We start from the raw sequence: 55888 nt of genomic DNA, 5'->3' as shown, positions 1-55888 counted from the left end.
CTCGAAATCGACATTGGCAGCCCGCTGGAGGCGCGAGGCCTGTCCCAGTTGTCCGACACGTTTGCACCGCTCTCTGTCAGCAAGAACGGCTCTCCGGTCGGCAATCTCGTGTCGGTAGAGGTGGACGCGCAAGGAATGCTCATCGCGGTTTATGACAGTGATTTCACGAAGGTACTTTACCAGATTCCGATCGTTGATGTCCCGAATCCCAACGGGCTGAAGCCCTTGGCAAATCAAACCTACCAGGTCTCTTCCGACAGTGGCGAGCTCTACCTCTGGGATGCGGGCGATGGACCGGTTGGCGACGTGGTCGGCTTCTCTCGGGAGGAGAGCGCGACCGATGTCGCCAAGGAACTCACGCAACTGATCCAAACGCAGCGCGCCTACAGCTCGAACGCCAAGGTTGTCCAAACCGTGGACGAGATGTTGCAGGAAACCACCAATATCAAGCGCTGATCGCGCGTCTGACCCTGGAGGTCCGTCATGAGTCTATCTTCATCCATGAACGTCGCTGTCGCCGGGTTGGACATCAATTCCCGGCGTGCCGAGATCGTGGCCCGCAACGTGGCCAATGCGGACCGTGCCGGTTACGTCCGGCGAGACGTGAACGTTACCGGAGCCGGTGTTGGCGCTCCGGGCTCGACAGCCACGGTCACCCGCGAGATGGACACACGACTTGTCCCGCTGCGTCGCGAAGCGCAGTCACGGCAGGCAGGCGATGAAGTTTTCTCGGCTTTCTTCGGGAGGATCGATGGAGTGGTCGGCGACCCCGAGGAAGCGGGAAGCTTGCAGGACCGGCTCGCACGGCTGGATGCTGCATTTTTGTCGAGCGCAGCAGAACCCCAGTCAGAAGTCAGATTGCTGGAGGTCGCCGAGGCGGCGATAGATCTCGTATCGCTCGTGAACAATCTTGACGATGCCGTCATGGAAGCCCGACAGAAAGCGGATTCCGATATCGGCAAAGGGGTGGTCCAACTCAACGCCGATCTCGCGGATGTGGCTCGTCTGAACACTGACATAAGGCGATTGAGTCTTGGGGGCAGTGACACGGCGGACTTGCTTGACCAGCGTACTGTCCTGATCGACAGGATTTCGGAGCAGGTCCCTTTACACGAGTTGCCCCGCGAGCGCGGTGTAGTCGCACTGGTGTCTGCCGGCGGGGTGATGCTGCTTGATGGGAAGCCCGCGGAATTCGGGTTCAACCCACGCGCGCCGATTATGCCGGATATGAGCTATCCGATGCAGTTGTCCGGCCTTACGGTCAACGGTCGTCCCATTGCCGTGTCCGGTGCTGCATCGGGGATCCCCGGAGGTCGCCTCGCCGCCAATTTCGATTTGCGTGACAACATCGCGCCCGAAGCGACAGCCCGTTTCGACAGTCTGGCTGCGGACTTGATCGACCGGTTCGAAGATCCAACGGTTGATACGACCCGGGCCGCTGGAGCTCCGGGCCTCTTCACGGAATCGGGTGGGGCGCTGATGCCCATGCCTGTTCCAGGCCTTGCGGGGCGACTTGCCGTCAATTCGGAGGTGCTTCCGGAACGGGGCGGCGATCTCTGGCGATTGCGCGACGGGATTGAGGCCGCAAATCAGGGCTCGGGCAGCGATTCTGGCCTCCTGCTTCGATATGGTGCTGCCATGGCCGATAAGGCGCTTCCAGTTCTTGCCGGTTTGCCCGAGGTACCTGGTGACATAGTCGGACACGCGGCCGCTCTCAAATCGTTATTCTCCTCCGACCGTCTGCGGGCGGAAGACCGGGTCGCTTTCAGCACAAACGAGGCAACTGGTCTTGTAGAGCAACGTGATGGCGGGGCGGTCGATATCGATGCCGAAATGCGCCGTTTGATTGAGATCGAGCAGGCCTATGCCGCGAACGCCCGTGTCATTCAGGCGGTTGGCGACATGATGAACAGATTAACGGAGATCTGAGATGCGTACTGACGGCCACCTCCAGTCATTTCTCGCGCCCCGGGATTTCGCCGCAGACACGAGAGAGCGGATTGACCGATTGAACGAAGAACTCTCCACAGAGCGGAATTTCGACACCGGTCGCGCCTTGAGCAGTGATTTCTCTGCTTATTCGCGTGTTTCCCATGATCTGCGAACGTTCCAAGCACGCGAGGATGCGCTGAGCCGGGCCACCACTTGGATGGACGTCGCGCAGGTCTCGCTCGGATTTGTCGATGCCGTTGGCACGCGCCTCGCCGAAGCCCTTACGTCGGGCCTGACGGGAAATGACCCCGGTCCCATTGCGACGCTTGGTGCAACCGGAAAAGGGGCGCTGAGCGATGTTGTGAACGCTTTGTCCAAGGCGGAATCCGGACGCGCAGTATTCGCAAATGGAGATACTTCGGGTGACCCCCCATTTGATCTGGATGTCATGTTGATTGAAACAACGGCACTGGCCCAATCGGCGACGGATGTCGCATCTCTACTGCAGGCTTTTGACGCCTATTTTGCTCAAGGGGGGGGAGTTGAAACGAATGCTATGTCGAACTTCCCAGGTCAGTCCATGCAATTTCCGATCGGGCAGGGGAAGGCTTTGACGATTCAGGTCAACGCCGGTGATGTGGCGATCCGCGAGGCCGTCAAGCAGGCGGCACTGGTTTCCGCCTTACCCAGCACGGGTTTTTCGTTATCGCCAACCGATCGGCAGAGTCTGGCGCAAGAGCTGCCGCGCCGATCAGTGGCCGCAGCTGCGAAGCTCGCAGAATTGAGGGGCGGTCTTGGTAGTGTCGAAGCGCGTGCGGACCTATTGTCCGAGCAGATGTCGCATGAAGAGACGCAACTGAAGATACGTCGTTCAGACGCGGTTAGGGCTGATCCGCTTGAGGTCGCCAACCGTTTGCAAAACGAAATGTCTCGCCTTGAAACCCTCTATGCCGTCACCGCACGAAGATCGCGTCTGCGGCTGATGGATTATCTCCGATGAATTGGGCCAGCAGATTTCGGATAGCCGGCATACTGACCGTGACGCTGACTTCATGTCTTCTGGTTGCGGTACCCTTTGCGAGTGCACAGTCGATTAGGATCAAGGACCTCGTGGAATTTGATGGGGTGCGTGGCAATGATCTGGTTGGCTATGGACTGGTTGTTGGCCTGAATGGCACAGGTGACGGCCTGCGCAACGCGCCGTTCACCGAAGAAATCATGACTAATATTCTCGAGCGCTTGGGCGTGAACGTCACCGGTGAGCAGTTTCGCCCGAAAAACGTCGCAGCCGTTATCGTTACCGCCGCGTTGCCACCCTTCGCCCGTTCTGGAGGGCAAATTGATGTGACAGTCTCGGCGATCGGCGACGCGGATAGCCTGCTGGGCGGCACGCTCGTAATGACGCCGCTGACGGCCGCGGACGGCGAAATCTATGCCGTGGCGCAAGGCACGATTATCGCAGGTGGCGTCTCTGCAACAGGCGAGGCTGCTAAAGTGATAGAGGGGGTGCCGACGGCTGGCGTCGTTCCCGCCGGCGCGCGGGTCGAGCGCGAGGTTGATTTCGACTTTACGACGATGACGCAGATTCGCCTCGCACTGCGCAATCCCGATTTCACCACAGCCCTGCGGGTCGAGACGGCGATTAATCAGGAGATCGGTCGTGGCGTGGCGAGAATGCTGGATGCTGGGACTGTTCTTGTAGATGTCGCACGTGCAGATCGGGCGTCTCCAGCGCATGCGCTCAGTGCGATCGAAAATGTTGCGGTAACTCCGGAGCAGAGGGCAAGGGTCGTCGTGGACCAGGCCTCTGGCACGATCGTGATGGGAAGCACTGTCCGAATTTCTGAAGTCGCTGTGTCGCAGAATAACCTGACACTCCGGATCGAAGAAGCACCGGTGGTCTCGCAGCCGAATCCATTCTCTGACGGACAAACTGTCGTCGTACCCCGTACCGGGGTTGCTCTGCAGGAGGAGCCAGGCCCGGGTCTTGCCTTGGTTCAGGGGGGCACAACGCTATCTGATGTAATCGCTGGGCTGAATGCCCTCGGTGTCTCGGCGCGGGATATGATCGACATCCTCAAGAGCATTAAAGCCGCCGGTGCGCTGCATGCAGAATTCATCGTGCGGTAACAGTAAGCATCAAAGTTCCGGCCCGTGCCTTGTCCCCTATGGGGTCGGGCTATACATCCCCCGGATGCTAAAGTGGTTCCCAATCCCTTTTCGACAAAAGGCCCGCCGTGTATCGGTGCTGCGTTTGCAAGGCGTGATCTCCGCCTCGGGCGGGCGCGGAGGAATAAGCCATGCTTCGTTTTCGCCGCTGATCGAAAAAGCATTTCGCAAGGGCAAGCCGGATGCGGTTGCCTTGGCGATCAATTCACCGGGCGGGTCTCCCGTTCAATCGGCGCTGATCGGTGCACAAATCCGTCGGCTGGCGGAAGAGACTTCCTGCCCCGTGCATGCCTTCGTCGAAGATGTGGCGGCGTCCGGCGGGTATTGGCTGGCTGCGGCAGCGGACGACATCTGGGTCGATGACAGCTCGATCACCGGCAGCATCGGTGTGATTTCCTCCGGCTTCGGTTTCCATGAGCTTCTTGCTCGAAGCGGCATTGAACGACGGGTTCATACGGCGGGGGAAGACAAGTCGATGCTTGATCCGTTCCGTCCCGAACGGGCGGAAGACGTCGAGCGGCTCAAGACCCTGCAGGCACAGATCCACGATCATTTCATTTCACACGTCAAAACTCGTCGCGGCGACCGGCTGAGGGACGACCAAGACCTCTTCACCGGGGAAATATTCGTCGGCGCTCAGGCTGTGGAGTTGGGATTGGTCGATGGCGTCGCGCATATGGTGCCGAAACTTAAAGCCCTATACGGCGACAAGGTTCGACTGACCCACCACGGGCAACGCCGTCCCCTGCTGCAGCGGCTTTTGCCGGGAATTGTGACCGATGCGCTGCAATCGGTCGAAAACCACGCGGCTTGGGCAAGGTTTGGCCTCTGAATGATATTCAAGATTGTCACACTGTTCCTGATCGGTATGGCCGTCCTTGCCATGTTTGGCCGCCTTCGGTTTCCGGGCAAGGCGCGCCTTACGGGCCGGAAATGTCGCCATTGTGGAACGCCGCGGATCGGGCGCAGGCCGTGTCCCTGTGGAAAGGCTTGAGGCTGAATGCTGATTGAATTCCTGATGGTCGCGCTTGGCCTCGTGATTTTGATCGCGGCGGGCGACACGCTTGTAAGAGGTGCGGTGAATTTGGCTTTGCGCCTCGGGATTCCCGCACTCGTGGTCAGTCTGACCGTGGTCGCATTCGGTACATCCGCACCGGAACTGCTGGTCAGCGTACAGGCCATTCTGGACGGGGCACCGGGACTGGCGCTTGGTAACGTTGTAGGGTCGAACACGGCGAATGTCCTGCTCGTGCTGGGTATACCGGCGATGATCGCGGTGATGCATACGTCCGGGCACGATACGCGGCGGGACTTCTTTTACATGCTGGCCGCGACGGTGCTGTTCATCGCGCTATGCCTGACGGGCACATTGGTCTGGTGGCACGGAATCATCCTGTTGACCGCGCTCTTCGCGGTACTGACGGTGACATTCATGGCGAGCCGAGGGGACGTTGTGGAGGTCGAAGGCGCAGAACCTGGCCTTTCGGGGTCTAAAATGGCTATTTATCTGGTTCTTGGCCTGATTGGCTTGCCGCTGGGTGCGAACCTGCTGGTGGAGGGGTCGACCTCGATCGCCCGTGCCTATGGCGTCAGCGAGACGGTGATCGGTCTGACACTGGTCGCGATCGGAACATCGCTGCCGGAATTGGCGACGACTGTCATGGCTGCGATCCGGCGCCATGCCGATGTGGCGTTGGGCAACGTGATCGGATCCAACCTGTTCAACCTGTTGGGGATCATGGGGGTTGCCGTTCTTGTCGGCCCGATCCCGGTCGATGCCGGCTTCCTGTCCAAGGATCTGTGGGTCATGCTGGGCGCGACCTTGCTCTTGGTGCCGTTCGTTTTTCTGGGCCGAAATATTACAAGGCTCTGGGGTATTTCCCTTTCGGCGATGTATCTTGCGTACTTGGCGTGGGCCCTGTCATGAGGGCACTGGTCACTGGTGCGGGCGGTCGTCTCGGTGCGGCGATGGCGACGGAACTGGCAAGACTGGGTTATGATGTCGCCGTCCATTACGCCAGCAGCGTGGCGGGCGCGCAGGCGACGGCGGAGGCTGTCGAAGCCGTTGGCCGCCGCGCCGCAACACTGCGGGCCGACCTTCTGGATCTGGAGGCCTGTGACGCGCTCGTCGGTCGCGCGGCTGATGCACTGGGCGGGCCACTGAACGTGCTGGTCAACAACGCCTCGATCTTTGAATATGATACGATAAAGACAGCCACGCATGACAGCTGGGATCGGCATTTCGGGTCGAATTTGCGTGCGCCGCTGATCCTGACGCAGGCCTTTGCTGCGCAAGCCCCTGAGCCTGGCTCTGACGGCGAACCACTGGCGACGGGCTGTATCGTCAATATGATCGACCAACGGGTCCGCAAGCTGACTCCTGAATTCATGACTTACACGCTGGCCAAGGCGGGTTTGTGGACGCTTACGCAGACGACTGCGCAGGCGCTTGCTCCTGCCATTCGCGTCAATGCGATCGGCCCGGGGCCGACATTGCAAGGCGCGCGCCAGTCTTCGAAACAATTCGCCGCGCAACGTGCGGCAACGGTTTTGGAGCGGGGCGCGGACGTGGATGATATCGTTGCCGCGCTTCGCTATATCCTAAGCGCAAAATCGCTGACGGGGCAGCTGATCTGTGTGGATGGCGGGCAGCATCTGGGCTGGCAGACACCAGATATTCTGGGCGTCGAATAGGCCTAACTTACGCTGACCTAGGGAAATTGCGGAGGTTTCTCCACTTGGCCCGTTGGAGCGATTATCGAGATGGTGGAAACGCAGTCAGATGAATGCCCATTAGAGTATCACTTGATAAAGTGTTCAATAACAGTCTGTTAATTATTTTCTTAACCTGGCCCTACCGTAACAGTTTTGTGATAATTTCTATGTGACACAGGGGCCTGCGAATTTGGCCCCCAAGCTTATCCACAAGAGAGGGTAAACCGAACCCTCTTGAATCTGACCTTCATCCGAGGCAGCGCCGAGGGGAATCGCGGGACGATGACTGAGACGACGAACCAGACCGCCAAACCGACCGGGCCAGAGGTGATCAAACGTTTCCTGAGGACGCTTGATGGGTCGCCGGGTGTGTACCGGATGCTGGATGCGGAAAACCGGGTTCTTTATGTCGGAAAGGCCCGGAATCTGAAAAACCGGGTGGCGAATTATGCCCGGCTTCAAGGGCATTCGGGCCGGATCTCGCGGATGATTTCAGAGACGGCGTCGATGATGGTGCTGACGACAAGCACCGAGTTGGAAGCCTTGTTGCTTGAACAGAACCTGATCAAACAGCTCAAACCGCGCTACAATGTGCTGCTGCGGGACGACAAATCGTTCCCGAACATCGAGGTCACGACGAGCCACGCGTTCCCGCAAGTCCGCAAGCACCGCGGCAAGAAGGGGAAGGGACAGTATTTCGGCCCCTTCGCCAGCGCCGGCGCGGTCAACCGCGTGCTTAATCAGCTCCAGCGGGTGTTCCTGCTGCGCAATTGCTCGGACAGTGATTTTGAAGGGCGAACGCGGCCCTGCCTGAACTACCAGATCAAACGGTGCAGCGCGCCCTGCGTTGGGTTCATCAGCGCCGACGCCTATGCCGAGGCCGTGAAGGATGCCGAAAGGTTCCTGCGCGGAGAGACGACCGGCATTCAGGAAAAGCTGGCCGAAGAAATGACTACCGCCTCCGAGGAGATGGAGTTCGAGCGGGCCGCCGCCCTGCGCGACCGGATCAAGGCTCTGACCAACGTGCAGTCGGTTCAAGGGGTTAATCCCCAAGGCGTGCCCGAGGCGGATGTGGTGGCGTTGCACATGGACGGCGGCCAGGCGTGTATCCAGGTCTTCTTCATCCGCGCCAACCAGAACTGGGGCAACGCGGATGTCTATCCACGCGTGGCCGAAGACATGTCGCCGAGCGAGGTGATGGCGGCCTTCCTCGGTCAATTCTACGACAACAAAGAGCCGCCGCGGATGCTGTTGCTCTCACATGGCGTCGAGGAGGAGGATCTGATGGCCGACGCGCTGTCCGAGCGGGCAGGGCGACGCGTGCAAATCCTCGTGCCGCAGCGAGGCGAGAAAGCGGAACTCGTGGAGGGTGCCCTGCGCAATGCGCGCGAGAGCCTGGGCCGCAAGATGTCGGAAAGCGCCACGCAGACCCGGCTGCTCAAGGGAATGGCCGAAGCTTTCGATCTGCCGGCACCACCCCGCCGGATCGAGGTCTACGACAACTCCCACATTCAGGGCAGCCACGCCGTCGGCGCGATGATCGTATCCGGTTCCGAGGGATTGGAGAAATCGCAGTACCGCAAGTTCAATATCCGCAATGCGGAACTGACGCCGGGGGATGACTTCGGGATGATGAAGGAGGTGCTGACGCGCCGCTTCAAGCGTCTCATCAAGGAAGACCCCGACCGAAAATCAGAACTCTGGCCCGATCTTTTGCTGATTGACGGTGGCGCGGGTCAGGTGTCCGCCGTCCGTGAAATCCTTAGGGAGCTTGAAATCAAGGACGTCGCCATGGTCGGCGTCGCGAAAGGTGTGGATCGCGATCATGGCAAGGAAGAGTTCCACCGGACTGGTCAGCGTCCCTTTGCGTTGCAACGCAACGATCCGGTGCTCTATTTTGTGCAACGCCTGCGCGACGAGGCCCATCGCTTTGCAATTGGGACCCACCGGGCCAAACGCGCCAAGGCCCTTATCGCCAATCCGCTGGATGAAATCGCGGGTGTAGGCCCAGGCCGCAAGCGCGCTCTTCTCACGCATTTTGGGTCGGCCAAAGCCGTCTCGCGTGCGGCGCTGGCCGATCTCAAGGCGGTCGACGGCATCTCCGAAGCCTTGGCAGAGAAGATCCATGCGCATTTCCACGACAAAGGGTGACTGGATTCCATCTATTAAGTGCAATCTTGGTGGTGCCACGTGGGTCGTCGCGATAGGAAGGCAGGTATGACGTGGACGATCCCAAATATTCTGACCGTCCTGCGGTTGCTTGCGGCCCCCGGCGTCGCCGTCATGTTCCTGTTTTTTGCGCGGCCCTGGGCCGATTGGTATGCGCTTGTTCTGTTCGTCACGGCGGCCGTCACCGACTGGTTCGACGGATGGATCGCACGGGAATGGAATCAGGAAAGCCGCCTGGGCGCGATGCTCGATCCGATAGCCGACAAGGCGATGGTGGTGATCGCGCTGCTGGTCATTACAGGTTTTTCGGGCATGAATCCGTGGATCCTGCTGCCCGCGACGGTGATCCTGTTCCGGGAGGTCTTCGTCAGCGGTCTGCGCGAATTCCTCGGCAATACCGCGGGTCTGCTTAAGGTCACGCGGTTGGCCAAGTGGAAAACGACTGCGCAGATGGTGGCCTTGTCCGTGCTGTTTTCGACCGGCATTTTCGAACATCACTTTGCCGAACGGGTGCACGGTATGGACGCTGGAACGATCGAGGATATTCTGGACGGGCGGTTGCCCGACAACCTGAACCTCGGCGCGCTGCTCTGGTGGCGCGATGCGACTTTCTATTCAGGCGTATTGCTGCTGTGGTTTGCGGCCGCGTTGACCGCGATCACGGGCTGGGACTATTTTCAGAAGGCGACACCATTCCTGAAGGATCGCCCGCAATGACGGTTCAAGTTCTATACTTTGCTTGGCTTCGTGAACGCATCGGTCTGGGGCGCGAAGATGTCACAACCGACGCAGCCACGGTTGCGGATCTGATTGTGGAGTTGCGTGCCCGCGAAGATCGCTATGATCTGGCGTTCTCAGACATGACGGCGGTCCGCTGCGCCGTGGATCAAACGCTGGTGGATTTGGATGCCCCGCTTGACGGGGTGCGGGAAGTTGCGTTTTTTCCACCGATGACGGGCGGCTGATGACCGGGCTTCGGATCATTGTGACGGAAGACGATTTCGATCTCGGGGCAGAGGCCGCACGCCTGGAGGCTGGCCCTGACACCGGGGCGGTGGTCACGTTCACTGGACGCGTGCGCGACGTGGGCGGCGGCCTTCAACAGATGCAGATCGAGCATTACCCGGGGATGACAGAACGAGCGTTGACGGACATCGCCAAGCAGGCCGCGACGCGCTGGTCCCTGTCGGGCGTGACCGTGATCCACCGCTTCGGGCATTTGGCACCGGGCGCGCGCATCATGATGGTCGGCACGGCGTCGCGTCACCGTGCTGCGGCATTCGAGGCGGCGTCCTTCCTGATGGATTACCTCAAGTCGCGTGCCCCCTTCTGGAAGAAGGAAGTGACGGCGAACGGCTCTACCTGGGTGGCATCGAGGGATGAGGACGAGGCCGCACTGGATCGCTGGAACTGATTGATCACCGCGAGGAGGCGCGGCGCAGGATATCAACGGCATCCGGGCCGTTCAGTTCAGCGGCGGTCGGTTCGACGCCATGGTGCGGCACCTGCGTGCGGCCCCCCATCGTGACCCGCAACTGGTCCGCCAGATCTTCTCCCATCCCTGCCAGAACTTCGGGTGTGACCAACAGGCTTTCGGCGGGGATGCCCGAGACGTAGATGATCTCGTGTGCATCGAACAGCAGATGAAAATAATCGACGTGACTGGGCGGAGCGCGCCAGATCGTTTCATGATTCACCAGGTTGCGGGCGCGCACCAGGAGTTCCGCCCGTCCGGCACTAGTGGCATCGTGACGCTGATAGATGAACAGGCGGTGATCGGGCGACAGGCTAAGGTCGTCGGCATTGTTCAGCGCATCCCGCTCGATGATCACGGGCGCATTCGACCCTTCGGCGCGAACGGTTTGCGACCCGACCCAGCGAACGGGCTGCGGTCCGTGATCGCGCGTCAGGACACGGTCACCCGGCCTCAGATCTTCTACGGCGCGCTGTAGACCATCGGCCATGGTGATCCGGGTGCCCCGTGTAAAGCTGACCTGCGCGACGTTCGACAACTCGCCTTCCATCGCTGCGGAGCAGATCAGGGTGTATTCGTCAGAAGACGACAGAGGGCCGAGCGGCAAGGCGAGCCGCATTCCAGCCAGATCGAGAACCAGCACCTCGACGGTGCCGCCGCGTTCACCCATGATCTGATGGCGCGCCAGCGGCATGACGACCTGTCCGGGGTCCCCGACGGCCGACTCCTGGGCGACGACAGTCTGCTGGCCGTTCTGCATCAGGATAAGTTCGGACGGGCCTGTGCTTTCGTCCAGCATATAGATGTCACCGGCCACCACTTCGGACAGATCGCCGATAGCATCGCCCATCAGGGCACCGGTATCGACCGAAAGCGCCTCGGCGGGATAGACGGTGCAACGGTTCAGCGCTGAAAGGGGGAGGGGATCATCATTCATGCCGTGAACTTGATCTGCCAGCAGGGCAAAAACAGGGCGCATACAGGGTTGTTCCATGGACAAACGCCTACAAACGGATCTATCGCCCGATGGAACTCGTGCTGCCGGATGGTAAGCATGAAGTCTCACAGGGAGAATGCAGATGGATCTGGGAATAAAGGGCAAGCGCGCGCTGGTTTGCGCGTCGTCGAAGGGACTTGGGCTGGGCTGTGCGGAAGCCTTGGCCGAGGCGGGTGTGAACCTGGTGATGAACGCGCGCGGTGCAGAGGCACTGGAGGCGGCGGCGGCGGATATTCGTGCGCGGTTCGGTGTCGAAGTGACGACCGTGGCGGCCGATGTGACCACTCCCGAGGGGCAGGCCGAGGTCCTGGCCGCCGCGGGCGAGCCGGATATCCTGGTGACGAATGCCGGCGGCCCGCCGCCGGGCCTGTGGTCGGATTGGGATCGGGACGATTTTATCGCGGCGCTGGATGCGAACATGCTGACGCCGATTGCGTTGATGAAGGCGTGCCTGCCCGCGATGATGGAGCGGGGCTGGGGCCGGATTGTCAATATCACCTCGCAATCCGTCAAGGCACCGATTGCTGTGCTTGGCCTTTCAAATGCGGCGCGTACCGGCCTGACAGGCTATGTCGCGGGCACTTCGCGGCAGGTAGCCGCTTCGGGTGTTACGATCAACAACCTGCTGCCGGGGATTCACGCGACGGACCGGGCCAAGTCACTCGACGAGGGGGTAAGCCGGACGCAGAGCGTCAGTCTTGAGGACGCGCGCGCGCAGCGAGAGGCCTCGATCCCCGCGCACCGCTACGGCACCGCCGAGGAGTTTGGCCAGACCTGCGCGTTCCTGTGTTCCCGGCATGCCGGCTTTATCGTGGGGCAAAATATTCTGCTGGACGGTGGGGCTACGAACGCGACGATCTGACCCGCCAGAGCGTCAGGGCGGTTACGGTGACGGCCGCCCCGATTGCAAACAGGCCCACGGTTGTCGCGCCATTGCGCATAAGAACGGCGACCAAGGCCCATGTTACGGCCACGCCGTACATCAGGGACGGCCGGGCGATCAGCATCGCCACGGTTATGACAAGCCCGAGGGACAGCGCGGCAATGGCCCAGCCTTCGGCATCGAAGGGTCCGATGCCGAAGCCGGGCAGGGAAATGCCCAACGACACGCAACTCGCCGCTGTCAGCCACCCGGCATAGAGCCCGATCGGCGCGCGCAGCATCCAAAGGTCGTCCTGCGGCGTTCGCACCAACGCGATCAGCGCCGAGACGAGCATCACCCAGATCAGGATCGTCGCCCAGACCGGCGACAGGACAGCGACGGCCAACCACGGCGTCCCCGTTCCCAGACTCACGATCAGTGGCAGTCGCGTCGCGTCCCAGCCGGAATGGTCCGACCGTGCCCAGATGCCGAATGTCGCCATGGCGATTAGCCAGAGGTAGATCAGCCCCCAGATCGCAAAGGCATAACCCGCGGGCTGAACCGGCGGGTTATCTATCCGAACGGGGAATTGCGCCGGGTCAAAGCCCGCGAAACCTTCGACGAACAGCGGCGAGGCCGCGAAGGTCAGGGCCAGGAGTAGGGTGAGCGCAGCGCGTATGAACATAATCAACAACTAGTCTGCATCTGCCGTCAGGCCAAGGTGCTATGATATAACGAAAAAGGGTCGCACCCGAAGGTGCGACCCATACGGCTGGGGTCGGATCACTGAGACCAGGTGACCCCGGTCAGGTCGTTGGCCTGCGTCGGCGCATTCTCCCAAAGCCCTTGGATGCGCGCATCAGCGACGCCCGTCTTGGCCAACTGGAAAAGATATGCGTTTACCGCGTCATCGGCGATCGTCTTTTGCGCCTGGCCAAGCAGCGCGCTGCGCTCGGCCGGATCGGTGGTGATGCTGATCTGCTCGATCAGCGCCTGGAACTCGGGATTGTCATACTGGAAGTAGTAATCGGGCCGGGCGTAGATGTTGATATCCGCCGGTTCGGTATGGCTGACGATGGTCAGGTCGAAATCCTTGCCGCGGAACACTTGCTCCAGCCATTGCGCCCATTCCAGGTTGGAGACTTCGGTTTTGATACCGACTTCGCGCAGTTGGCTGGCGATGATCTCGCCGCCACGCCGGGCATAGACCGGGGGTGGCAACATCAGGCGCAACGTCAGGTCGGTCGCCCCCGCCTCGGCCAGCAGGGTACGCGCCTTGTCGGGGTCGAAGGCCGACTGCGCGGTCAGGTCGACGTAATCGGGGTTATGTGGCGCGAAATGCGTGCCGATCGGCGTGCCATAGCCGAACATCGCGCCGTCGATGATGGCTTGCCGGTCGATCGCATGGCCGATGGCCTGCCGGACCTTCAGATCGGTGATGTTTGCGTTGTTGATGCCCAGGATCGTCTCACCCTCGGTCGAGCCGACGATGACGGTGAATCGCGGGTCGGCCTCGAAGTTCGACAGGGTCTCGGGCGCGGGGAAGTTCGGGAAGGCATCAAGATCGCCCGCCATCATGGCCGCGAAGGCCGCGTTCGGATCCGAAATGAACTTGAAGGTGGCCGCGGTCAGCGCCGGAGCCTCGCCCCAGTAGTCCGCATAGGCCGTCAGCTCGACCCGGTCGCCCTGCACCCATTGGGCGAACGCGAACGGGCCGGTTCCAACGGGGACCGTGGCATTCGTGTCGGCGCTTTCGGGGGCCACGATAACGGCATCGCCCCACGCCAGGTTGAAGCCCAGGTTGCCGTTGGGCGCGGCAAGGGTGATCCGTACCGTGGTCGGATCGACGGCCTCGACGCTCTCGATGTCGGCGAACAGAGCCTTTTGCGCGTTGGTGCTGTCCTCTGCCCGCGCGCGGTCCAGCGAAAAGACCACATCATCGGCGTCCATGGTCGTGCCGTCGTGGAAGGTCACGCCATCGTGCAGGGTGAAGGTCCAGACGGTGCCATCATCTGACACCTCCCAGCCTTGCGCCAGCGCGGGTTGGACCGAACCGTCGGGGCCAAACCGGGTGAGACCTTCGAACAGGTTCGCATAGACCACTTCGTCGATGGCGGCGGCGGCCCCGCCCGTCGGGTCGAGGTTGGGCGGCTCAAGCTGCATGCCGATCGTGATGTCGGTCTGCTGGGCAAGCGCGGTCGTCGTGATCAGGGCCAGCGCGGCGGCGGTTCTGATGAGCATGGGGTCTCCCTCCCGTATCCTGTTCGCAGGTTAGGCACCGACGCGGGGAAGGGGCAAGAGTTTACGCTACCCTGCGTTTTGCGAGGTATAGCCTTCGACGATTTCAACCATGCGCGCGGTCGACAAAACGGGGGGCAGCAGCGTCAGGAAATCGCCGTTCCCGTCCATGACGAAGATGTGGGAGCCGTGGGCATAGACGTCCACGCCGCGCGGATCGGTGAACAGCAGCGTCCTCTCGACGTGGAACAGGTCGCGCACATGTGCCAGTTCGGCCTCCGTGCCTGTCAGTCCGGTTAGGCCGGGGGCAAAGGTCGCCAGCGCCGGGCCCATATTCGCAACCGTGTCGGTGGCGGGATCGACAGTGATGACCAGCGGGGTCACGGCGATGTCCCGCACGGCAAGCTCGGCCGTCATCTCCGACATGATCGGGAGGGCCACGGTGCAGATCGCTTCGCAGGTGGCGTAGCCGAAAAACACCAGTTGCACGTTACCCGCCGGATCGGCCTGACTACGGTGGTTGCCATGGTGATCGGTCAGATCGTAGGCCCCGCCGAAGTTCGACGGGAAAGCGGTATCCGGCAAGGCGGTGTTCATCGTGGCCTGCTGCGCCTGTGCCGGCAGCGCGAGGGTCAGGGCCAACAGCAGGGCGCGCATCAGAACCAGTCCGCGATGAAGGCCTCGTCAATCTCCTTGCCCAACCCCAGGTAGCCTTCCTTCTCGATTTCACCCAGAATGCGGGGGTCGCGCCGGAACCAGGGGCCCTTGCCCGACGCGTCGGGATTCTTCGCGGCCCAATCGTCGGTCCAGATATTGGCGGCCTGCCACGCGCCACCTTCGGGACGAATGCGCTGCACCAGGTAGACATTGGTCGCCCCGATTTCGGGATCCTCGATCAGCAACCCGTCCACCTCGACCGTCTGGCCGCAGAAGGGGGCCACGTCCGCCACCGCGCCATTGAAGGCCGATTGCGCGTTCTTGAGCGGGAAGACCATCGCGTTGTCGGCCGTCCGGATCAGCACGACCTGCCTGCGCCCGCCACCGCAATCGTCGGTGCAATCGCCCGCCAATTCGCACAGCGGGTCGCTGACGACGGCGGTGAACCGGGCCTTCTGTTCGGCATATAGGCCCCATTCGCGGGCTTCGGACCCCTCGGAGAAGTCCTGCGCCAACGCGGGCGCAGCTGCGAGGGCGGCAATCATGGCAAGGCGGATCATTCCGTTGCCTCCGAGTCGGGGATCGCAAAGCCGGGGATGACCCCGAAATCTTCGTGCGTGGCGTTGATGATGTCTTGATCGGCGGTGATCTCCTCCACCACGAGGTAGTTCAGGCCGTCGCGCCGATAGAGCATCCCGTCCGCCTCGATGGTGTGCGAGGCAATGTGCAGGCTGGTGTCGCCGCCGGCGGACGTGTCATCGCCGTCCATCTTCAGGACCATGTAGACCGTGCCGTCCGGGGCCAGCAGGCCCACCGGAATGCCACCAGCACTGCACCACAGCGCGCATGTGTGATGCGCCGACCCGACTACAGCGTCCGGTCCGCCCATCACTCCCGAGAAATAGCACCAGGTGTCTATGACTTCGCCGGTGATCTGAACCCGTTCGCCATCGGCGGCAAAGGCCGGGGCGGCAAGGAAGACAAGTGGAACGAGTGCGCGCATGGGACCTCCGCAAGTTCGGTCCAAGTTGACGACAAGTTGTCGTGTCGTGGCAAGTCATCTTTTGGTTAGCGCCTCGCACAAGTCCGCGAGCAGGCATTCATCGCACTTGGGCGCGCGGGCCATGCAAATGCGCTTGCCGTGGGGCAGGATAAGGACGTGACCATCTGACAGGAACTCCGTCGGCAGCCGGGATTCCAATGATTTCGCGGTCTGTTCCTCGGTTTTGCCACCGGCCAGATCAAGGCGATTGCAGACGCGGTGCACGTGGGTCTCGACGGCCACCGTCGCCTGGCCGAACGTGAAGTCCAGCACGATGTCGGCGCATTTGCGACCCACCCCTGGCAGGGACATCAGACCCTCGCGCTTGCTGGGCACGACACCGCCTTGATCCTCAAGCAGGGCGCGGCACATCCTGCGCAGGTTGCGGCATTTCACGTTGTACAGACCTGTCGGCATGATCGCGGCCGCGATCTGCTCGTCTGAAAGCGCCAAGATGCCAGCGGCGTGTCAGCCAGCGCAAAGAGCGCCTTTGACGCGACGGCCGTGTTGCGGTCGAGCGATTGAGCCGAGAGTATCCACGGCACCACAGCCCGGAAGGGATCGTTCCCGCCCTTGGAGAACGGCGGTCTGGCACCCGGCAGGGCGGCCCGCAGGCGCGTCATGACCTCGGTAATCTGGTTTCGGCTCAATAGTCGCCGAGATCTAGCCGTCCGCTATTTGATGTCGAGGTAGGTGCGAACCGCAGTCTGTACGTGGCGGAAGCGGTCGCCGCCCAAGTGCTTGCCGCCGTACCAGCGGGTCACGACGATCACGTGATCGCGCACGCCTTCTCGTTCCAGCATGCGGAGGATGACCATGCCCGCGCCTGCCTCTCCGTCATCGTTCTTGATGGGACCGTCCGCGCCGATCATCGCCCAGGTGTTGTGTGTTGCCTTGGCGAATTTCTTGTCCCGGCAAAGATCTCTGATGACAGCCTTCGCCTCCACCGCATCGGTGGCCAAGGCACCCGTTACCGCATACTTGCTGCCGCGGTCGTTGATGTCGAGGAATATGGTCTTCACGGGCGATCAAGCATGGCCATGACGTCTTGTCTTCTATTCATGTCTTTCCGAAACCGCGTCTTACGAACGGTGATACAGATCAGACCGTCATCGATCACCGACAGGAACAATGGTATCTTGCCATCGACCGGGACCCAGTCAAGCAACTGGTAAACAAAGAGGCGCTCAGTACGATGACTTCGGCTTGCTATGGCAATCGCCCGCCCCGTCCGGGTGCTTTGACAATAGGACATGCATAAGCCGGCAAACTCCGAATTCGATCGCTAACAAGGTCTTCTTGGAGCCGATGAACAAATTCGTCAAAGACATGCCGCGTAAGGCAAGGAAGTCGCTGGGGTCTTCGAACCGTTCTTCCCACACGGGCCGACCGGCCAAATGCGGAATTTGCTGAAGGATAGCCAGACAGGCCGCAGCCGCGATGGCTTTCTCGATCAGCTCAAGCAGGGCCTTTGCCAGCACTGCCAGACGAAACTGTCAATGATTGCGTGTCGCGAGAAGAGCCACATGTGTCATCCCGGTTTTGCGCCACTTGACGACTTCTGTTCTTACTTTTTCGAGATATCAGAGCCTTAGGCCAGCCTCAACAGGGGCAACCAGACAGCCTCAATCCGTCAAAAGCTTCGCCAGCGAAATCGCCATGACCTTCGCGCTGTCCATCATGTCATCGACCCCGATCCATTCGTCTGGCTGATGCGCCAGGTCCAGGATGCCGGGGCCATAGGCGATGCAGTTCTTCAACCGTCCGATCCGGTCGATATGCTTCTGGTCGTACGTGCCGGGACTGACGACGAATTCAGCGGACCGGCCCAACACCTGATGGACCGCGTTCTGTACCGTTTGCACGATGGGCGCGTCCTCGGGGGTCATCGTGGGCTGCACTTCGAACAGGTCGCGGATTTCATAGCGGAAGTCGGGACGCCGTTCGCGCACACGCTCCATCATCTGCCTGACCTCGCGTTTGACCTCATCGATGTCCTCCTCGATCAGGAACCGGCGGTCGATCGTCAGGGTGCACCGATCCGGAACACAGGCCGAGGGAAGGCCGGTGTAATCCGCGTCCTGAACCGGCTCGCCCCCGTGAATGGCATTGATGTTCAATGTCGAGGATTTCGCCCCGTCCGGAACGACTGGCATTTCGGTCCGTTTGCCGGCCAGCAGGGGAAACAGCGTCGCCTCCATTTCTGCGATCACGGCCCCCATGTGGCGCACGGCGCAGTCGCCGAGAAATGGCATGGAGCCGTGGGCGATGCGCCCCTTGGTCTCGATCTCGGCCCACCAGACGCCGCGATGGCCCAGACAGATCCGATCCTTGTTGAGGGGTTCGGGAATAATGACATGCTGTACGCGTGCCGGGTCGAAATATCCCCGCTCTGCTAAATAGGCGACGCCGCCGAAGCCGCCCGACTCCTCGTCCGCGGTGGCCGAAATCTCGATCGCGCCGTTGAAGTCGGGGTGCATTGCCACGAAGACCTCGGCGGCGATGATCGACGTAGCCAGGCCTCCCTTCATATCGCAGGCCCCGCGCCCGTAAATCTTGCCGTCGGCCAGTTCCCCGCCGAACGGATCACGCGTCCAGCCGTCGCCTACGGCAACCACATCGTGGTGGCTGTTGAAGTGAACGCAGTCACCCGGGCCGCGCCCCTCCAAGCGACAAATGACGTTCCAGCGGGGGTATTTGTCGCTGTCACCCAAGGCCCCTTGTGCCCGGACCATTTCGACCTGCCAGCCCTGCGAGCCCATGCGCTCCTGAATCAGCGCGCAGATGTCGCAGTAATGCCTGCCGGGTGGGTTGAGCGTCGGAATCCGGATCAAGTCCTGCGTCAAGGCAATCAGCGCGTCACGGCGATTTTCGATCTCGGTCAGCAGACGATCCATTGGGCTTCCTTGTGCGTTTGGACAATCTTGGGGCGAAAGGCGGCGCTTGACCATGCCTACGCCAAGGATTCCCCATATCCGGTTTGTATAGGGAGACACGTGAATGAAAGGGACGCGTCTGCTGCCCGATTTCGAGGGGCAAGTCCACGAAAGTCAGGCGCAAGCGGCCGAGCGCCAGTCGCGGATCCGCAAGGTGAGCAGCCGAATTGGCAATGCGAACGTCCGCCAAGATGCGATGATCAAGGCGGGCAGGTTGCGCATGAAAACGCTGGCGCGCGAATTCAGACATGGAAGGGCCTGAAGGACCAGACGTCAGAACCCGAGCGTGATGCATATGACCCTGATCGACTAAGCCGACACCGGCACCAAGCGGCGAGCCGTTCTCGACCTGGTTTTCGGCGCTTGTCTGAATGCTCTGTATCAGGAGGCAGTTGTCCGAAGCATCGACCCTCGTGCGAAATCCATTGGCCAGCGCAGTGGGCGACGTGGCCGGGCGCATCTCGGCATCTGTGCGCGGTGGAGCGGTGTCTGGCGCAGATGTTTTACAACGCACTGGCGGGAAATCGGTGAACTTGATGCCATCGCCAAGTATGAATCCTATCCTATGTATATATGGCTGATGGATCAGCCATTCACCGGGCGCACGATGGATGTGAAACTGCCCTACGACTAATTCGGGATATCGGAGGTCATGATGCACAGAGTTCAGGACTTGATGACCAGTGTGGTCGGAAGATCATGATCGCGACGGTCGTCTTCCCCCTCGTTCTGCTCGCTTTGGCGGCCTGGGTCATCCCGTGGTTGCTGTCCAAGGTGATGCCCGAGGGTGTGTTCTGGCTGTTCCTGATCGGGGTGATCTCGGCAGTGGCGCTGGCGCTGATCGCGGCGGTGGGGTTCTTCGTGCTCTACGGGCGCGCAGGGGAGGCGGTTCTGGATGTTGCACCGTGGTACTTCGTGATCCTGTCGGCCCGCGCTGCGCTGGTTTGGGGGCCGGTTATGGTTCTAAGCCTCGCGAATATTCCCAAGAACTGGAAGGAGGCGGTGTGGTGAGTTCAGCGATGTCCTCGCTTTCGTATCGCTCGCAATAGCTTGCAGGTGCTGTGGTTGTTCTCGGATTTGCTTGGTGCCGGGCCGGACGCGATGAACTCTCCACGGCACCCCGACCAGCGGTCAATTCAAAGTTGCCATAGTGGTAACGGGACGACAGCCCGAAGTGTGACGCAGAAGCTCAGAGAGGTTGAGACCGCCCAAGCCTCGTTCTGTTGAAACAGTGGGTCGCGGATCGGCTGGCCCGCGATTATGCTGCTGGCATGGCGGGGGCACGCGAGTACCATTATGCGGAAAACCTGTCTTCGAGGATGCCGATCGCCCCGCGCCCGGGCCGGCCAATCAAGCGCGTGGGCTGTGGAGGCAAGGTGTGTTCGGACTGATACGGCTTTTCGCGATCCTGATGGTTCTTTTGACCGTTATTTATTGGGCATTGGTATTCTATTGCCGCGCGGGCGAACGCGACCGGTTGGAGGCGGAGTGGGAAGCAGAGCAACCGCCCTTGCCGCGCCATACATTCGTGGAAAACGGCATCCGCGAGTATCAGCGCAGCCTGCGGCGAAAATTGCTTTGGGGGGTGTATATCCTGCCTATCGGGGCCATCTGCGCCTTGATCTACTTCGTGAACTACGCCTGAGGGGGGCCTTGATGACCTATGTGAAATGGACCTTTTTTCTGGTGATAGCAGGGATCGTCGGGGCGTTCCTCCATTACACTTTGCCGCAGAACGATATCGTCCGGATCGTCGGAACAGAAAACCGCCGGATCGACTTTGGCGACAACTCGATTTTTTGGGCCTCGCCTGACGCAGGAACCCAAGGTTTGACCACCCGTGACGTGCGTTTCATCGAAACGGTGAAGCCTTCGGGCGGCGCGTCGGTCTATCGCAACGAGGACACGGGCTGGGGCTGGCCGCCGTATTTCAAGCTCGACTCGTCAAACCTTCAGGCCGAGGCCCGCGACCTGATCTCGACCTCCGCCGCGCCGCAATGGGTGGCGGTAACGCATTATGGCTGGCGGTCGGAGTTCTTGACGATTTTTCCCAATGCCATCAGCGTGCGCGCGGTTGCGGGGCCGGACACGACGTTCATTCCGTGGTTCAACATCGTCTTTCTGACAATCCTTGCCGCGATCCTCTGGGCCCTGACTGTGCGGCTGATCCGCTTTCGCCGCAATCGGATCGACCCGATCCTTGAGGATGCGGGCGAGGCGTGGGACGACGCCGGCGACGCAGTGGAGCGCAAGCGCAAAGGCTTCCGGTCCTGGCTGGATCAGTGGAAGGGCAAGCCGCGGGGCTGACGTCAGAGATGCTGGTCAGTCGTCTGCGACACCCAACTTCGCTTTCGCTTCCGGATCGACCTTTGTCGGTCCCCAGAGTGGCACACCCGACCTGAACGCGGCCCGCCCGATCATATGCGCAGCAACCGGAGCCGTGATCAGCAGGAACACCACGATCGCGACGGCCCGTGCCACGGTGGGTGCATCGGCAAACCCCGCCGCGACGGCCAGCATGATCAGGCCGGAGGCGAGCGTGCCTGCCTTGGTCGTTGCATGCATGCGGATCAGGACGTCAGGCAAGCGCAGGATGCCCAGCCCTGCCACGAAGGCAAAGAAGCCGCCCAGCAGAACGCAGACGGACATGAAGATATCAAGGATCACGGCGCACCCCCGGGATCATCCGCGCGATGCAGAGCCTTGGCGTCCGGGCGGCGGCGCTTACGCTCCACGAAACGGGCCAGCGCCACGGTCGCCAAGAACCCGATGAGCGCCAGGACTACGGCCACGTCCAAGAAAGCAGTCGCCCCGCTTTCCAATGCATAGAGCCCGCAGAAGGCGACGATCAGAACCGTCATCGTGTCCAGCGCGACCACGCGGTCAGGCAGTGACGGTCCCTTGATCAGGCGCACCATCGCCAGAATGACCCCGACCATGACCAGCACGAAGGATATCTGAACGGCCACGTTGAGGATCGGCATCTGTTCGGTCAGCGATGTCATGTCGTCTTCCTCATTCCAGCGCCTCGCGCACCCAGCGTTCCATGCCGTTCTCGATGCTGGCGGCGATTTCGGCGGGGTCGTCGGCGAACATGGCGTGAATGACCAGCGTGTTGCAATCCTCGGTCACATCCAGCGACAGCGTGCCGGGCGTCAGGGAAATCAGGTTGGTGACCAGCAAGACCTCCGCCTCTCCCTTGGCCTTGAGTGGGATGCAGATGATGCCGGGCCGGGCGCGGTGACGGGGCGTTAGCACATCCCAAGCGACCGACAGGGAAGAAACGATCAACTCGTAATGAAACAGCACCAGCAGCTTGAGCCAACGATAGACGCGGGTGAAGTAGTTGCCGGTCTGACCGAACAATGGCTGGATCACCCAGAGGGCGGCGAAGCCGACGACGAACCCGATGGCAAGGCCGCCCAACGTGAATTGCCCGGTTAACGCAGCCCAGGTGACGGCCAGCACCAGGTTGAGAAGGAAAACGCTCACTGCCCCACCTCCGGTGCGCCCAGAACGGCCGTCAGATAGGCCGTCGGGTTCAGCAGATCCTCGGCCGCCCGAGTGGCGAGTTGGACGAAGGATTCAGGGAACAATCCGATGACAACCGTCAACGCGGCCAAGCCGGCAATCGGTGCCAGCAAAACGAAGCGGTCAGCCGCCGGCAGGCTGGCCAGAGTCGGTACGGCACCTCCTGGATGCGATTTCCAGAAGGCGCGTCCCCAGATTTTCGTCATCGAGTAGATCGTCATCAGGCCAACGGCCAGTGCGGCCGCCGCCACAAGCCAAAGCTCCATATCGAGCGAAGCCTTAACCAGCACGTATTTCGCCCAGAACCCGGACAACGGCGGGAAACCAGCCAGCGAAAAGGCCGGGATCAGGAACAGGAAGGCCAACAGGGGCGCGCCCTTGTACAGGCCACCGATGTGGTCGATGTCGGTCGAGCCTGCGATGCGGTTCGCGACCCCCGCCACCAGAAAAAGGTTCGCCTTAACGATGATGTGGTGCACCAGGTAGAACACCGCACCCGTCACCGCCAAGGGTGTGAACAGCGCCAGCCCCAGCACCATGTAGCCGATCTGGCTGACGATGTGGAACGACAAGATGCGGCGGAAATCCGTCTGAGCCGCGGCCCCCAGAACACCCGTGATCATCGTCGCCACCGCGACCCAAAGCATAAGGCCGTGGGTCCAGCCGATGTCCTGCGTGAAGACCAAGGTGAACATCCGCATCAGGGCATAGACACCGACCTTGGTAAGTAGCCCCGCAAACACCGCCGAGACCGAGAAGGCCGGCGTGTGGTAGGCGGCAGGCAGCCAGAAAAACAGCGGGAACACCGCCGACTTGATGCCGAACCCGACCAGGAACATCGTCGCTATGACGCTCACAAGGCCGGGGTCGGCATCCTGGATCTTGTAGTGCAGATCCGCCATGTTGAGCGTACCCGTCACCCCGTAGAGCAGCCCGATGCCCGAAAGAAACAGGATCGTGGAGATCAGGTTCAGCGTGACATACTTGATGCCCGCGTCGATTTGCGCCCTCTTGCCCCCCATCACCAGCAGGCCAAAGGACGCGATCAGCATCACCTCGAACCAGACATAGAGGTTGAACAGGTCGCCCGTCAGGAACGCGCCCGTCACGCCCGCGATCAGAACCTGGAACAGCGCGTGATAGCCGACCCGCTCCATTTCTTCGGTGACATCCGACACCGCATAGATCGACACGGCCAGCGCGGTGATGCCGGTGATCACGACCATCACCGCCGACAGTGTGTCAGCGACCAGCGTAATGCCGAACGGTGCCGCCCATGTGCCCATTTGCGCGGCCTGAATGCCCTCGCCCAAGACCTTGGACAAAAGCATTCCGCCCGCGATCAACATGCCGGCGGACCCCGCGACGGAGATCCAGCGACCCTCGGGACCCTTGCGGAAGAAAAACGACAGGATGGCCGTACCAAAGGCGATCAGGATCGGCAGGGGAAGAAGAAGGTCGCTCACTTGTCCGTGCCCTCATGCTCAATGGGCTCGGCAAGGCGCATGTCGTCGGAATCAAGTGTGCCCATCGTCTGGTAGGCCCGGTAGACGAGGACCAGCGCGAAGGCGAAAAGGCCGAAGCCGATCACGATAGCCGTCAGGACCAGCGCCTGCGGCAAGGCATTCGCCACCCCCGGCGGAGGCGCGTCCGCTCCGTAGGCGATCAACGGCGGGGCCTCCGGCGTCAGACCGCCCGAGGCAAAGATCAGCAGGTTCGCCGCATTCGAGATCAGGATCAGGCCGAACAGGAAGCGCAGAACGTTGCGTGCCAACATCAGATAAACGGCAGCCGCCACCAGTGCGCCGACCATGAGGGCGATCAGGAATTCCATCTCAGACCTCCTCCTCCAGCGCGAAGACAAGGGTCAGGACCGAGCCAAGCACCACCAGGTAAACACCCAGGTCGAACACAAGGATCGTTGAAAGTGGTGTCCCCTTGTCCGTTTCGGTCGCACCGATGAACAGCCATTGGCCCGCGAACAGCCCGTCGCCGGGAATGAACCCCGCAAGACCCGCCAGCAGCGCAACGCCCAATCCGGAAATCGCAATCGTCTGTGGATCAACGCGCAGCGCGGTACGGGCCGCCGCGCTGCCGTGGGCTACGGCATAGAGAATGAAGCCCGTCGCGCCGATCAGCCCGCCGATGAAGCCGCCGCCCGGTTCGTTGTGCCCGCGCAGAAGCATCCAGATCGAAAAGAGCAGCAGCAGGCCGACCAAAAGCCGGGTCGCGGCGCGGACAATTAGGGAGGTCATGGCATCGGCCTCCGTGTGCCCTTGAGAAGGGCATAGGCCCCGAGGGCAGCGACCGCGACGACGGCGATCTCGCCGAATGTGTCAAGTGCGCGGAAATCGACGAGGATCACGTTCACGATGTTTCGGCCATAGGCGAGGGGGGCGGAGGCTTCCTCGAAGAAGCGTGTCAGCTCCAGGTCGAAAGGCGCTTCCAGAACCGCCAGCAGGATCAGTGTTGTCAGCGCCCCGATCGTGAGCGCCAGAAGCAGATCCCAGCCGCGGATCGTCTTGACGTTTTCGCGGTTCATGTAAGGCAGCTTCAGCATTGCGACCGCCACAAGAACCACCTGCAATACTTCAATCAGCAACTGCGTGATGGCCACGTCAGGCGCGCCGAAGATGATGAAAATCAGCGCAACACCGATTCCCACCACGCCAAGCGAGGCGACGGCGGTCATGCGGGAATTGGTGAAGGCCGTCAGGAGCGCCCCGGCCATGATGAAGATCAGAACGGCCCAGTGCTTGAACTGCAAATCGTCCAGTGTCGGCATGTAGGGCGATAGACCGGCGCGCCAGACCGAGACCGCCATCGCAACTGCCAAGGCAAGGAAGGTCACGAAGATGTAGCGGCGCAGCCGACCCGTCTGGATGATTGCAGTCAAGCCCGAGGAACCGGCGGCGACGCCGTCCATGATCCTGTCCCATCCCGGATCGAAGCGCGGCTTGAAACGGGCGAGCGCGGCGCGCAGTCGGCTGTGCGCCAGGTAAAGGATGAAGCCGACCGCGAATGTCGTCAGCGACAGCAGGAACGCGGTGTTCACTTCCTTGAAAAGATACAGGTCGACTTCGACCGCGACGCCCGCGACGGCCGCAGTGGCCGGGCGCACCAGCGCCTCGGCCCAGTCAGGCATCAGGCCGAACGTCAGGCCCAGCAGGGCGAGCAGGACCGGACCGGTCAGCATTGGCCATGGCCCCTCGTGCGGCTTGACCGGAGTGTCGGCCAGCTTGCCCGTGAAAGGTCGCCACGCGACGACCCCGCCTGCAACGAACATCAGGACAGAGGCCGCGAAGATGCATCCTGTGACCCAGACCATTGCCGGAGCCCCCAACGCGGCTTTGTACATGAACTCCTTGCCGATGAACCCGAAGAGAGGTGGCAGGCCGGCCATGCTCGCGGCGGCCAGTATCGCCGCCAACATCGTCACCGGCATCGACCGGCCCAGCCCCCGCAGCACGGTTGCATCGCGCGTTCCCGTGCCGTGATCAACCACACCGATCATAAGGAACAGCGACGCTTTGTAGAAGCTGTGGACCAGCAAGAAGGCCATCGCCGCTTCGATGGCGTAGGGCGTCCCGACCCCGATGAACATCACGAGCGTGCCGAGCGCCATGAGGGTCGTATACGCCAGCACCTGCTTGATGTCGGTCTGCCGCACCGCCAGCAGGGAGGCGAAGACTGCCGTGAAGCCGCCCGCGATCACCAGTGTCCAGAACCAGACGTCGGTGCCGCCCAGCGACGGGTTCATGCGCGCCAAAAGGTAGACGCCACCCTTCACCATGGTCGCCGAGTGCAGATAGGCCGACACCGGTGTCGGTGCGGCCATCGCGTTGGGCAGCCAGAAGTGGAATGGCACCTGCGCTGACTTGGTGAAGGCACCCGCCACGACCAGCCAGAAGATCGCAAGGTAAAGTGGATGATCGGCCAGCGAGCCTTCGATCTCGGAGATATTGAATGTGCCCGCCGCCGTCCCGATCAGAACGATGCCGGCGAGGAAGGCGAGGCCGCCGGTTCCCGTCACCAGCAGGGCCTGCAACGCGTTGCGTCGCGATTTCGCCTCGTCGGCGTTGAACCCGATCAAAAGGTAGGAGGAGACCGTCGTCACCTCCCAGAACACGAAAAGTCCAAGAAGGTTGTCCGACAGAACCAGGCCCAGCATTCCGACCATGAACGTCATCAGGTAGCAGACGAACCGGACATAATGCACGTGGCCCCCGAGATAACTCGTGGAGTAAAGTGTCACGAGCGTTCCGATGCCCGTGATCAGCAGCGCGAATGTCAGGGACAGCCCGTCCAGCAGGATCCCCAATGAAACGTCCAGTGATGGCACCCATGCCACTTCCCACGTCAGCACCCCGCCTGCGGCGACGGCGGGTATGTGTTGCGCGAGCCACAAGAACAGGCCGAGCGGCAGAAGGATCGAAATCCAACCTGCCGGCCCGCCGAGAAAGCGACTGTCTGTCCCTTGGTTCGCCATCAAACCCTCTTTGTTGGGGGAGGAGATAAACGAAACCTTTGATTGTTCAAGAAGGTAGTTTATCTTATGTTTGATAGTGACAGCCTATTGGTCAGAAATGCCTACCCTGCAACAATTCCGATACCTGGTCGCGGTTGCCGACACGTTGCATTTTCGCCGTGCGGCTGAATCCGTGAACGTGACGCAACCGACGTTGTCCACCCAACTGCGCGAACTGGAGGACAAGCTCGGCGTGCAGTTGGTTGAGCGGTCCCGCTCCGGCGTGACGCTGACGCCCATCGGCGCGGACGTCTCGGCGCGCGCGCGCGGCGTCCTGCGGGACGTGGCCGACATTGCGACCCTAGCCCGCACCGGGGCCGACCCGCTCGCGGGTACGATCCGGGTTGGAGTGGTCGGGTCGCTCGGGTCTTATTTTCTGCCGCTGGTGATCCCGGCGTTGCATGCGGCCTATCCCAGGTTGAAGTTCTATGTGCGCGAGGGCGTGGCGCAGGACCTTCTGACGCGGTTGCGGGACGGGGCACTGGACCTGCTGTTCTTTCCGACGCCGCTGGACGATCCGAACCTTGCTGTCGCGCCCTTGTTCCACGAGCCGTTGCTGGTTGTCCTTCCGAGCGACCACCCCCTGACCGCAAGCACTGTCGTCGATCGGGCGGCCTTGCGCGGTGAGACTGTGATGACACTGGAGGCCGGGCACCGACTGCACGAGACGGTTGCCGCCCTCTGCGCCGAGACTGGCGCGCATCTGTCCCTCGATTACGAAGGGACATCGCTCGATACGCTTCGGCAGATGGTGGCGACGGGGTTAGGCCTGTCGGTGCTTCCGGCACTTTACGTCCGGTCCGAGGTCGCGCGCGAAGATCTGGTGACGGCGCGGGCCCTGTCGTCCCCGGCACCCGGACGCGACATCGGCATGGTCTGGCGCCAGACGGCGGCGCATGGGCATGCTTACCGGACCTTGGCTGCGGTGATCCGGAAGACTTTGACGCTGGGCGCGCCGGAGGTGCGGGTCATCGAATAGCTGAAGCTGGCCCGCCGCGCGTCGGGCCGCGCGCCGGGGATAATTCGGAAAAGAAGATTTGGTCAGGTCCCGAAGGGAATCCAGATCGTTTGCACGTCCGTTGCCGCGGTGAGGAAAGGGTCCGCATCGGTTGCGGTCCAGTCGCGGGTGCGCCCGTTGTTGACCCAAGTCCGCTTCAGGTCGACGGCGGCCTCGCGCTCGATCGTGGTGGATATATCGGCGGCGGAGAAACTCCAGACCGCATCGATATCCATGTGCCCGGCCATCTGCGCGGCCAATTCCGCGTGGTCGCCGGTCAGGATATTCAGCACGCCGGCCGGAATGTCCGACGTTTCGATGACCTGGTACAGGTCCGTCGCCGTCAGCGGCGCGCTTTCCGGGGCGACCAGCACCAGCCGATTGCCCGTCGCCAGAGTCGCTCCAATCACCTGGGCCATCGCGATCAGAGGGCGATCCTCGGAGGCGAATGCCCCGACCACCCCCCGTGGCACATTGAGCGCCAAGGCCATTCCACCCGTCGGCACGCCCAGGGTGCGCCCGTCATACTTGTCCGCCCAGGCGGCCCAGCGGAACAGGTGGCGCACCGCCTCCGCCGTTTCGCCTTTGGCCCCGGTCTGGGCCGTCAGGCGGGCGTCGAAGTCTGCGGCGCGGGCCGAGAGGTTCTCGGCCAGATAATACAGGATCTGAGCCCGAAGGTGGCCGGTGGATCCACTCCAGGCTTTGGCAGCCTGTGCTGCTTCGACCGCGTTGCGCAGGTCTTTCCGATTGGCGATGCCCACCTCGCCCACGGCACCCTTGGGCCCAACGACAGGACGGGTATAGCCGCCGTCGGGGCGGGCCTGCTTGCCGCCGATATACATCTTGGCGGTTCTGTCGATATCGTCCGGAGCGCCAAGCTCGGCTTTGTAGGTCTTGATCGCCGGCATCTTGGCCCCGGTCGCCGGGCGCACGTAGGCGCGCAACCCCGCAACTCCGCCTTCGCGTCCGAAACCGCTCTCTTTCATGCCGCCGAATGGGGCGGCGGCGTCCAGCATGTTGGTCCCGTTCACCCAGACCACGCCCGCCCGGATTTTCGGTGCCGTATCGAGCGCGACATCGATGTCCTGCGACCAGACCGAGGCGGCCAGGCCATATCGTGTGTCGTTGGCGAGTTGCACAGCTTCGGCCGGGGTGCGGAACGTCGTGGCGGCAAGGACGGGGCCGAAGACCTCCTCGGCCATCAAGGGGTCGGACCCGTGCAGGTCGGTCACCAGGATCGGCGGCAGGTAGCAGCCGTCCGGACATGCGCCGCGTGTAATCGTGCCTGAGGTGCGGGCCAGCATCGCCTCCACGTTCGCCTTGTGATCGGCGTGGATCATCGCGCCCATGTCGATCGCCTTGTCCAGCGGATCACCCACGCGGATCTTGGACATGCGGGTCTTGAGGCGGGTCAGAAAATCCTCGGCGATGCCCTCCTGCACCAAGAGCCGTGCGCCGGCGCAGCAGACTTGCCCGCCATTGAACCATATCGCATCGACAAGGCCCTCGACGGCGGAGTCGATGTCGGCGTCCTCAAAGACGACATAGGGGGACTTGCCGCCCAACTCCAACGTCACGCCCATGGCCCGACCCGCCGTTTCGCGGCGCAGAATGCGGCCTACTTCGGTCGATCCGGTGAACGCCAGTTTGTCGATTTCGGAGGCCGTCAGCGCGGCCCCGGTCGCACCGTCCCCGGTCACGATGTTCACGACGCCCGGCGGCACGCCAGCATGGTCGCAGATGTCGGCAAAGGCCAGCGCGGTCAGCGGCGTCCATTCGGCGGGTTTGAGGACAACCGTGTTGCCCATTGCGAGTGCCGGTGCGATTTTCCAGGACAGCATCAAGAGGGGGAAGTTCCACGGGACGATCTGCCCACAGACGCCCCAAGGCTGCGCGTCGCCCATGGTCTCTTCGCGCAGTTCCGCGTGACCTGCGTGGTGGTAGAAGTGTCGCGCCGCCAAAGCCACGTCGATGTCGCGCGCCTCCCGGATGGGCTTGCCAGTGTCGAGCGTTTCCAGAACGGCAAACAGACGGCCGTGCTTTTGCAGCCCGCGCGCGATGGCATAGAGGACGCGCGCCCGGTCATGGTCCGGCGTCGCGGCCCAGCCCTTGGCAGCCTTGCGCGCGGCTTTGACGGCGGATTTCACATCGGCCTCGGTGCCCTGCGTGACTTCGGCAAGCACTTCGCCCGTCGCGGGGTTCACCGTTGCGAAGGTTTTGCCGGGCTTTTGCCGTTTGCCGTCGACGAAATGCCCAAACCTGCGCCCATGGCTGTCCAGCCAGGCATCCGCCTCGCCGCGTCCCTCGGGGGCGGGACCCCAGTCCATGCTTTCGAAAATTTCGGCCACGGTCATTTTGCGCCTTCTTTGCTACCTAAACATGCCGGGGAGCGCGAGAGGCTGACCCCCGCACCACCCCATCACCCCAGCGGGTGCCTATAGCCGGCCGAATATCGACCTGTTACGTGATGCTCCAACTGCCGTTCAATGTCGCCCAACAGGGATGAGGCCCCGAAGCGGAACAGGTCGGGGCGCAGCCAGCGGTTGCCCAGTTCTTCCTTGAGCAGCGCCAGGTAGGTGATCGCGTCCTTCGCCTTGGATACGCCGCCCGCCGGTTTGTAACCGACCTTGAAGCCCGACATCCCCTCATAGGTGCGGATCGCGCGCATCATGGTCAGCGAGACGGGCAGAGTGGCGTTTACGGCTTCCTTGCCGGTGGAGGTTTTGATGAAGTCCGATCCTGCCATCATCGTCACCATGCTGGCCTTCATCACGTTCTTCAGCGGTCCAAGTTCTCCGGTCGCAAGGATCGCCTTCATATGCGCGTCGCCGCAGGCCTCCCGCATTTGGCGCGTCTCGTCGTAGAGCGCCTGCCAGTTGCCGGTCAGAACGTGACGACGGGAGATGACGATGTCGATTTCGGTTGCACCGGCGGCGACACTCTCCTCGATCTCCCGGATGCGCAGGTGAAACGGCGACAGGCCCGCCGGGAAGCCGGTGGAGACGGCGGCCACGGGGATGCGACCCTGCACAGCATCGACGGCAGTGGGCACCATTTCGTGATAGACGCAGACAGCTCCAGTGGTGAGGTCCGGCAGGCCGATGGCGTCCAGCAGATCGGGGCGGACGGGTTGAAGGGCCTTGGCGCACAGCCGCCGGACGCGGCCCGGCGTGTCGTCGCCTGACAGCGTCGTAAGGTCGATCATGCTGACTGCGCGGGCTAGCCAGGCGGCCTGATAGTCCTTCTTGAGCGACCGGCGCGCGGAAAGGGAGGCGGCCCGGCGCAGGGTGGCGGGGGTGTTCACGCGCACCGCCTCGACCACGGCGGGGTCGAAGGGCAATCCGGCGTTGCGGGGCAAGTCTGTGGCAGTCACGCGCAATCCGTCGCTTGGGCTGAAATTAGGGAAGAATTCGTTGCATGGTGTCCTGCCAAGTGCAACCTTGGCACTCATCGTGAAACGGATCACTTTTGCGGGTCACCGGAATGAACCGGGCCGCATTTCGAAGGTCGACCCCGGCGCGACCGCTCTGACCGGCGCGCTGATCTGGAAAACCGCGTGGCCTGATGTTGGATATTTGACGGCTCTGGCCGCGTCATTGGTGCCGAGAACTGACAACGGTCCGTGGATCACGCGTGGCCTTGGCTGGTCGTTGGCGATCCGCCGGCCAAAGGAGCCGTTGCATAGGTCGTTGATGTCAGGGGCGCGTTTGGGCGCGATCAGGTTCGTACCGCACGACAATTTTGTCGATTCAGCCGTCTGCCCTGACCGTTCCCGCGAATTTTTCGAAAATGCCGGAAGAGCCGCCAACGACATGGCCGTCTTCCAGAAGTGTCTGCCCGCTGCGCAGCGGCTCCACGAACCCCCCGGCCTCGCGCAGGATGAGTACTCCGGTTGCGTAGTCCCAAAGGTTCATGCCGCGTTGCCAGAAGCCGTCCAAACGACCGGCGGCCACATGACACAGGTCCAGGGACGGCACGCCTGACTGACGCACGCCGGCCGACGCGGGCAGCAGCTTTGCCAGATCCTTTATCGCGGCGGGCAGGTACTTCTCGTTCGCGGCGGGCAGGTTGGTCGCAAACAGGCTGTCGATCAGCGCGACCCGACCCGCCACGCGAAGGCGTGTGCGCCCGTCGAGCCATGCTCCGGTACCCTTCTCGGCCCAGAACAGCTCGTCGCGCAGCGGGTCATAGGTGACGGCCGACGCGATTTCGCCCTTATGTTCCAAGGCAATCGAAACGGCCCAATGGGGGGTTCCGTGCAGGAAGTTCGTTCCTCCATCCAAGGGTGTCACGATCCAGTTGCGGGTCGGGTCGATGCCGTCCACGTCGCCCGCGGCGGATTTCCAGCCGTAGTTGACGCGGGCGTGGGACAGGTCTTCGCGGATGATCTCCTCGGCCTTTGCGGCGGCCTTTTGCGTAAAGTCGCGCGGGGCCTTGATGCCGGTCTGAAGGTTCTCGACCTCGCCGAAATCCTTCAGCAGGCTGCGACCGGCCTTGCGCGCGGCCTTGATCATCACGTTGAGGTTGGCGCTGCCTTGCTGCATCTCGTCGCTCCGGGGTTCAGTCAGAGGCTGCCTTTAGCGGAGGTCGACGGGGGGGGCCAGCCCCCGAAAGCCTCCGAAGGGGCGACGGGCGTGCATTGTTAACCGCCCGTTTACCATTCTGGCGGTAGACTTGGCTGAAGTGGCTTCGCGGGGCTTTGCGCTGAATGAAACAGACCGGTTCGAAACTGTCCCGCCTGACCGACCTGGTGCAGGACCGGTGGCTCTCGGGCGGAAAACGGCGGGATATTCCGACCTATTCCCCGCCACAGGGATTTGGCGAGGCGGCGCAGTTCGGACTTGCCGACCTTGAAGCGCGCATCCCTCCCCGCGATGCTGCCACCCAGCCTGCGAATGCACCGCACTGGCAGAGTCGCAAGCGCCTGACCGAGACAGAAAGCGCGGGCGGAGGACTGGTTCGGCAATCGGACGGGTCCATGCGACCGCATTACTGGGGCCACCGTGAACGGCTGCGAAAGCGCTTCCTTTCAGGTGGACACGCGGTGATGCCGGAATATGAACTGCTTGAACTGATCCTGTTCAACGCGATTGAGCGGATCGACGTAAAGCCCCTGGCAAAACGGCTGTTGGCGGCCTTCGGTGATCTAAACGGGGTGATCGCGGCCTCCGAGCGAAACATTTTGCGTGTCGATGGCGCGTCCGCCAAGGTCTATCTTCAGCTGCGCATCGCCGAAGCTTTTGCGCACCGGATGGGGCAGGCAAAGATCCTGGACAGGGAGATCCTGTCGTCTTGGACGGATGTCGTCAGCTATTGCCGGACAACGATGGCCCATCGCGATACCGAGCAATTTCGAGTTCTGTTTCTGGATCGGCGCAACCGGGTCATCGCCGACGAGGCGCAAGGCGAGGGTACCGTCGACCACGTCCCCGTTTACCCCCGCGAAGTTGCGCGGCGCGCGCTGGAGCTGAATGCCAGCGCGTTGATCCTGGTTCACAACCATCCGTCGGGCGACCCCACACCTAGCGGTGCAGATATCGAAATGACGGCCAAGATCGTTGCGGCCTGCGGGGCGCTGGAAATCGTGATTCACGACCACATGATTATCGGCAAGGAGGAAGAAGTCTCGTTCCGTTCGCTTGGATTGATCGAGGACGGGGCGGCCTGAACCGCCCCGGTCCTGACGTCAGAAGTTCTGTGGGAACATCGCGCGCTGCGCGGCCTCGTCCATCTCGGTTTTGAAGGCGAACTTCTTGGCCCAGTCACCGGCTTTCGCGGCGGCTGGCCGGGTGTTCACTTTGTCGAACCAGGCCTGGACGTTGGGATAGTTCGACAGGCCGCCCTGGCCGTCCATCACGAAGCCCGCCGCGCGGACCCACCCCCAGAGCGCGATGTCGGCGATGCCGTAGTTCGGCCCACCGAGCCAGTCAGACTGGCCCAGCCGATCGTCGAGCACGCGGTAATGGCGCGCGATCTCCTTGGTGTAGCGGTTCGTGGCATAGGCGCTGTCGGTGTGGACGCGGGTGAAGTGAACAGCCTGCCCGGAATAGGGGCCGATCCCCGAAGACACGAAGAAGAACCACGACAGCATCTCGCCCACTTCAGGACCATCGGCGGGCAGGAATTTTCCATGCTTCTGCGCGAGGTAGAGCAGGATCGCGCCGGAATCGAACACGGCCTGACCGCCGTCGTCGATGGCCGGCAGCTTGGCGTTGGGATTCACGGACAGGAAGTCAGCGACGTGCTGTTCGCCCTTGCGGGTATCGATGGGCACGATCTCGGGGGTCAGGCCCAGCTCCTCGATCATAAGCGCGACTTTGAAGGAGTTGGGCGTGGTGTGGAAATAGACTTTCACGAGGGGCATCCAGGACATGAGTTCGATTGGCCCGCACTTGGCGGCGCAGCGGAGGTCAGGTCAACGCGGATGCGGTGCGTCAGTCGCGGATAGCCTGTGCGGCCCAGATCACGCCTTCACGTTCGCCCGTTGCAGCTTGAGCGGTTCGGTTCGCATCAGGCGCAGCACGTTTGCCATGAAGGGCTTCGTCGCGTCTGTTTCGCGCACGGCAGCATATAGTCGGCGGGTGATGCCATGTTCAGTCAACGGGCGCGTGACGTAATCCGAATTGTAACGCACCTCTCGCACCACCCAGTCGGGCAGGACGGCAACGCCGCGGTTCGACGCGACCAACAACAGGATCACTGCGGTCAGTTCAACCTGTCGGATAGCGGCGGGCTCCACGCCGGCCGGGGTCAAAAGTTGGGAGAATACGTCGAGGCGGGGCCGTTCGACCGGGTAGGTGATCAACGTTTCGCCCACGAAATCCTCGGCCTGGATAAAGGGCTTGGAGGCCAGCGGATGCACCGAGGACGCAAGGAAAACGGGCTCGTAATCGAACAAGGGCGCAAACTCGACGCCCGGCAGATTGCTCGGATCCGAGGACACGACAAGATCGACCTCCTCCTTCTGCAACGCAGGCAGGGCCTGGAACTGAAGGCCCGGGCGGATATCGACATCGACGTCGGGCCAGGCGCGCCGGAATTGTTCGAGGACCGGGAACAGCCATTCGAAACAGGCGTGGCATTCGATTGCGATGTGCAAGCGCCCTGTGCGCCCGGTCTTTAGGCCTGCGAAATCCATCTCGACGGCCTCGATCTGGGGTAGAACCTCATTGGCGAGCCGTAACAGGCGTTGCCCTGCAGCGGACAGCGTCATGGGCTTGGACCGTCGCACGAACAGCTCCATCCCGATCTGCTCCTCCAGGTTCTTGACTTGGTGAGACAGCGCGGATTGCGTGATGTTCAACCGCTCCGCTGCCCGTGCCAGGCCACCGCAATCGGAGATCGCCCGGATAGTGCGAAGATGACGAAATTCGAGGTGCAGTTTCATCGTGTCGGTGTCCGACTCATGTTGATGATGAACATTATGAGGCTGTCTCACGAAACTTCAATCGGGCAAAATGACTGCGAACAAAAGGAATCCGCCATGCCCGTCCCGTCCGTCTCTTTCGAATTCTTCCCGCCCAAGTCCCTCGAAGGTTCGTTTCGGCTCTGGGATTGCGTCAATACGCTCGCCCCGTTGGCCCCCGAATGGGTCTCGGTGACCTATGGTGCCGGTGGCACCACACGCGAGCTGACCCGCGAGGCGGTCGGGGCCCTGGGCAAGCAGTTCAACCTGCGCGTGGCGGGGCACCTGACCTGCGTCGATGCCAGCCGGGAAGAGACGTTAGAGGTCGCGCGCGGCTTTCGCCGGGCAGGGGTCGAGGACATCGTGGCCCTGCGGGGCGACCCGCCAAAGGGTGCGACGGGCTTCACGCCGCATCCGGATGGGTTCAAGACGTCCATCGAATTGGTCGGCGCGCTGGCCGACCAAGGCTTTACCGTGCGTGTGGGGGCCTATCCGGACAAGCATCCCGAGGCGGCGGACGCGCAGGCCGATATCGACTGGCTGAAGGCCAAAATCGACGCCGGTGCCTCCGAAGCGATCACCCAGTTCTTTTTTGACGCCGAGACGTTCCTGCGCTTCCGTGATCGCTGCGCCAAGGCAGGGATCGACGCGCCGATCGTTCCGGGCCTTTTGCCGATCGAGAACTGGGCCAAGGCGTCGAAATTTGCCGATGCTTGCGGTGCGGTGATTCCGGACGATTTGCGCGCCGCTTTCGATGTCGCCGAGCGGGACGGGCGGACCGACCTTCTGGCCATTGCGCAGGCGGCGGAGCTGGCTGACGCGCTGACCGTTGAAGGCTGCGATCACCTGCATTTCTATACCTTGAACCGGCCGGAGCTGACGCGCGATGTCTGCCTTGCGCTTGGCTTGGCCGCACGTAAAGCCCTGAGCCGCGTGGCCTGAGGCCACTGGTCTCGCTGCTCGGAGAGAGATAGCATCCCCGGATGGCTTGCCTTTCCGGGGATTTCTCATGTTCGCACCGACGCCAGATCGCTTTGCAACGCGCGACCAGCTTCTGTCGATGTCTGGACTGGCCTTCGTGGAGGCGATCCTCGACGGCGAACTGCCGCCGCCGCCCATCGCGAAGCTTCTGAATTATCATCTGACAGAGGTCGGGTCAGGGCGCGTTGTCTTCGCAGGGACGCCGATGGTCGATCACTGCAACCCGATGGGCACGGTTCACGGCGGCTGGTACGGCACACTTCTGGATAGCTGCATGGCGTGCGCGGTGATGACGGGCGTCCCGCAGGGCAGCTTTTACACAACGCTGGAATACAAAGTGAATCTGGTCCGGGGCATTCCGCTGGGCACCGAGATCATGGCGGAAGGCAGGGTTCAGCACTCGGGCCGATCCACCGGGGTTGCCGAAGGCTGGATCCGGGGGGCGGTTGACGGAAAGCTCTACGCAACCGGATCGACGACCTGCCTGATCATGGCGGGGTAATCCGAGTACTTGGAAAGCAGAGATGATGCGCGACAGGATCGAAGCCAGTTTTGCACGGCAGGGAATGATGCGGACGCTCGGGGCGTCGCTGGAACATGTTGGCGAAGGCGTCGTGCGCATCGCGGCCAACGTGACCGAGGCAAGCGCGCAACAGCACGGGGTGGGCCACGCCGGGCTGACGTTTTCACTTGCGGATTCGGCGGCTGGCTATGCCGCGCTGACGGTGATGGAGCAGGGTTTCGAAGTGGTCACATCGGAGTTTCGGATCACCCTTCTGGCCCCTGCGCGCGGGCGTCTGGTTGCCATGGGGCGGGTGATCCGGCCCGGTCGACGCCTGATCGCAGTGGCGGCGGATGTGCACGGCGACGACGGGGCGCATGTGGCGACGGCGCTGGGCACGATGGTGCCGGTCGAGGTGCGGACATGACCGGCGAGCACGATATTGCGGTTCTTATGGTTACGCTGGACCCGGTCTTGGACGCCGAGACCTGGGTCTTCGTGACACTGGACGACCGCGAGCGCGCTGATGGAATCGCGGCGCGTATGCGGTTCGAGGAGGCCGAGGGCACCACCCTGATCGTCAGCGAGGCCGTTGCCCTGGCCGAAGGGCTGGATGCGGTGTTCCCGTCGCGGATGATCACGTTGAACGTGCATTCGGCGTTAGATGCGGTTGGCTTCCTGGCCCCGATTGCCAACCGACTGGCGGCTGAAGGGATGGGCGTGAACCCGGTGGCCGGGTTTTTTCACGATCATCTGTTCATTCCGGCGCACCGGGCCGATGACGCGATGCGCACCCTGCTGGAGATGCGCGATGCCGCACGTGACGGGATGTCCGGTTAGCCGTCGCTGCGGGTCTCATCGACGATCGCTTGCAGGCGGTCGACCTCGACGAAGCCCGGCACACGCGTCTCGCCGATAACAAAGCTGGGCGTGCCGGTGAACCCGAGGGAGTCGGCAAGCTGGCGCGAGGTTGCAAGATGCTCGTTCACCGCATCGCTTTCCATGTCGATGCGCAGCTTCTCGGCGTCGAGGCCCAGTTCCACGGCAATCTGCATGACTGTCGTCTCATCGACCCGCGCGCCCGAGGTCATGAGCGCCTCGTGCATTTGTGCATATTTGCCCTGTTCACGGGCGGCGAGCGCGGCGCGGGCACCGAAGACGGAGCCTTCCGAAAGAATCGGCCATTCGCGGTATACGAGGCGAACGTCGGTGTCGTTGGCCAGCAGTGCCTCGATCTCGGGACCGGCGCGGCGGCAGAAACCGCAGTTGTAGTCAAAGAATTCCACGACTGTGACCGACCCCTCCGGATTGCCAATCACCGGAGCGTTCGGGTCGTTTTCCAGTATGGCGCGGTTTTCCGACAGAGTTGCTTCCGCCTGTGCCTCGGCCGCGGCGGCGTCGCGTGCCTGAAGGATGGCCACCGCTTCCATGACGATCTCGGGATTCTCGAGGATCGCTTCGAGGGCGAGCTGCTTGATCGCGTCCTCGGTCAACTCCTGCGCGGGGGCGGCTATGGGTGCCGCAAGAGCGATGCTGAGGCTCAGAACGGGCAGGAGCAGAGAGGTCGGCGCGCGCATGGGCTGTCCTTCGGACGAAAATATACAATCCGTCACAAGGTGCCGCGCGGATGAGACGGACGCAACCGCGTCGGGCGGGGCAGATGGTCACGTTCCCGTCAAATCGTCACGGCACCTCTCGCCCACCGGTGATCGCTTGCATATGCAGTGGTTATGATCCGCTTGATAATCGTCTTTGCCCTGTTTTTTGCCACCCCGCTGGTCGCCGCCACCTCGGACCCGGTGCGGGGCAACGCCGTGCAGGCGCGCCTGCTGACTGTCGAAGATGGGGTGAGCCCCGGAGAAGCGACCGTTTCAGCCGGGTTGCAGGTGACGCTGGACGACGGATGGAAGACATACTGGCGCAGTCCCGGCGAAGTCGGCCTGCCCCCCGACCTGGACTGGTCCGGGTCGGACAATGTCGCTTCAGTCGATCTGGCCTATCCGGCACCCACCCGGTTCGTTGCGTTCGATATCCAGAATTTCGGTTATGCCAAGGAAGTCGTCTATCCCCTGACGGTAATCCTTGAGGATCCGGGTGCGCCCGCGCGCTTGGCTCTGCGCGCGAACTTGCTGGTTTGCGCCGAGCTTTGTATTCCAGAGACGCTGGACATGGTGCTAAACCTGCCTGCCGGGGGCGGCATTGATGCCGCAGCTGCGGCGACACTGTCCGACTGGATTGGGCGCGTTCCGAAGACGGGTGCTGAAGCGGGGCTGGCTTTGGAACAGGTGCACCTTGACGACGCGGCGTTGACACTGACGGCGACGTCGGCGGTGCCCTTGGTGAATCCTGACATATTCCCCGAACACGGCGACTACGCCTCCTTTGGGACGCCGAAAATCACGCTGACCAATGGGGGGCGGGCCTTGCACGCCGTCTTGCCGGTATTGTCGCCGGGGGATGGTGCGCTGACGCTTACGATGACCGACAGCGGCCGCGCGGCAACCATGGAAGCGCCGTTGGGTGCGACGGCCCCGCCGGTTTCGCGGCAGACGTCCACGCTGTGGTGGATGATGGTGATTGCGGCGTTGGGCGGGCTGATCCTGAACGTGATGCCCTGCGTTCTGCCGGTCCTGTCGATGAAATTTGCGAGCGCCTTGCGGGCGAGAGACAAGAGTGCGGCCCGCGTGCGCGGCGGCTTTCTGGCCTCTGTTGCCGGGGTGCTGGTGTTCTTCCTCGGGCTGGCGGTCGTCATTATCGGGCTGAAGGCGGCGGGGGTCTCGGTCGGCTGGGGGGTACAGTTCCAGCAGCCGGTCTTTCTTGCGCTGATGATCGGTCTTATCGTTGTCTTCGCGGCCAACATGCTCGGCTTTTTCCACGTGAACCTGTCGTCGGATGCGATGACGCGGATGGCCAGAACCGAGGCGCATGGCGGCTGGGGCGGGGACTTCGCCACCGGCATGTTCGCCGCCGTGATGGCGACGCCCTGCTCCGCCCCGTTCCTCGGGACAGCTGTGACCTATGCGTTGACGCACGGGCCGCTGGAGATCGTTGCGGTCTTCGCGGCGATGGGGTTGGGACTGTCGCTGCCGTATATGCTTGTCGCGCTTCGTCCCAGTCTGGTTCAGCGGCTGCCCAGGCCCGGTGCCTGGATGCGGACGGTTCAGCGGATGCTGGGTGGCGTTCTTCTGCTGACGGCCGGGTGGTTGCTGACGGTGCTGGCCGCCAGCGCGGGATGGACGAACGCATTGATTATCGGCGTCCTGGCGGCAGTCTTGTTTGCCGGGCTGGCCTTTGGGCGAAATGTCTGGGCCAAGGTGGGCGGTGGCATGATCGCGGTCGTGCTGGCCGCAGTGTTGCTTCCCGTGCCGGACCGGGCGCAGGCGCGTGTCGACGCGGGATGGGAAGTCTTTTCCGAGGAGCGGATCCAGGCTGAGGTCGCAGCGGGCGAAACGGTCTTCGTCGATGTCACTGCCGATTGGTGCCTGACCTGCAAGGCGAACAAGCGGTTGGTACTGGAGCGCGGCGCGGTGGCCGATGCCATTTCGGGCACGGTCGCTTTGCAGGCCGACTGGACCCGTCCGGACGAGGAAATCGCTGCATTCCTGAGATCGAATGACCGTTTCGGCATTCCGTTCAACGCGGTCTATGGCCCCGGCGCGCCGGAAGGCGTGGTCCTGCCCGAATTGCTGACCGAAGATACTGTGCTTGAGGCGATTGCCCGCGCGGGCGGTTAGGCCGATTTTGAGCGGGTGACCCGCCGGAGGTGGTGATCGACCAGCGCAGTCTCGTCCTTGGTCAACACCTGTGTGCGGGGGTACTGTGGCGCGGCACGGTCATTGCGGATCGGGGTCTCCCACCCGACCGTGGTGTCGAAGAACCGGGTTACGCCATCTTCGCCGAATTCGCGCAGGAAGCCCTGAACCACGACATCGAGATAGCTGAGCAGGATCGGGCGGACATCCTTGGGGGTGCCATGAAGGTCGGTCGGGATGTGATATATCTGTGGCCCTTCTGGCAGCATCGCGCGCAGGTAGCCCGTCTCTCGCAGGTCCAGCGCATCCCACGCGCCGCCCGGCACATCTGCCGCCAGCCCGTCAATCGTCGATCCGTCGTGCAGCTCGCCGGTCAAGAAGGCGACCGGGTTGATTGGCGTTGCCCGCCATGCGCGGCGCCAGCCCGTGACCGTCATCGGTTCTGCCGTATGGTAGGTGTGGGTCTGCCGATTGACGAGGCTGCCATACCCGAAAAAGCGATTCATGTTGGTCTCTCATATTCTTCACTTGCTTGGAGCGGACTCGTTTCGTATCGGAAACGGGCACGCCCGGGAGACTCTGTCCCACGGACAGGGCCGAAGGAGCAACCGCCCCGGTAAACTCTCAGGCAAACGGACCTGGTGTGCACAAAAACTCTGGAGAGAGCCCCGAGAGGGGCCGCCGAAGGGATAGCGATCTCAGGCGCAAGGGACAGAGGGGGCATCGAAACGGGCCGTACGGCCCTCAGGAGGTGCTGCGTGTCTGATCCGATTCCCCTGCCATTGGCCAGCCTTCATGACGAACTGGGCGGTAAGATGGTGGCCTTCGCGGGCTATTCGATGCCCGTTCAGTATCCTGCGGGTGTCATGGCCGAACACTTGCACGTTCGCGACAAGGCTGGCCTTTTCGATGTATCCCACATGGGGCAAGTGATCGTCCGGGGTGAAAATGCTGCAGCTGCCCTTGAGCGCCTGTTGCCCGTCAACGTAGTCGGACTGGCCGAGGGGCGACAGCGCTATGGCCTTCTAATGCTGCCGGACGGCGGTGTGGCCGATGACCTGATGTTCGCCAACCGGGGTGACCATCTGCTCTTGGTGGTGAACGGCGCGATGAAGCATGCCGATATGGATATCCTGACGGCGGGCCTGCCGGATCTGGAGATTGACCTGTTGGAAGATCGCGCGCTGCTGGCGTTGCAGGGCCCCGCAGCGGAGTCGGTTCTTGAGGCATTGGTGCCGGGCGTTGCTGCGATGAAGTTCATGGACGTGCGTAGCTTCGATTGGAACGGCGCGGATCTCTGGGTCAGCCGGTCGGGCTACACCGGGGAAGATGGCTTTGAGATCAGTGTGCCCATCGCGCAGGTCGAGGTATTTGCCCGCGCGTTGCTGGCGGATGACGACGTGCTGCCCATCGGGCTGGGTGCCCGCGACTCGCTTCGGCTGGAGGCGGGCATGCCGCTTTACGGCCAAGACCTGACGGCGGAAATTTCGCCGGTCGAGGCCGATCTGACGTGGGCCATCCAGAAGGTCCGCCGCACCGGTGGCGACCGGGCAGGCGGCTTTCCCGGCGCGGACCGCGTTCTGGCCGAGCTGGACGATGGCCCCAAACGGCGTCGTGTCGGTCTTCTGCCGCAGGGGCGGGCCCCGATGCGCATGGGCGTGACGCTGTATGCTTCTGAGGACGCGGCTGACCCCGTGGGCACCGTGACCTCGGGCGGGTTCGGCCCGTCTGTGGGCGCGCCAGTTGCGATGGGTTACGTTCCCGAGGGCACAGCGACGGGCACCACCCTCTATGGCGATGTGCGGGGCAAACGCCTGCCCGTCGTCGTCACCGATCTTCCTTTCCACCAGCCCCGCTACAAGCGTTGAACCCCGGAGACCCCCATGAAGTATACCGAAGACCACGAATGGCTTGACGACAACGACGGCGTCATCACCGTCGGCATCACCGGCCATGCTGCAACCCAGCTAGGCGACGTCGTGTTCGTGGAACTGCCCGAAGTGGGCCAGACCGTGACCAAGGGCGAGGAAATCGTCGTGATCGAAAGCGTCAAGGCTGCCTCTGATATCATGGCCCCGCTGGATGGCGAAATCACCGAGGTGAACGACGCACTGGCCGAGACCCCGGGCCTCGTGAACGAAGATGCCGAAGCCGCGTGGTTCTTCCGGATGACGACCACTACGCCCGAAGAGATGGAGTCCATGATGGACGAAGACGCCTACAAGGACCTGATCGGAGACTAAGCGGTTTTCGCCTTTCGAGGCGAACCGACAGCGGCACGGTGATGGTCGCATCCGCGACCGTCACAGCCGCACCGCGCATTAAAAGCGTTCTGCCAAAAGCTGCCAAACCCGGAGACGAGCCGTGACCAAGCTGACCGACTACGACACCTATGACTTTGCCAACCGTCGCCACATTGGCCCGTCTCCATTAGAAATGGAGGAGATGCTGAAGGCCGTCGGTGCGGACAGCCTGGACGCGCTCATTGATGAAACAGTGCCCAAGTCGATCCGGCAGAAGGAGACGTTGCCTTGGCCGCAGATGACCGAGCACGCAATTCTGGCCCGGATGCGCGACCTGGCCAGCAAAAACCGCGTCACGGTCAGCATGATCGGCCAAGGCTACTCCGACACGGTCACGCCCCCGGCGATCCAGCGGAACATCCTTGAGAACCCGGCGTGGTATACCGCCTACACCCCCTATCAGCCCGAGATCGCGCAGGGTCGGCTGGAGGCGCTCCTGAACTTCCAGACGATGATCAGCGATTTGACCGGCCTGCCGGTCGCAAACGCCTCGCTGCTTGACGAATCCACCGCCTGTGCCGAGGCGATGGTGATGGCGCAGCGTGTCGCCAAATCGAAGGCGATGGCGTTCTTCGTCGACGAAAATTGCCACCCGCAGAACATCGAGGTGATGCGCACGCGGGCGGAGCCCCTTGGCATTCAGCTGATCGTCGGCCCGGTTGCAGACTTGATGCCCGAGCAGGTCTTCGGAGCGATCTTCCAGTATCCCGACACCACTGGGGGGCTGCGTGACCTGACACCGCAGATCGAAGCACTGCACGGCGCGAAGGCGTTGGGCATCGTTGCGACGGATTTGCTTGCGCTCTGCCTGCTCAAAGAGCCGGGCGCGATGGGCGCGGATATCGCAGTCGGGTCGGCGCAGCGTTTCGGCGTGCCGCTGGGCTATGGCGGCCCGCATGCTGCTTTCTTTGCCTGCGCGGACGCCTACAAGCGGTCGATGCCCGGCCGGCTAGTTGGCGTGTCGGTCGACAGCCATGGCAATAAGGCCTACCGCCTGTCGCTTCAGACCCGCGAGCAGCATATCCGCCGCGAGAAGGCCACGTCCAACGTCTGCACCGCGCAGGCGCTGCTTGCCGTGATGGCCAGTTTCTATGCCGTGTTCCACGGTCCTAAGGGCCTTCACCATATCGCGACCCATGTTCATGCCCACGCGACCGCCCTGAGCGATGCTTTGGCCGGGGCGGGGTTCGACGTGGCCGACGGGCCAATATTTGATACCGTGACCGTCAAGGTCGGTGCGATGCAGGGCGTGATCTGGCAAGCCGCCCGCGCGGCCGGGATCACGCTGCGCAAGCTGGGGGCGGACACGCTGGTCCTTGCCTGCGACGAAATCACCGACGGTGATATTCTGACCCGTCTGCTGGGGGCCTTCGGAGTGGAGGCCGCAATTGACCCGCGCATCGATATCCCCAAGGCGTTTCAGCGGCAGAGCGACTATCTCACGCACCCGATCTTCCACATGAATCGGTCCGAGGCCGAGATGATGCGCTACATGCGTCGCCTCGCCGACCGCGATCTGGCGCTGGACCGGTCGATGATCCCGCTCGGCTCCTGCACGATGAAGCTGAACGCGGCGGTCGAGATGATGCCGGTGACGTTCCCCGAGTTTGGCCGCCTGCACCCCTTCGCGCCCGTGGAGGACGCGCTGGGTTACAAGGAGATGATCGACGAATTGTCGGCGCGTCTGTGCGTGATCACCGGCTATGACGACATGTCGATGCAGCCTAATTCGGGCGCGCAGGGCGAGTATGCTGGGCTGTTGACCATCGCCGCCTACCACGCGGCCAACGGGCAGGCGAACCGGCGTATATGCCTGATCCCGACATCGGCCCACGGCACCAACCCGGCGTCGGCGCAGATGGCGGGCATGAAGGTCGTGATCGTGAACGCGGCCGAAAACGGTGATGTCGACCTGGATGACTTCCGTGCCAAGGCCGAGGCCGCGGGCGACGATCTGGCGGGCTGCATGATCACCTATCCCAGCACGCACGGCGTGTTTGAGGATACAGTGCGCGAAGTCTGCGAGATCACGCATGCGCACGGTGGTCAGGTCTACCTCGACGGGGCCAACCTGAACGCGATGGTCGGCCTGTCAAAGCCGGGAGAGATCGGGGCCGACGTATCCCACCTGAACCTGCACAAGACCTTCTGCATCCCCCATGGGGGCGGCGGTCCGGGGATGGGCCCGATTGGGGTCAAGGCGCACCTCGCGCCCTATCTGCCGGGCCATCCGGAAACAGGTGGTGCGACGGGCCCGGTGTCGGCGGCTCCCTATGGCAGCGCGTCGATCCTTCCGATCTCCTATGCCTACGTGATGATGATGGGGGGCGAAGGCCTGACCAATGCGACGAAGGTCGCGATCCTGTCGGCCAACTACATCGCGGCACGGCTCAAGGGGTCCTACGACGTGTTGTATGGCGGGCGCCGCGGGCGCATCGCACATGAGTGTATTCTTGACACGCGACCCTTTACCGAAAGCGCGCATGTCACCGTCGACGACATCGCCAAGCGACTGATGGACAACGGGTTTCATGCGCCGACCATGTCCTGGCCTGTGGCAGGAACCCTGATGGTCGAACCTACGGAGAGTGAGCCGAAGCCCGAACTGGATCGGTTTATCAACGCGATGCTTGCCATCCGCGAGGAGATCCGGGCGATCGAGGCGGGCGAGATGGACGGTGAGAACAACCCTCTCAAGAATGCACCGCACACGATGGAGGATCTCGTCCGCGATTGGGATCGACCCTACAGCCGCGAGGCCGGGTGCTTCCCGCCGGGCGCGTTCCGGGTGGACAAGTACTGGCCGCCGGTCAACCGGGTCGACAACGTGGCGGGCGACCGCAACCTGATCTGCACCTGCCCGCCGGTCGAAAGCTACCTCGAAGCGGCGGAGTAGCCGACGCGGTCGGGCGGCTGCGCCGTTGCCCCCATGTCAGGGGGCAGCGGCACGCACTGCGTCGCGATCCTCGCTGAGTTCGAGCGCGGCATCCGACCGCTCCAGCGCCCTCCTGGAGACTTCGCGCGCAGCCAGCCGGATTTCCGGGTCCTGGTGCGACTCCAGTCGGGCCAGGGCTTTTTGAAGGGTCAATTGCACTTCCAGCAAGGCCGACCCGTCGCGGGCGATGGTATCGAACGCGACATGCATCGCTTCCGAGCCGGATGCCTGACGCACACGCAGGCCGGGCAGCGGGTCGTCGACGGGTTTGCTTGACCAAAGATCCAGCAGCCGGGACTGACGGTTGATCACGTCGACGGCGGTCTGCGGATCGTTCAATCCGGGGGATAGGGCGCGCTGACCGATTTCCGACATGACTTGAAGGCCAAAGACCGGATCCTGATCGAAGGAGCGCAGCTCCCCGATGACGATGTTATCCAGCAGATCGTCATCATCGGCCTCCGCCTTTGCGACGCACAGCACCGGGTCGCCCGGGCCGACCCAGTCGCCCGGCACGACGAGAACATCAATCTGTCCGTCCTTGCCGGCGCAATCGGATAAGCCGTTCACGTCGATGTAGCGCACATAACCGAACGCGGAGCCTTGCAATTCCCGCCCCCTCGCCGCCTCGTCGATCGGTAGAGGCGTACAACCGAGATAGGGTGCCTTGGCCATCGCCATCAGCGCGTCGCGCGTGGTCGCCTCCACCCTTCCCGTAGTCTTTTCAATCGACCCCAGCGCGGCCAGTTGCTGCACCCAGCGGATGAGTGCCAGGATCACGGTCAGTGTCACGACAATCGTCACGAAATAGATTACTGGAAAATCCAGGTCGCCATATAGACCGGCGTTGATCACGATCCGCGACGTCAGGCCGAAGACAAAGGCCCCGATGAAGGTTGCGAGTACCGATTGCGTCCGTCCATCCTCGCGCAGCAGGCGGTGGGACCGGGGGGTTGCCTGACTTGCAGCGAATTGGTGTGCTGCGACCATCACCGACAGCGAAAACGTTGCCACGACCAACATCGAATTGGTCAGGATCGACAGCAATTGCAGCGTCGGCTCCTCCCCCATGAGGTTTTTCAGTCCGTCAGGCAGAAAGGGAGACAGGACGGGCGCGATGCCTGCGGAAACCAATGCCAGAAGCGAATAGAGCGCAACGCGTGTCCAGATCTGCCGCGTAATGTCACGGAGCTTCCATACGGCTTTGGATAGGGACATTACGGATGCTCCGGATGACTTGGACAAGAGGGCACGGCATCACGTTTCAGGCCCTGATCGGTTGCTTGACACGCCCGGCACTCGTGGCCATATCGAGCGCCGTTGGGGTCGTAGCTCAGTTGGTAGAGCGCGTCGTTCGCAATGACGAGGTCAGGGGTTCGATTCCCCTCGGCTCCACCACTTAAATCCCAAATATCTATATTTTAAAGATTTGAGGCGTGTTGGCTTCACCCATACCATATACTCTAGGATTTCAGATCAAGAAGTTGATTGTTCTGATCTGACGCTATGACCTCGTTTCTATCATAATATATGATGGATGTTGTCGCTACGATTCCACCCAAGCCTGACATGATGAGCGAGGACACCGTGCTTCGTCATTGACGCAGGCGAATGAATTTCACGGCTCTGAAAACGCTTCGCTATCATTCGGTCTGTCGATTCCGTTGCTCGATAGAGCGCAAATCTTCGGTGTTGTTCCCAAATCGAGTCAGGCAGTTGGCTGTTTCTGATCTTGAAAGGGCCGGCTCCCGGCTGGTCTTGGGCTAATTCGCCCCTCGCAAGCGTGACTTGTAAGGGTGGAAAGCGGGCGTTCGCTGCAAGTGTGAGGCAAATCAGGCAACTCCCGATCAGCGGACGCTGAGGGGCACACATCCCTGGTCGGGCTCGTCAAACCCTTTCAAGTTCCCGTTGCGGACGGAAAATGGCCAAGAGCTTCGTCAGGCCGAATTTGCGATCTTCTTAGGTCACTGGGCCCGCGGGACCTAGCAAATTGCGGCTGGCCTTGTCGCCGGTCGAGCAGCCGATGGATAGCCAAACCTCGTCCAAATAGCAGCCTATGGGCTTGGTGCGGAAACGTTCGCCACGGTTGTGGCCGACGAGGTGTTCGCCAACTGTGTTCATACCGCCCTTGCTCCAGCACTATCAGGACCACCCGCAATTACATCGCTTGACGGGTACGCGGTGCCGCCCAAGACGCGGTAGTGACTGATGGGCACACCGTGGCAATGGCGTTATGAATGGCCGGATGTCTGGGCGGCGAAACACTTGGTTGTAGCGCCTTGCCGCCCCCGCTACGATCCGGATCAACAAACAAGAACAATAGGGCCAAGTTATGAGTCACGGGGGGGCGATCCTTCTTATAATCGCGGTGCTGCCCTTTGTCGGAGCACTGTTGCCGGGGCTCATGATACGAGCTGGGCGCACCGTTTGCGCAATCTCGACGGCGGTGCCGACATTTCTGGCTTTGACGATGCTGGTCGTCCTGGCTCCGGCCGTGCTTCGGGGTGAGGTGATCCAAGGCGAGATCGAATGGCTGCCGCAGCTTGGACTGTCGGCCTCCTTTTTCCTTGATGGCCTGGGCCTTTTGTTTGCGGGGATGATCCTTGGAGTCGGCCTGCTGATCACGCTCTATGCCCGGTTCTATCTGTCGGGCGAAGATCCGATGGGGCAGTTCTACACCTATCTTCTGCTGTTCCAAGGTGCGATGCTGGGTATTGTCCTATCAGACAACATCCTGCTTTTGCTGATTTTCTGGGAGCTGACATCGCTGTCGTCTTTCCTGCTGATCGGATTTTGGAAGCATTTGCCAGAGGGCCGGCAAGGCGCTCGAATGGCGCTGGCCGTCACGGGCGCGGGCGGTCTGGCGATGATCGCGGGGATGCTGATCCTCGGCAACATCGTGGGAAGCTACAATCTGACTGATATATTGCAGGCTGGTGACCTGATCCGTGCTTCAGAGTGGTATCTGCCTGCTCTGGTCCTAATCCTTTTGGGTGCATTCACCAAGTCGGCGCAGTTTCCGTTCCATTTCTGGCTCCCGCACGCCATGGCCGCGCCAACGCCCGTCTCAGCTTACCTGCATTCCGCTACCATGGTTAAGGCGGGAGTGTTCTTGATGGCGCGCATGTGGCCAGTGCTCGCGGGCACGGACGCGTGGTTCTACATCGTCACGACGACGGGTCTTGTGACAATGGTGTTGGGCGCGCTGATCGCGCTTTTCAAGGACGATTTGAAGGCGCTTCTGGCCTTCTCGACGGTCAGCCACTTAGGCCTTCTGACGATGCTTCTGGGGTTCGGCACGCAGCCCGCAGCTGTCGCAGCTGTCTTTCACATCATCAACCACCTGACGTTCAAGGCCGCTCTCTTCATGACCGCGGGCATCGTGGATCACGAGACCCATACGCGCGACATCAAACGATTGGGCGGGTTGAGGCACTTGATGCCGATCACCTTCCTTATTGGAACGGTCGCGGCCCTTTCGATGGCGGGCATTCCGTTGTTCAACGGGTTCTTGTCCAAGGAAATGATGCTGGAGGAAGCATCGCACACCGATTGGTTCAACAGCCCTTACGCAGTCCCGATCATGGCCACGATCGGTGCGCTCTTGTCGGTCGCCTATTCCCTGCGCTTCATCTTCCATGTCTTCCTTGGCCCGGTGCGCGACGATTATCCGCGCAAGCCCCACGATCCGCCCTTCGGCATGTGGGCAGCGCCCGCTCTGCTGACTGTTCTGGTGATCGCCATAGGGGTTGCCCCGTTCCTCGCCGAAGGGGTCGTGACCTCCGCGGCGAATGCCGTGACCGGCGCAGACCTGCACCCGCATTTGAAGATCTGGCACGGGGTCACCCCGGCGCTTTGGATGTCGATTGCCGCCGTGGTCGGCGGTGCGATCCTGCTGTCGCAGCACCGGCTGCTTGAGATGCTTTGGATCGCTCTGCCGAGGCCAGAGGCGAAGGCCATTTTCGATCGCCTGGTTGCGGCCATCGTCGCCGCTGCACGCTCGATCAGCGAAGTGAGCCACAACGGCGCGATCAGCCGATATCTGGCGATCTTCACCATAACCTCCGTGGGCCTTGGCTGGTTCGCCTATTCCTCCAGCGGCCTCACCGCCCCGACCCGAGGCCTGCTGCCGGTGCCGCCGGTCGTGGCCGTGGGTTGGATCATGTTGATCGTCGCCACCATCTCGGTCGTGACCATGCATCACCACCGCTTCCGCGCCTTGGTCCTGATCGGGATCATCGGGCTGACGATATCTGCGGGCTTCGCCTATCTCTCGGCACCGGACCTTGCGTTGACGCAGATCTCGGTTGAGACAGTCACTATCATGCTGCTGCTTCTGGCGTTGCATTTCATGCCGAAGATGACTCCAAAGGAAAGCTCGTCGGGGCTGAAGCTGCGCGACGGTGTGATCGCTCTGGGTGCCGGCGGCGGAGTGGCGGCGTTGGCCTATGCGTTCCTCATGCGCGATATCGAGACGATCTCGGACTACCACCTCGCCAACAGCTATGAGGGCGGCGGCGGGACCAACGTGGTCAACGTAATCTTGGTGGATTTCCGCGGCTATGACACGTTCGGCGAAATCATCGTGCTCGGGATCGCGGGTCTTGTGATCTATGCTGTAATGCATGCTTTGCTGGACGGCCCGGCGGCGCGGAGGTTGAAGAATACAGACTACTCTCAAGATCGGTCGCGCGATCGCCACCCCATGATGATGGTCGTCGTCACCCGCGTCCTGATGCCCATTGCCATTGTTGTGGGCGTTTACATCTTCCTGCGCGGCCACAATCAGCCGGGGGGCGGGTTCGTCGCGGGGCTGGTGATCGCAATCGCCCTTTTGATGCAATACATGGCTTCCGGCTTCGCCTGGACACAGGAACGCAAGCGGATCGAATACCACATGATGATCGGGCTTGGCATTGTGATCGCGGGCCTGACCGGTGTAGGCGCATGGCTCTTCGATCGGCCATTCCTGACGAGCGCGTACACCTATATCCATCTGCCGCCAATTGAGGAATTCGAGCTTGCCACGGCCATGCTGTTCGATCTTGGCGTGTTCCTGACGGTGCTGGGTGCGGTCATGCTGATGCTGTACAGCCTGAGCCGTATTGCCCGCTTCGCTGGCGAGACGGTGAACGTCGGACCGATGGACTATGACCCGGGCGAACCGGCCCAAGACAAGGCGGAGCGCTGATATGGAGCTTATCGTTGCAAGCAGCATCGGCATTCTGACGGCTGGCGGGGTCTACCTGCTCCTGCGGCTCAGAACGTTCGCGGTCATCCTTGGTCTTGCGCTGCTGTCCTATGCGGTGAACGTCTTCCTGTTCGCCAGCGGACGGCTTGCGATTGACCAGTCACCGATCCTCTCGAAATACGGCGAGGCGAGTTATACCGACCCGTTGCCGCAGGCGCTGGTGCTGACCGCGATTGTCATCTCCTTCGGGATGACGGCGGTTCTGGTGATGATCGGGCTTGGCGCGTATCTGGAGGCCGACACCGACAGGATTGATATCGAGCCTGAAATCGACCCTGAAAAGGAAGATGCAGAAGCCCGGAAGCAGAGGCTCGCGTGATGCACTGGATTATCCTGCCAGTTGTCCTGCCGGCCCTGCTGGCTCCTCTCATCGGGTTCGTGATGCGCTGGGACATCACGTTGGCGCGCGCGGCGTCGGTCGCCGGCACGGCGCTCCTGCTGGCGACTGCGCTGGGCCTGACCTTTCTCGCGGCGGACGGCGCGACCCATGTCTACAGGCTGGGCGACTGGCCCGCGCCGTTCGGAATCGTCCTGGTCCTAGACCGTCTTTCAGCATTGATGGTGCTTCTGACCTCGTCGCTTGCGCTGATCGTTCTGGTTCATGCAATCACGACAGGCTGGGACGCACGGGGCCGGCATTTCCATGCCTTGTTCCAATTCCAACTCATGGGCATTTGCGGCGCATTCCTGACCGGTGACATCTTCAACCTCTTCGTTTTCTTTGAGGTTCTGTTGATTGCGTCCTACGGCCTGATGATCCACGCCGGTGGGAAGGCGCGGATGCGTGCGGGCCTGCAATACGTGGTTATGAACCTGGCCGGATCGACGCTTTTCCTTTTCGCATTAGGGACGCTCTACGCCTCGACGGGCACACTGAACATCGCCGATCTCGCCGTGCGCATCCCAGAAATCCCGGTCGAGGAGGCCGCCCTTGTCCGGGTCGCGGTGATCTTGCTGTTGATCGTCTTCGCCGTAAAGGCGGCGCTTTTCCCGGTGCAATTCTGGCTGCCCGCCACCTACGCGAACGCCCCCGCGCCGGTTGCAGCCCTTTTCGCGATCATGACAAAGGTCGGGGCTTACGCGATCCTGCGGATCCATACCACGGCGTTCGGACCCGGTAGCTCCGGAACGGAGGATATTGCCGCCACGTGGCTGTTCCCGGGAGCCATCGTCACGATTGCCTTGGGGGCCTTTGGGGTCCTTGGGGCGCGCCGCCTGATGCCGCTTATCGCCTTTTCGGTCGTGGGGTCGATGGGTACCTTGCTGGTGGCGGTTGCGGCGTTCTCGCCCACTGCGACAACCGCCGCACTCTACTACATGGTTCATTCGACCTTCGCGGCGGCCTGCCTGTTCCTCGTTGCCGACCTCATCGTCACACGGCGGGCGGCGGATACGCTCCGCCCGGAGCTCCCAACGCTCCAGAACGGTCTCTTCGCGGCCCTGTTCTTCGCGGCAGCAATCGCCATGGCCGGCATGCCGCCGCTCAGCGGCTTCCTCGGCAAGCTGCTCGTCCTTGATGCACTGAGGGAGCCTGGCTTGATCGGGTGGGCCTGGGCAGCGATCCTGTTGGGGTCGCTTCTGACAATTGTCGGGTTTGCCCGCGCAGGCAGTAACCTTTTCTGGAAATCCACAGCTATGACTGCACCTCCAACCGAGGAAGACGCCGACGCAGACGCCGTCTTGGCCCTACCGCCACCCGCGACGGCGGGACAAATTGCACCAGTCATGATTGCTCTGGCTTCCTTGGCGGGCCTTGCAATCTTCGCCGGTCCCGTGACCAACTATCTGGGCGATACCTCCACCCAACTCTTCGATCGCCAAGGGTATGTCGACGCTGTCCTCGGCTCCGTTGAGGAGCGCTGAGCAATGCTGAAACGTCTCATTCCTCACCCTCTCCTAAGCCTTACCCTTGTCTTGGTTTGGCTTGGTCTGGTGAACACGCTTACGCTGGGCAACCTGATCCTCGGCGCGGTTTTCGGCTTGGCCATCCCGATGCTGACGGCGGCCTATTGGCCCGACCGTCCCGCTATTGCACGGCCGCTGAAGGTCGCGGAATACATTCTGGTCGTGCTTTGGGATATCATCGTGGCGAACGTCTTGGTGGCCAAGATTATCCTGTTCAAGCGGGAGCCTGCGATACGTTCCCAGTGGGTACCCATCCCCCTCGAACTCAAGTCGGCCGAGGCGATCACCGTCCTCGCAGGCACCATCACGATGACCCCTGGAACGGTATCCGCGACGCTCGCGGCCGATGGCAGCGCGATCCTTGTGCATTGTTTGCACACCGACGATCCTGCTGCTGTCCGCGACGAGATCAAGGCCCGTTATGAGCGTCGCCTTTTGGAGATTTTCCCATGATAGAATACGCTCTTATCTTCGCGGCCGGCTGCTACGGTATTGCTCTTCTACTGGACCTTTGGCGCATGGCCGTCGGCCCAGACGACGCCGACCGTATTCTCGCGCTCGATACCATGGTGATCAACGTGATCGCCCTTTTGGTGCTATATGGGGTCTGGCGCGGCACTGCGATCTATTTCGAGGCCGCGATGCTGATTGCGATGGTGGGCTTCGTGTCGACAGTCGCATATTGCCGCTTCCTGCTGCGCGGCGATATCATCGAATAGGGCTGGAAACATGAACTTTGCTACAGAACTTTCCATATCGATTGCCCTTGTTGTCAGCGGCATCTTCGGCTTCGTGGGATCCTACGGACTGGTCAAACTCAAAGATACGCTGCAACGCCTGCACGCACCGACCAAGGCCACGACCCTCGGCGTTGGCGGCGTCCTGGTTGCGTCAATGATCTTCTTCTATGCCAAGACCGGGTACATCTCGGTGCACGAGCTTCTGATCTCGCTATTTCTCTTTCTGACGGCACCGATCACGGCGAATTTCATAGCCAAGGCCTATTTGGCCCGAAATGTTCGCCAAGAAAATCTGCCTGAGAACGAAGGCGATTTCGGGTGGTCGGTCTATGACGACCCACCGGACGCGGATTCGGATCGTTAGCGAAATTGATAGGACCATTTGTTGGCAATGCGGTCGTTGAGTGACCCCGAATGCTGCAAATTGCGTGAACGACCGCTGAGGAACGATACACTTCAGCATTTGGGCGCTTGGTTAAAATCCGGTTTTAGCCGCGAGCGGACCCTCGCTTCGGCATGCCCTGGCGTCTGCTGTGCGGGACACATCCGCCGAGCCACGAAGCAACCCCACTCCGCTATGCGCGAAGTTTGCGGGCCTTCAATCCCGCTTTCCGGAAGCAATTCATCTCTGACCGACCTTGTAGTTCTTGAAGAGCGTCTTGTACTCGCGTGGTTGCGAACGCCAGTACTGGTGCGGGGCATCGATCTCGGCCCCCAGTTCCGCTGCGGCGTGCCAAGGCCAGCGCGGATCATAAAGCATACCCCGCGCAAGGGCGATCGCATCGGCGTCGCCATTATCCAGGATCGCTTCCGCATGTGCGGGGTCGGTGATTAGGCCTACGGCTATGGTCGGCAACCCAACTTCGTCCTTCACTCTCGCGGCTAAAGGTACTTGGTAGCCGTCGGACAGTGGGATCTCCTGTCTCGGCGACACGCCACCGGAAGAGACGTGAATTGCCGCGCAGCCGCGGCCCTTCAGAACATTGCCGAACGCGACCGTGTCTTCTATGTCCCAGCCGCCCGGGACCCAATCTGTTGCAGATACGCGAACCCAGACCGGGATATCTTCGGGGACGGCGGCCTTGACCGCATCGAAGACTTCCAACGGGAAACGCATCCGGTTTTCCAGACTGCCGCCATAGTCATCCGAGCGCTGGTTTGCGATGGGCGACAGAAACTGATGCATCAGGTAGCCATGCGCCATATGCACTTCGATACCACGAAAGCCCAGGGCCACGGATCGCCGGGCAGAGGAGGCGAAGTCTTCCCGAACCTTGGCAAGACCCGCGTCGTCGAGCGCTACAGGTGCATCCTCTCCCTGCGCATGGGGCAATGTGGAGGGCGCGACGGCTTTCCAGCCATCGGGTTCATTCGGCGGGATCTGTGCTCCACCATCCCACGGTGCCTGGCTAGAGGCCTTGCGCCCGGCATGGGCAAGCTGGATGACTATGGGCGAGATGGCGTACTTGGTTACTGCGTCCATCACGCGTTTAAGCGCGGTTTCATTCTCGTCGGAGTAAAGGCCCAGATCACCCGGCGTGATCCGCCCCTCGGGTGAGACGGCCGTCGCTTCGATCACGAGAATTCCTGCTCCTGACAGGGCAAGGTTGCCCAGATGGATAAGGTGCCAGTCCTGCGCGTTTCCGTCGATGGCAGAGTATTGGCACATCGGCGCAATGACGATCCGGTTCTCAAGCTCCAGCGGCCCAAGCATCCATGGCGAGAAGAGATTACTCATTCGACCTTTTCCTTGTTCAGTCGGGGGCAGTGAATAGCCCCTAGTTTCCTAGACGCCTTCCTGGTTCACGTTGCGCTGTGTGTTTTCGAAGTCGACGGGTGACAGCATCCCGTTTCTGACATGTTTGCG

General features: G+C 62.0%; 58 protein-coding genes, 1 tRNA gene and 1 riboswitch (1 of these 60 cut by a window edge). Of the genes, 33 read left to right on the top strand and 26 right to left on the bottom strand.

Going from position 1 to position 55888, the window contains the following annotated elements:
• The 11 genes from BLV27_RS07475 to moaE all read left to right on the top strand — a co-directional run.
• Positions 1 to 456: the 3' portion of a flagellar hook protein FlgE gene (locus tag BLV27_RS07475; protein ID WP_092644491.1), read on the top strand. Its footprint begins 855 nt before the window's first position; 456 of the gene's 1311 nt are visible here — the last part of the coding sequence; its start codon lies beyond the left edge, outside the window; its stop codon occupies positions 454 to 456.
• A gap of 27 nt (positions 457 to 483) precedes the next feature.
• Positions 484 to 1929 carry a FlgK family flagellar hook-associated protein gene (locus BLV27_RS07470; protein WP_092644489.1) on the top strand — a complete coding sequence of 482 codons (1446 nt, stop codon included), beginning with the start codon at positions 484 to 486 and terminating at the stop codon, positions 1927 to 1929.
• Between the two features lies 1 nt (position 1930).
• Positions 1931 to 2932: a hypothetical protein gene (locus BLV27_RS07465; protein ID WP_092644487.1), complete on the top strand. Its 1002-nt coding sequence runs from the start codon at positions 1931 to 1933 to the stop codon at positions 2930 to 2932.
• Positions 2929 to 4062 (top strand): flagellar basal body P-ring protein FlgI, encoded by a 1134-nt coding sequence (locus tag BLV27_RS07460; RefSeq protein WP_092644485.1) that lies wholly within the window; start codon positions 2929 to 2931, stop codon positions 4060 to 4062. Before BLV27_RS07465 ends, BLV27_RS07460 begins: the two co-directional genes overlap by 4 nt.
• A 64-nt stretch (positions 4063 to 4126) precedes the next feature.
• On the top strand, positions 4127 to 4933 hold the full coding sequence (locus BLV27_RS07455) for a S49 family peptidase (RefSeq protein WP_092644483.1): 807 nt from the start codon (positions 4127 to 4129) through the stop codon (positions 4931 to 4933).
• Positions 4934 to 5101: 168 nt separating this feature from the next.
• Positions 5102 to 6028 (top strand): calcium/sodium antiporter, encoded by a 927-nt coding sequence (locus BLV27_RS07450; protein ID WP_170831383.1) that lies wholly within the window; start codon positions 5102 to 5104, stop codon positions 6026 to 6028.
• On the top strand, positions 6025 to 6795 hold the full coding sequence (locus BLV27_RS07445) for an SDR family oxidoreductase (RefSeq protein ID WP_092644481.1): 771 nt from the start codon (positions 6025 to 6027) through the stop codon (positions 6793 to 6795). The genes BLV27_RS07450 and BLV27_RS07445 overlap by 4 nt, the downstream gene beginning before the upstream one ends.
• Positions 6796 to 7098: 303 nt before the next feature.
• The gene (gene uvrC / locus BLV27_RS07440; RefSeq protein ID WP_092644874.1) at positions 7099 to 8967 is read left to right on the top strand and encodes an excinuclease ABC subunit UvrC; all 1869 of its coding nucleotides are present in this window, start codon (positions 7099 to 7101) and stop codon (positions 8965 to 8967) included.
• A gap of 66 nt (positions 8968 to 9033) precedes the next feature.
• Positions 9034 to 9702 (top strand): CDP-diacylglycerol--glycerol-3-phosphate 3-phosphatidyltransferase, encoded by a 669-nt coding sequence (gene pgsA, locus BLV27_RS07435; protein ID WP_092644479.1) that lies wholly within the window; start codon positions 9034 to 9036, stop codon positions 9700 to 9702.
• Positions 9699 to 9950 (top strand): molybdopterin converting factor subunit 1, encoded by a 252-nt coding sequence (gene moaD, locus BLV27_RS07430; RefSeq protein ID WP_092644478.1) that lies wholly within the window; start codon positions 9699 to 9701, stop codon positions 9948 to 9950. Before pgsA ends, moaD begins: the two co-directional genes overlap by 4 nt.
• Entirely contained in the window at positions 9950 to 10399 is a 450-nt protein-coding gene (moaE, locus tag BLV27_RS07425; RefSeq protein WP_092644476.1) for a molybdopterin synthase catalytic subunit MoaE, read from the top strand. The genes moaD and moaE overlap by 1 nt, the downstream gene beginning before the upstream one ends.
• Before the next feature lie 4 nt (positions 10400 to 10403).
• Here moaE and BLV27_RS07420 read toward each other — a convergent pair whose 3' ends face one another.
• Positions 10404 to 11396, bottom strand: coding sequence for a Hint domain-containing protein (locus BLV27_RS07420; protein ID WP_170831382.1), 993 nt, complete (start codon positions 11394 to 11396; stop codon positions 10404 to 10406).
• Between the two features lie 142 nt (positions 11397 to 11538).
• Here BLV27_RS07420 and BLV27_RS07415 point away from each other — a divergent pair, with 142 nt between their 5' ends.
• Entirely contained in the window at positions 11539 to 12318 is a 780-nt protein-coding gene (locus tag BLV27_RS07415; protein WP_092644872.1) for an SDR family oxidoreductase, read from the top strand.
• Here the strand turns inward: BLV27_RS07415 and BLV27_RS07410 are convergent.
• From BLV27_RS07410 to BLV27_RS07370, 9 genes are all read right to left on the bottom strand, one after another.
• On the bottom strand, positions 12299 to 13003 hold the full coding sequence (locus BLV27_RS07410) for a hypothetical protein (RefSeq protein WP_092644472.1): 705 nt from the start codon (positions 13001 to 13003) through the stop codon (positions 12299 to 12301). The two genes, BLV27_RS07415 and BLV27_RS07410, sit on opposite strands and share 20 nt — an antisense overlap.
• Positions 13004 to 13101: 98 nt before the next feature.
• A complete protein-coding gene (locus tag BLV27_RS07405) occupies positions 13102 to 14559 on the bottom strand; it encodes an ABC transporter substrate-binding protein (protein ID WP_092644470.1) in 1458 nt (485 codons plus the stop codon).
• Between the two features lie 66 nt (positions 14560 to 14625).
• A complete protein-coding gene (locus tag BLV27_RS07400; protein ID WP_092644468.1) occupies positions 14626 to 15213 on the bottom strand; it encodes an SCO family protein in 588 nt (195 codons plus the stop codon).
• Positions 15213 to 15773, bottom strand: coding sequence for a hypothetical protein (locus BLV27_RS07395; protein WP_092644466.1), 561 nt, complete (start codon positions 15771 to 15773; stop codon positions 15213 to 15215). Before BLV27_RS07395 ends, BLV27_RS07400 begins: the two co-directional genes overlap by 1 nt.
• Positions 15770 to 16216, bottom strand: a complete 447-nt coding sequence (locus BLV27_RS07390; RefSeq protein ID WP_092644464.1) for a hypothetical protein — start codon at positions 16214 to 16216, stop codon at positions 15770 to 15772. The genes BLV27_RS07395 and BLV27_RS07390 overlap by 4 nt, the downstream gene beginning before the upstream one ends.
• Before the next feature lie 54 nt (positions 16217 to 16270).
• Complete coding sequence (locus tag BLV27_RS07385; protein WP_211605492.1) at positions 16271 to 16708, bottom strand: endonuclease III domain-containing protein; 438 nt, start codon at positions 16706 to 16708, stop codon at positions 16271 to 16273.
• Between the two features lie 221 nt (positions 16709 to 16929).
• Positions 16930 to 17277, bottom strand: coding sequence for a YigZ family protein (locus tag BLV27_RS07380; RefSeq protein ID WP_170831381.1), 348 nt, complete (start codon positions 17275 to 17277; stop codon positions 16930 to 16932).
• A gap of 165 nt (positions 17278 to 17442) precedes the next feature.
• On the bottom strand, positions 17443 to 17736 hold the full coding sequence (locus BLV27_RS07375) for a hypothetical protein (protein ID WP_092644462.1): 294 nt from the start codon (positions 17734 to 17736) through the stop codon (positions 17443 to 17445).
• A 144-nt stretch (positions 17737 to 17880) separates the two neighbouring features.
• Positions 17881 to 19152, bottom strand: a complete 1272-nt coding sequence (locus tag BLV27_RS07370) for an acetylornithine deacetylase/succinyl-diaminopimelate desuccinylase family protein (RefSeq protein WP_092644460.1) — start codon at positions 19150 to 19152, stop codon at positions 17881 to 17883.
• 103 nt (positions 19153 to 19255) lie between these two features.
• Between BLV27_RS07370 and BLV27_RS07365 the strand changes: the two genes are divergently transcribed.
• From BLV27_RS07365 to BLV27_RS07350, 4 genes are all read left to right on the top strand, one after another.
• Entirely contained in the window at positions 19256 to 19453 is a 198-nt protein-coding gene (locus BLV27_RS07365) for a hypothetical protein (RefSeq protein WP_092644459.1), read from the top strand.
• Between the two features lie 437 nt (positions 19454 to 19890).
• Positions 19891 to 20202 (top strand): hypothetical protein, encoded by a 312-nt coding sequence (locus BLV27_RS07360; RefSeq protein WP_092644457.1) that lies wholly within the window; start codon positions 19891 to 19893, stop codon positions 20200 to 20202.
• A gap of 367 nt (positions 20203 to 20569) precedes the next feature.
• Positions 20570 to 20836 carry a hypothetical protein gene (locus tag BLV27_RS07355; RefSeq protein WP_092644455.1) on the top strand — a complete coding sequence of 89 codons (267 nt, stop codon included), beginning with the start codon at positions 20570 to 20572 and terminating at the stop codon, positions 20834 to 20836.
• A gap of 11 nt (positions 20837 to 20847) precedes the next feature.
• Positions 20848 to 21498, top strand: a complete 651-nt coding sequence (locus BLV27_RS07350) for a DUF1523 family protein (RefSeq protein ID WP_092644453.1) — start codon at positions 20848 to 20850, stop codon at positions 21496 to 21498.
• Between the two features lie 15 nt (positions 21499 to 21513).
• On the opposite strand, the gene mnhG is transcribed toward BLV27_RS07350, so the two are convergent.
• Genes mnhG through BLV27_RS07315 form a run of 7 tightly spaced genes read right to left on the bottom strand, consistent with a single transcriptional unit; the run spans position 21514 to position 27211 of the window.
• Positions 21514 to 21858 (bottom strand): monovalent cation/H(+) antiporter subunit G, encoded by a 345-nt coding sequence (gene mnhG, locus BLV27_RS07345; RefSeq protein WP_092644451.1) that lies wholly within the window; start codon positions 21856 to 21858, stop codon positions 21514 to 21516.
• A complete protein-coding gene (locus BLV27_RS07340) occupies positions 21855 to 22196 on the bottom strand; it encodes an MrpF/PhaF family protein (protein WP_244504580.1) in 342 nt (113 codons plus the stop codon). The genes mnhG and BLV27_RS07340 overlap by 4 nt, the downstream gene beginning before the upstream one ends.
• 10 nt (positions 22197 to 22206) lie before the next feature.
• The gene (locus BLV27_RS07335; RefSeq protein ID WP_092644449.1) at positions 22207 to 22683 is read right to left on the bottom strand and encodes a Na+/H+ antiporter subunit E; all 477 of its coding nucleotides are present in this window, start codon (positions 22681 to 22683) and stop codon (positions 22207 to 22209) included.
• The gene (locus tag BLV27_RS07330) at positions 22680 to 24188 is read right to left on the bottom strand and encodes a Na+/H+ antiporter subunit D (RefSeq protein WP_092644447.1); all 1509 of its coding nucleotides are present in this window, start codon (positions 24186 to 24188) and stop codon (positions 22680 to 22682) included. Before BLV27_RS07330 ends, BLV27_RS07335 begins: the two co-directional genes overlap by 4 nt.
• Entirely contained in the window at positions 24185 to 24556 is a 372-nt protein-coding gene (locus BLV27_RS07325) for a Na+/H+ antiporter subunit C (protein WP_092644445.1), read from the bottom strand. The genes BLV27_RS07330 and BLV27_RS07325 overlap by 4 nt, the downstream gene beginning before the upstream one ends.
• Position 24557: 1 nt before the next feature.
• Positions 24558 to 24977 (bottom strand): Na+/H+ antiporter subunit B, encoded by a 420-nt coding sequence (locus BLV27_RS07320; RefSeq protein WP_092644443.1) that lies wholly within the window; start codon positions 24975 to 24977, stop codon positions 24558 to 24560.
• On the bottom strand, positions 24974 to 27211 hold the full coding sequence (locus BLV27_RS07315) for a putative monovalent cation/H+ antiporter subunit A (protein WP_092644441.1): 2238 nt from the start codon (positions 27209 to 27211) through the stop codon (positions 24974 to 24976). The genes BLV27_RS07320 and BLV27_RS07315 overlap by 4 nt, the downstream gene beginning before the upstream one ends.
• Before the next feature lie 97 nt (positions 27212 to 27308).
• Between BLV27_RS07315 and BLV27_RS07310 the strand changes: the two genes are divergently transcribed.
• On the top strand, positions 27309 to 28229 hold the full coding sequence (locus BLV27_RS07310; protein ID WP_139176569.1) for a hydrogen peroxide-inducible genes activator: 921 nt from the start codon (positions 27309 to 27311) through the stop codon (positions 28227 to 28229).
• Between the two features lie 62 nt (positions 28230 to 28291).
• Here BLV27_RS07310 and BLV27_RS07305 read toward each other — a convergent pair whose 3' ends face one another.
• From BLV27_RS07305 to BLV27_RS07295, 3 genes are all read right to left on the bottom strand, one after another.
• Positions 28292 to 30601 (bottom strand): aldehyde dehydrogenase family protein, encoded by a 2310-nt coding sequence (locus BLV27_RS07305; RefSeq protein ID WP_092644437.1) that lies wholly within the window; start codon positions 30599 to 30601, stop codon positions 28292 to 28294.
• A 65-nt stretch (positions 30602 to 30666) separates the two neighbouring features.
• Positions 30667 to 31620 carry a deoxyribose-phosphate aldolase gene (gene deoC / locus BLV27_RS07300; RefSeq protein ID WP_244504579.1) on the bottom strand — a complete coding sequence of 318 codons (954 nt, stop codon included), beginning with the start codon at positions 31618 to 31620 and terminating at the stop codon, positions 30667 to 30669.
• A gap of 376 nt (positions 31621 to 31996) precedes the next feature.
• Positions 31997 to 32791: an inositol monophosphatase family protein gene (locus tag BLV27_RS07295; RefSeq protein WP_092644433.1), complete on the bottom strand. Its 795-nt coding sequence runs from the start codon at positions 32789 to 32791 to the stop codon at positions 31997 to 31999.
• A gap of 164 nt (positions 32792 to 32955) precedes the next feature.
• Here BLV27_RS07295 and radC point away from each other — a divergent pair, with 164 nt between their 5' ends.
• Positions 32956 to 33915 (top strand): RadC family protein, encoded by a 960-nt coding sequence (gene radC, locus BLV27_RS07290; RefSeq protein WP_092644431.1) that lies wholly within the window; start codon positions 32956 to 32958, stop codon positions 33913 to 33915.
• Positions 33916 to 33933: 18 nt separating this feature from the next.
• Here radC and BLV27_RS07285 read toward each other — a convergent pair whose 3' ends face one another.
• Positions 33934 to 34611 carry a glutathione S-transferase family protein gene (locus BLV27_RS07285; RefSeq protein ID WP_092644866.1) on the bottom strand — a complete coding sequence of 226 codons (678 nt, stop codon included), beginning with the start codon at positions 34609 to 34611 and terminating at the stop codon, positions 33934 to 33936.
• A 99-nt stretch (positions 34612 to 34710) separates the two neighbouring features.
• Positions 34711 to 35628, bottom strand: coding sequence for a LysR family transcriptional regulator (locus BLV27_RS07280; protein WP_092644864.1), 918 nt, complete (start codon positions 35626 to 35628; stop codon positions 34711 to 34713).
• Positions 35629 to 35730: 102 nt separating this feature from the next.
• Between BLV27_RS07280 and BLV27_RS07275 the strand changes: the two genes are divergently transcribed.
• The 4 genes from BLV27_RS07275 (at position 35731) to BLV27_RS07260 (ending at position 37975) form a co-directional block, all read left to right on the top strand.
• Positions 35731 to 36594: a methylenetetrahydrofolate reductase gene (locus tag BLV27_RS07275; RefSeq protein WP_092644429.1), complete on the top strand. Its 864-nt coding sequence runs from the start codon at positions 35731 to 35733 to the stop codon at positions 36592 to 36594.
• 67 nt (positions 36595 to 36661) lie between these two features.
• The gene (locus tag BLV27_RS07270; protein WP_092644427.1) at positions 36662 to 37135 is read left to right on the top strand and encodes a PaaI family thioesterase; all 474 of its coding nucleotides are present in this window, start codon (positions 36662 to 36664) and stop codon (positions 37133 to 37135) included.
• A 22-nt stretch (positions 37136 to 37157) separates the two neighbouring features.
• Complete coding sequence (locus BLV27_RS07265) at positions 37158 to 37562, top strand: PaaI family thioesterase (protein ID WP_092644425.1); 405 nt, start codon at positions 37158 to 37160, stop codon at positions 37560 to 37562.
• Positions 37559 to 37975, top strand: a complete 417-nt coding sequence (locus BLV27_RS07260) for an ACT domain-containing protein (RefSeq protein ID WP_092644423.1) — start codon at positions 37559 to 37561, stop codon at positions 37973 to 37975. The genes BLV27_RS07265 and BLV27_RS07260 overlap by 4 nt, the downstream gene beginning before the upstream one ends.
• Here the strand turns inward: BLV27_RS07260 and BLV27_RS07255 are convergent.
• Complete coding sequence (locus BLV27_RS07255) at positions 37972 to 38712, bottom strand: DsbA family protein (protein WP_092644421.1); 741 nt, start codon at positions 38710 to 38712, stop codon at positions 37972 to 37974. The two genes, BLV27_RS07260 and BLV27_RS07255, sit on opposite strands and share 4 nt — an antisense overlap.
• A gap of 153 nt (positions 38713 to 38865) precedes the next feature.
• Here BLV27_RS07255 and BLV27_RS07250 point away from each other — a divergent pair, with 153 nt between their 5' ends.
• A complete protein-coding gene (locus BLV27_RS07250) occupies positions 38866 to 40869 on the top strand; it encodes a protein-disulfide reductase DsbD family protein (protein ID WP_092644419.1) in 2004 nt (667 codons plus the stop codon).
• Here BLV27_RS07250 and BLV27_RS07245 read toward each other — a convergent pair.
• Complete coding sequence (locus tag BLV27_RS07245) at positions 40866 to 41393, bottom strand: gamma-glutamylcyclotransferase family protein (protein ID WP_092644417.1); 528 nt, start codon at positions 41391 to 41393, stop codon at positions 40866 to 40868. The genes BLV27_RS07250 and BLV27_RS07245 overlap by 4 nt on opposite strands.
• Positions 41394 to 41447: 54 nt before the next feature.
• Positions 41448 to 41537, top strand: a riboswitch (glycine riboswitch).
• 108 nt (positions 41538 to 41645) lie between these two features.
• Between BLV27_RS07245 and gcvT the strand changes: the two genes are divergently transcribed.
• From gcvT to gcvP, 3 genes are all read left to right on the top strand, one after another.
• Complete coding sequence (gcvT, locus tag BLV27_RS07240; protein ID WP_092644415.1) at positions 41646 to 42755, top strand: glycine cleavage system aminomethyltransferase GcvT; 1110 nt, start codon at positions 41646 to 41648, stop codon at positions 42753 to 42755.
• Between the two features lie 15 nt (positions 42756 to 42770).
• On the top strand, positions 42771 to 43130 hold the full coding sequence (gcvH, locus tag BLV27_RS07235) for a glycine cleavage system protein GcvH (RefSeq protein ID WP_092644413.1): 360 nt from the start codon (positions 42771 to 42773) through the stop codon (positions 43128 to 43130).
• A 121-nt stretch (positions 43131 to 43251) separates the two neighbouring features.
• Positions 43252 to 46086: an aminomethyl-transferring glycine dehydrogenase gene (gene gcvP / locus BLV27_RS07230; RefSeq protein WP_092644411.1), complete on the top strand. Its 2835-nt coding sequence runs from the start codon at positions 43252 to 43254 to the stop codon at positions 46084 to 46086.
• A gap of 36 nt (positions 46087 to 46122) precedes the next feature.
• On the opposite strand, the gene BLV27_RS07225 is transcribed toward gcvP, so the two are convergent.
• Entirely contained in the window at positions 46123 to 47343 is a 1221-nt protein-coding gene (locus BLV27_RS07225) for a DUF2254 domain-containing protein (protein WP_092644409.1), read from the bottom strand.
• Positions 47344 to 47447: 104 nt separating this feature from the next.
• On the opposite strand from BLV27_RS07225, the gene BLV27_RS07220 reads away from it, so the two are divergent.
• The 7 genes from BLV27_RS07220 to BLV27_RS07190 all read left to right on the top strand — a co-directional run bounded on the left by BLV27_RS07220 (position 47448) and on the right by BLV27_RS07190 (position 54385).
• Positions 47448 to 47523: transfer RNA gene (locus BLV27_RS07220), tRNA-Ala, on the top strand.
• A gap of 934 nt (positions 47524 to 48457) precedes the next feature.
• Positions 48458 to 51316 (top strand): monovalent cation/H+ antiporter subunit A, encoded by a 2859-nt coding sequence (locus BLV27_RS07215; protein WP_092644407.1) that lies wholly within the window; start codon positions 48458 to 48460, stop codon positions 51314 to 51316.
• Position 51317: 1 nt separating this feature from the next.
• A complete protein-coding gene (locus tag BLV27_RS07210; RefSeq protein ID WP_092644405.1) occupies positions 51318 to 51695 on the top strand; it encodes a Na+/H+ antiporter subunit C in 378 nt (125 codons plus the stop codon).
• Entirely contained in the window at positions 51692 to 53239 is a 1548-nt protein-coding gene (locus tag BLV27_RS07205; protein WP_092644403.1) for a monovalent cation/H+ antiporter subunit D, read from the top strand. The genes BLV27_RS07210 and BLV27_RS07205 overlap by 4 nt, the downstream gene beginning before the upstream one ends.
• A gap of 3 nt (positions 53240 to 53242) precedes the next feature.
• Positions 53243 to 53734, top strand: coding sequence for a Na+/H+ antiporter subunit E (locus BLV27_RS07200; RefSeq protein WP_092644401.1), 492 nt, complete (start codon positions 53243 to 53245; stop codon positions 53732 to 53734).
• Positions 53731 to 54000 (top strand): K+/H+ antiporter subunit F, encoded by a 270-nt coding sequence (locus tag BLV27_RS07195; RefSeq protein ID WP_092644398.1) that lies wholly within the window; start codon positions 53731 to 53733, stop codon positions 53998 to 54000. The genes BLV27_RS07200 and BLV27_RS07195 overlap by 4 nt, the downstream gene beginning before the upstream one ends.
• A gap of 10 nt (positions 54001 to 54010) precedes the next feature.
• Positions 54011 to 54385: a Na+/H+ antiporter subunit G gene (locus BLV27_RS07190; protein ID WP_092644396.1), complete on the top strand. Its 375-nt coding sequence runs from the start codon at positions 54011 to 54013 to the stop codon at positions 54383 to 54385.
• A gap of 258 nt (positions 54386 to 54643) precedes the next feature.
• On the opposite strand, the gene BLV27_RS07185 is transcribed toward BLV27_RS07190, so the two are convergent.
• A complete protein-coding gene (locus BLV27_RS07185; protein WP_092644394.1) occupies positions 54644 to 55759 on the bottom strand; it encodes an NADH:flavin oxidoreductase/NADH oxidase in 1116 nt (371 codons plus the stop codon).
• Positions 55760 to 55888 lie beyond the last annotated feature (129 nt).

Source organism: Jannaschia faecimaris (genome assembly GCF_900107415.1).
GTDB lineage: Bacteria > Pseudomonadota > Alphaproteobacteria > Rhodobacterales > Rhodobacteraceae > Jannaschia > Jannaschia faecimaris.
Note: the sequence above shows the minus strand (reverse complement) of the source record. Positions and strands in the feature narration are given on the sequence as shown.

What these genes read in the sequence shown, in the direction of transcription:
- BLV27_RS07460 (WP_092644485.1), top strand. Translation starts at nt 2,929, where the DNA reads ATGAATTGGGCCAGCAGATTTCGGATAGCCGGCATACTGACCGTGACG.
- moaD (WP_092644478.1), top strand. Translation starts at nt 9,699, where the DNA reads ATGACGGTTCAAGTTCTATACTTTGCTTGGCTTCGTGAACGCATCGGT.
- BLV27_RS07265 (WP_092644425.1), top strand. Translation starts at nt 37,158, where the DNA reads ATGATGCGCGACAGGATCGAAGCCAGTTTTGCACGGCAGGGAATGATG.
- BLV27_RS07405 (WP_092644470.1), bottom strand. Translation starts at nt 14,559, where the DNA reads ATGCTCATCAGAACCGCCGCCGCGCTGGCCCTGATCACGACGACCGCG.
- BLV27_RS07370 (WP_092644460.1), bottom strand. Translation starts at nt 19,152, where the DNA reads ATGGATCGTCTGCTGACCGAGATCGAAAATCGCCGTGACGCGCTGATT.
- BLV27_RS07445 (WP_092644481.1), top strand. Translation starts at nt 6,025, where the DNA reads ATGAGGGCACTGGTCACTGGTGCGGGCGGTCGTCTCGGTGCGGCGATG.
- BLV27_RS07365 (WP_092644459.1), top strand. Translation starts at nt 19,256, where the DNA reads ATGAAAGGGACGCGTCTGCTGCCCGATTTCGAGGGGCAAGTCCACGAA.
- BLV27_RS07210 (WP_092644405.1), top strand. Translation starts at nt 51,318, where the DNA reads ATGGAGCTTATCGTTGCAAGCAGCATCGGCATTCTGACGGCTGGCGGG.
- BLV27_RS07465 (WP_092644487.1), top strand. Translation starts at nt 1,931, where the DNA reads ATGCGTACTGACGGCCACCTCCAGTCATTTCTCGCGCCCCGGGATTTC.
- BLV27_RS07310 (WP_139176569.1), top strand. Translation starts at nt 27,309, where the DNA reads ATGCCTACCCTGCAACAATTCCGATACCTGGTCGCGGTTGCCGACACG.
- BLV27_RS07245 (WP_092644417.1), bottom strand. Translation starts at nt 41,393, where the DNA reads ATGAATCGCTTTTTCGGGTATGGCAGCCTCGTCAATCGGCAGACCCAC.
- uvrC (WP_092644874.1), top strand. Translation starts at nt 7,099, where the DNA reads ATGACTGAGACGACGAACCAGACCGCCAAACCGACCGGGCCAGAGGTG.
- BLV27_RS07285 (WP_092644866.1), bottom strand. Translation starts at nt 34,611, where the DNA reads ATGCCCCTCGTGAAAGTCTATTTCCACACCACGCCCAACTCCTTCAAA.
- BLV27_RS07250 (WP_092644419.1), top strand. Translation starts at nt 38,866, where the DNA reads ATGATCCGCTTGATAATCGTCTTTGCCCTGTTTTTTGCCACCCCGCTG.
- moaE (WP_092644476.1), top strand. Translation starts at nt 9,950, where the DNA reads ATGACCGGGCTTCGGATCATTGTGACGGAAGACGATTTCGATCTCGGG.
- BLV27_RS07470 (WP_092644489.1), top strand. Translation starts at nt 484, where the DNA reads ATGAGTCTATCTTCATCCATGAACGTCGCTGTCGCCGGGTTGGACATC.
- radC (WP_092644431.1), top strand. Translation starts at nt 32,956, where the DNA reads ATGAAACAGACCGGTTCGAAACTGTCCCGCCTGACCGACCTGGTGCAG.
- BLV27_RS07325 (WP_092644445.1), bottom strand. Translation starts at nt 24,556, where the DNA reads ATGGAATTCCTGATCGCCCTCATGGTCGGCGCACTGGTGGCGGCTGCC.
- BLV27_RS07360 (WP_092644457.1), top strand. Translation starts at nt 19,891, where the DNA reads ATGATCGCGACGGTCGTCTTCCCCCTCGTTCTGCTCGCTTTGGCGGCC.
- BLV27_RS07350 (WP_092644453.1), top strand. Translation starts at nt 20,848, where the DNA reads ATGACCTATGTGAAATGGACCTTTTTTCTGGTGATAGCAGGGATCGTC.
- BLV27_RS07400 (WP_092644468.1), bottom strand. Translation starts at nt 15,213, where the DNA reads ATGCGCGCCCTGCTGTTGGCCCTGACCCTCGCGCTGCCGGCACAGGCG.
- BLV27_RS07455 (WP_092644483.1), top strand. Translation starts at nt 4,127, where the DNA reads ATGCTAAAGTGGTTCCCAATCCCTTTTCGACAAAAGGCCCGCCGTGTA.
- BLV27_RS07260 (WP_092644423.1), top strand. Translation starts at nt 37,559, where the DNA reads ATGACCGGCGAGCACGATATTGCGGTTCTTATGGTTACGCTGGACCCG.
- BLV27_RS07315 (WP_092644441.1), bottom strand. Translation starts at nt 27,211, where the DNA reads ATGGCGAACCAAGGGACAGACAGTCGCTTTCTCGGCGGGCCGGCAGGT.
- BLV27_RS07390 (WP_092644464.1), bottom strand. Translation starts at nt 16,216, where the DNA reads ATGCGCGCACTCGTTCCACTTGTCTTCCTTGCCGCCCCGGCCTTTGCC.
- BLV27_RS07295 (WP_092644433.1), bottom strand. Translation starts at nt 32,791, where the DNA reads ATGCAGCAAGGCAGCGCCAACCTCAACGTGATGATCAAGGCCGCGCGC.
- BLV27_RS07215 (WP_092644407.1), top strand. Translation starts at nt 48,458, where the DNA reads ATGAGTCACGGGGGGGCGATCCTTCTTATAATCGCGGTGCTGCCCTTT.
- BLV27_RS07255 (WP_092644421.1), bottom strand. Translation starts at nt 38,712, where the DNA reads ATGCGCGCGCCGACCTCTCTGCTCCTGCCCGTTCTGAGCCTCAGCATC.
- BLV27_RS07270 (WP_092644427.1), top strand. Translation starts at nt 36,662, where the DNA reads ATGTTCGCACCGACGCCAGATCGCTTTGCAACGCGCGACCAGCTTCTG.
- BLV27_RS07195 (WP_092644398.1), top strand. Translation starts at nt 53,731, where the DNA reads ATGATAGAATACGCTCTTATCTTCGCGGCCGGCTGCTACGGTATTGCT.
- BLV27_RS07200 (WP_092644401.1), top strand. Translation starts at nt 53,243, where the DNA reads ATGCTGAAACGTCTCATTCCTCACCCTCTCCTAAGCCTTACCCTTGTC.
- BLV27_RS07275 (WP_092644429.1), top strand. Translation starts at nt 35,731, where the DNA reads ATGCCCGTCCCGTCCGTCTCTTTCGAATTCTTCCCGCCCAAGTCCCTC.
- BLV27_RS07305 (WP_092644437.1), bottom strand. Translation starts at nt 30,601, where the DNA reads ATGACCGTGGCCGAAATTTTCGAAAGCATGGACTGGGGTCCCGCCCCC.
- BLV27_RS07225 (WP_092644409.1), bottom strand. Translation starts at nt 47,343, where the DNA reads ATGTCCCTATCCAAAGCCGTATGGAAGCTCCGTGACATTACGCGGCAG.
- pgsA (WP_092644479.1), top strand. Translation starts at nt 9,034, where the DNA reads ATGACGTGGACGATCCCAAATATTCTGACCGTCCTGCGGTTGCTTGCG.
- BLV27_RS07450 (WP_170831383.1), top strand. Translation starts at nt 5,102, where the DNA reads ATGCTGATTGAATTCCTGATGGTCGCGCTTGGCCTCGTGATTTTGATC.
- BLV27_RS07190 (WP_092644396.1), top strand. Translation starts at nt 54,011, where the DNA reads ATGAACTTTGCTACAGAACTTTCCATATCGATTGCCCTTGTTGTCAGC.
- BLV27_RS07185 (WP_092644394.1), bottom strand. Translation starts at nt 55,759, where the DNA reads ATGAGTAATCTCTTCTCGCCATGGATGCTTGGGCCGCTGGAGCTTGAG.
- BLV27_RS07415 (WP_092644872.1), top strand. Translation starts at nt 11,539, where the DNA reads ATGGATCTGGGAATAAAGGGCAAGCGCGCGCTGGTTTGCGCGTCGTCG.
- BLV27_RS07340 (WP_244504580.1), bottom strand. Translation starts at nt 22,196, where the DNA reads ATGACATCGCTGACCGAACAGATGCCGATCCTCAACGTGGCCGTTCAG.
- BLV27_RS07410 (WP_092644472.1), bottom strand. Translation starts at nt 13,003, where the DNA reads ATGTTCATACGCGCTGCGCTCACCCTACTCCTGGCCCTGACCTTCGCG.
- gcvH (WP_092644413.1), top strand. Translation starts at nt 42,771, where the DNA reads ATGAAGTATACCGAAGACCACGAATGGCTTGACGACAACGACGGCGTC.
- BLV27_RS07395 (WP_092644466.1), bottom strand. Translation starts at nt 15,773, where the DNA reads ATGATCCGCCTTGCCATGATTGCCGCCCTCGCAGCTGCGCCCGCGTTG.
- BLV27_RS07420 (WP_170831382.1), bottom strand. Translation starts at nt 11,396, where the DNA reads ATGAATGATGATCCCCTCCCCCTTTCAGCGCTGAACCGTTGCACCGTC.
- BLV27_RS07320 (WP_092644443.1), bottom strand. Translation starts at nt 24,977, where the DNA reads ATGACCTCCCTAATTGTCCGCGCCGCGACCCGGCTTTTGGTCGGCCTG.